34 protein-coding genes and 2 pseudogenes are annotated in these 42264 nt (G+C 72.5%); 12 read left to right on the top strand and 24 right to left on the bottom strand.

Going from position 1 to position 42264, the window contains the following annotated elements; translation table 11 throughout:
• Window positions 1–277 precede the first annotated feature (277 nt).
• From ACFW5B_RS31820 to ACFW5B_RS31780, 9 genes are all read right to left on the bottom strand, one after another.
• Entirely contained in the window at window positions 278–1408 is a 1131-nt protein-coding gene (locus tag ACFW5B_RS31820; protein ID WP_386447314.1) for a pseudouridine synthase, read from the bottom strand.
• The gene (gene scpB, locus ACFW5B_RS31815) at window positions 1408–2094 is read right to left on the bottom strand and encodes an SMC-Scp complex subunit ScpB (protein ID WP_386447311.1); all 687 of its coding nucleotides are present in this window, start codon (window positions 2092–2094) and stop codon (window positions 1408–1410) included. The genes ACFW5B_RS31820 and scpB overlap by 1 nt, the downstream gene beginning before the upstream one ends.
• Window positions 2091–3281 (bottom strand): segregation/condensation protein A, encoded by a 1191-nt coding sequence (locus ACFW5B_RS31810; protein WP_386447309.1) that lies wholly within the window; start codon window positions 3279–3281, stop codon window positions 2091–2093. The genes scpB and ACFW5B_RS31810 overlap by 4 nt, the downstream gene beginning before the upstream one ends.
• A gap of 214 nt (window positions 3282–3495) precedes the next feature.
• A complete protein-coding gene (locus ACFW5B_RS31805; protein ID WP_386447306.1) occupies window positions 3496–4161 on the bottom strand; it encodes a hypothetical protein in 666 nt (221 codons plus the stop codon).
• Window positions 4146–5162 carry a ParA family protein gene (locus tag ACFW5B_RS31800; protein WP_362610672.1) on the bottom strand — a complete coding sequence of 339 codons (1017 nt, stop codon included), beginning with the start codon at window positions 5160–5162 and terminating at the stop codon, window positions 4146–4148. The genes ACFW5B_RS31805 and ACFW5B_RS31800 overlap by 16 nt, the downstream gene beginning before the upstream one ends.
• A gap of 489 nt (window positions 5163–5651) precedes the next feature.
• Window positions 5652–6767: an alanine dehydrogenase gene (ald, locus tag ACFW5B_RS31795; protein ID WP_168483645.1), complete on the bottom strand. Its 1116-nt coding sequence runs from the start codon at window positions 6765–6767 to the stop codon at window positions 5652–5654.
• Between the two features lie 168 nt (window positions 6768–6935).
• On the bottom strand, window positions 6936–9062 hold the full coding sequence (locus ACFW5B_RS31790; RefSeq protein ID WP_386447302.1) for a tetratricopeptide repeat protein: 2127 nt from the start codon (window positions 9060–9062) through the stop codon (window positions 6936–6938).
• A gap of 232 nt (window positions 9063–9294) precedes the next feature.
• Window positions 9295–9921 carry an NUDIX domain-containing protein gene (locus tag ACFW5B_RS31785; RefSeq protein WP_386447299.1) on the bottom strand — a complete coding sequence of 209 codons (627 nt, stop codon included), beginning with the start codon at window positions 9919–9921 and terminating at the stop codon, window positions 9295–9297.
• Window positions 9922–10016: 95 nt separating this feature from the next.
• On the bottom strand, window positions 10017–11672 hold the full coding sequence (locus ACFW5B_RS31780; protein WP_386447296.1) for a CTP synthase: 1656 nt from the start codon (window positions 11670–11672) through the stop codon (window positions 10017–10019).
• Window positions 11673–12111: 439 nt separating this feature from the next.
• On the opposite strand from ACFW5B_RS31780, the gene ACFW5B_RS31775 reads away from it, so the two are divergent.
• Window positions 12112–13923 carry a glycoside hydrolase family 15 protein gene (locus tag ACFW5B_RS31775; RefSeq protein WP_386447322.1) on the top strand — a complete coding sequence of 604 codons (1812 nt, stop codon included), beginning with the start codon at window positions 12112–12114 and terminating at the stop codon, window positions 13921–13923.
• A 72-nt stretch (window positions 13924–13995) separates the two neighbouring features.
• Here ACFW5B_RS31775 and ACFW5B_RS31770 read toward each other — a convergent pair whose 3' ends face one another.
• The gene (locus tag ACFW5B_RS31770; RefSeq protein WP_386447293.1) at window positions 13996–15210 is read right to left on the bottom strand and encodes a beta-1,3-glucanase family protein; all 1215 of its coding nucleotides are present in this window, start codon (window positions 15208–15210) and stop codon (window positions 13996–13998) included.
• Window positions 15207–15329 carry a hypothetical protein gene (locus ACFW5B_RS31765; protein WP_386447291.1) on the bottom strand — a complete coding sequence of 41 codons (123 nt, stop codon included), beginning with the start codon at window positions 15327–15329 and terminating at the stop codon, window positions 15207–15209. The genes ACFW5B_RS31770 and ACFW5B_RS31765 overlap by 4 nt, the downstream gene beginning before the upstream one ends.
• 140 nt (window positions 15330–15469) lie before the next feature.
• Here ACFW5B_RS31765 and ACFW5B_RS31760 point away from each other — a divergent pair, with 140 nt between their 5' ends.
• Together ACFW5B_RS31760 and ACFW5B_RS31755 are read left to right on the top strand one after the other, a co-directional pair.
• Complete coding sequence (locus tag ACFW5B_RS31760) at window positions 15470–16522, top strand: LacI family DNA-binding transcriptional regulator (protein ID WP_386447288.1); 1053 nt, start codon at window positions 15470–15472, stop codon at window positions 16520–16522.
• A gap of 103 nt (window positions 16523–16625) precedes the next feature.
• Window positions 16626–18257: a PucR family transcriptional regulator gene (locus ACFW5B_RS31755; RefSeq protein WP_386447285.1), complete on the top strand. Its 1632-nt coding sequence runs from the start codon at window positions 16626–16628 to the stop codon at window positions 18255–18257.
• 277 nt (window positions 18258–18534) lie between these two features.
• Here ACFW5B_RS31755 and ACFW5B_RS31750 read toward each other — a convergent pair.
• The 7 genes and pseudogenes from ACFW5B_RS31750 to ACFW5B_RS31720 form a co-directional block, all read right to left on the bottom strand.
• A pseudogene (locus tag ACFW5B_RS31750) lies at window positions 18535–18771 on the bottom strand (hypothetical protein); the annotation flags it as partial.
• 589 nt (window positions 18772–19360) lie between these two features.
• On the bottom strand, window positions 19361–20524 hold the full coding sequence (locus tag ACFW5B_RS31745; RefSeq protein WP_386447282.1) for a glycosyltransferase family 4 protein: 1164 nt from the start codon (window positions 20522–20524) through the stop codon (window positions 19361–19363).
• Between the two features lie 526 nt (window positions 20525–21050).
• Window positions 21051–21842 carry a hypothetical protein gene (locus ACFW5B_RS31740; protein ID WP_386447279.1) on the bottom strand — a complete coding sequence of 264 codons (792 nt, stop codon included), beginning with the start codon at window positions 21840–21842 and terminating at the stop codon, window positions 21051–21053.
• Window positions 21843–21981: 139 nt separating this feature from the next.
• Window positions 21982–23709 carry a DNA repair protein RecN gene (gene recN / locus ACFW5B_RS31735; RefSeq protein ID WP_386447319.1) on the bottom strand — a complete coding sequence of 576 codons (1728 nt, stop codon included), beginning with the start codon at window positions 23707–23709 and terminating at the stop codon, window positions 21982–21984.
• 381 nt (window positions 23710–24090) lie between these two features.
• Window positions 24091–25032, bottom strand: coding sequence for an NAD kinase (locus ACFW5B_RS31730; protein ID WP_386447276.1), 942 nt, complete (start codon window positions 25030–25032; stop codon window positions 24091–24093).
• On the bottom strand, window positions 25029–25844 hold the full coding sequence (locus tag ACFW5B_RS31725; RefSeq protein WP_386447273.1) for a TlyA family RNA methyltransferase: 816 nt from the start codon (window positions 25842–25844) through the stop codon (window positions 25029–25031). Before ACFW5B_RS31725 ends, ACFW5B_RS31730 begins: the two co-directional genes overlap by 4 nt.
• A gap of 7 nt (window positions 25845–25851) precedes the next feature.
• Window positions 25852–26289: a hypothetical protein gene (locus ACFW5B_RS31720; protein ID WP_386447270.1), complete on the bottom strand. Its 438-nt coding sequence runs from the start codon at window positions 26287–26289 to the stop codon at window positions 25852–25854.
• A gap of 74 nt (window positions 26290–26363) precedes the next feature.
• Between ACFW5B_RS31720 and ACFW5B_RS31715 the strand changes: the two genes are divergently transcribed.
• On the top strand, window positions 26364–26711 hold the full coding sequence (locus ACFW5B_RS31715) for a sterol-binding protein (RefSeq protein WP_386447267.1): 348 nt from the start codon (window positions 26364–26366) through the stop codon (window positions 26709–26711).
• A gap of 108 nt (window positions 26712–26819) precedes the next feature.
• Here the strand turns inward: ACFW5B_RS31715 and ACFW5B_RS31710 are convergent, their stop codons facing one another.
• The 3 genes from ACFW5B_RS31710 to ACFW5B_RS31700 all read right to left on the bottom strand — a co-directional run bounded on the left by ACFW5B_RS31710 (window position 26820) and on the right by ACFW5B_RS31700 (window position 30023).
• Entirely contained in the window at window positions 26820–27680 is an 861-nt protein-coding gene (locus ACFW5B_RS31710; RefSeq protein WP_386447264.1) for an ABC transporter ATP-binding protein, read from the bottom strand.
• Window positions 27681–27840: 160 nt separating this feature from the next.
• Window positions 27841–28977 (bottom strand): FecCD family ABC transporter permease, encoded by a 1137-nt coding sequence (locus tag ACFW5B_RS31705; RefSeq protein ID WP_386447261.1) that lies wholly within the window; start codon window positions 28975–28977, stop codon window positions 27841–27843.
• Window positions 28974–30023, bottom strand: a complete 1050-nt coding sequence (locus tag ACFW5B_RS31700; protein ID WP_386447259.1) for a FecCD family ABC transporter permease — start codon at window positions 30021–30023, stop codon at window positions 28974–28976. The genes ACFW5B_RS31705 and ACFW5B_RS31700 overlap by 4 nt, the downstream gene beginning before the upstream one ends.
• A 64-nt stretch (window positions 30024–30087) precedes the next feature.
• Between ACFW5B_RS31700 and ACFW5B_RS31695 the strand changes: the two genes are divergently transcribed.
• Both ACFW5B_RS31695 and ACFW5B_RS31690 read left to right on the top strand, forming a co-directional pair.
• Window positions 30088–31116, top strand: coding sequence for an ABC transporter substrate-binding protein (locus ACFW5B_RS31695; protein ID WP_386447256.1), 1029 nt, complete (start codon window positions 30088–30090; stop codon window positions 31114–31116).
• 135 nt (window positions 31117–31251) lie between these two features.
• Complete coding sequence (locus ACFW5B_RS31690; protein WP_386447253.1) at window positions 31252–32142, top strand: siderophore-interacting protein; 891 nt, start codon at window positions 31252–31254, stop codon at window positions 32140–32142.
• A gap of 25 nt (window positions 32143–32167) precedes the next feature.
• Here the strand turns inward: ACFW5B_RS31690 and ACFW5B_RS31685 are convergent, their stop codons facing one another.
• On the bottom strand, window positions 32168–33193 hold the full coding sequence (locus ACFW5B_RS31685; RefSeq protein ID WP_386447250.1) for an HAD-IIA family hydrolase: 1026 nt from the start codon (window positions 33191–33193) through the stop codon (window positions 32168–32170).
• A gap of 170 nt (window positions 33194–33363) precedes the next feature.
• Between ACFW5B_RS31685 and ACFW5B_RS31680 the strand changes: the two genes are divergently transcribed.
• The 5 genes from ACFW5B_RS31680 to ACFW5B_RS31660 all read left to right on the top strand — a co-directional run bounded on the left by ACFW5B_RS31680 (window position 33364) and on the right by ACFW5B_RS31660 (window position 40090).
• On the top strand, window positions 33364–34629 hold the full coding sequence (locus ACFW5B_RS31680) for a DUF1015 family protein (RefSeq protein WP_386447247.1): 1266 nt from the start codon (window positions 33364–33366) through the stop codon (window positions 34627–34629).
• Window positions 34630–34791: 162 nt separating this feature from the next.
• Window positions 34792–36324, top strand: a complete 1533-nt coding sequence (locus ACFW5B_RS31675) for a pyridoxal phosphate-dependent decarboxylase family protein (protein WP_386447244.1) — start codon at window positions 34792–34794, stop codon at window positions 36322–36324.
• Window positions 36325–36357: 33 nt separating this feature from the next.
• Window positions 36358–37677, top strand: a complete 1320-nt coding sequence (locus ACFW5B_RS31670) for a lysine N(6)-hydroxylase/L-ornithine N(5)-oxygenase family protein (RefSeq protein ID WP_386447241.1) — start codon at window positions 36358–36360, stop codon at window positions 37675–37677.
• Entirely contained in the window at window positions 37674–38243 is a 570-nt protein-coding gene (locus ACFW5B_RS31665) for a GNAT family N-acetyltransferase (protein WP_386447238.1), read from the top strand. The genes ACFW5B_RS31670 and ACFW5B_RS31665 overlap by 4 nt, the downstream gene beginning before the upstream one ends.
• Complete coding sequence (locus tag ACFW5B_RS31660) at window positions 38240–40090, top strand: IucA/IucC family protein (protein ID WP_386447235.1); 1851 nt, start codon at window positions 38240–38242, stop codon at window positions 40088–40090. Before ACFW5B_RS31665 ends, ACFW5B_RS31660 begins: the two co-directional genes overlap by 4 nt.
• 84 nt (window positions 40091–40174) lie before the next feature.
• Here the strand turns inward: ACFW5B_RS31660 and ACFW5B_RS31655 are convergent, their stop codons facing one another.
• Together ACFW5B_RS31655 and ACFW5B_RS31650 are read right to left on the bottom strand one after the other, a co-directional pair.
• Entirely contained in the window at window positions 40175–40921 is a 747-nt protein-coding gene (locus ACFW5B_RS31655; protein WP_386447316.1) for a hypothetical protein, read from the bottom strand.
• On the bottom strand, window positions 40858–41607 hold the full coding sequence (locus ACFW5B_RS31650) for a hypothetical protein (RefSeq protein WP_386447326.1): 750 nt from the start codon (window positions 41605–41607) through the stop codon (window positions 40858–40860). The genes ACFW5B_RS31655 and ACFW5B_RS31650 overlap by 64 nt, the downstream gene beginning before the upstream one ends.
• Between ACFW5B_RS31650 and ACFW5B_RS31645 the strand changes: the two are divergent.
• A pseudogene (locus ACFW5B_RS31645) lies at window positions 41606–42264 on the top strand (hypothetical protein); the annotation flags it as partial. The gene ACFW5B_RS31650 and the pseudogene ACFW5B_RS31645 overlap by 2 nt on opposite strands.

Here is a 42264-nt window from a genome sequence, read left to right as displayed (position 1 = left end):
CGGGGAGGGGAGGGGCGGGAGGGGCCTGGTGTGTGGACGTAAAGCGAAGCAGTCCACACACCAGACCCCGGAGGCCCGTCACCGCACCCAACAACCACCCGCCCGCCGCAGGCGCAACGACGAGTCAGCCGAAAACACAGGGAACCACAGCCCCGCGCAGCGGACCCCCGCCCCGCCGCAGGCGCAACGGCGAGGGCGCCGCGAAGCGGGCCACAACCGGCGAGCAACCACCACGGCGGGAAAGCCGAAAACGTGGGAAGAAAGCAGAACGCAGGGCCTAAAGCTCAACCTCTCGCATCAGCATGCCGACCTCCGTGTTCGTCATGCGGCGGAGCCAGCCGGACTTCTGGTCGCCCAGGGCGATCGGGCCGAAGCTCGTGCGGACGAGCTTGTCGACGGGGAAGCCGGCCTCGGAGAGCATGCGGCGCACGATGTGCTTGCGGCCTTCGTGGAGGGTGACCTCGACGAGATAGTTCTTGCCGGTGTTCTCGACGACCCGGAAGTGGTCGGCGCGGGCGTAGCCGTCCTCCAGCGGGATGCCGTCCTTGAGCTGCTTGCCGAGGTCACGCGGGAGCGGACCCTGGATCGCGGCCAGGTAGGTCTTCTGGACGCCGTAGCGCGGGTGCGTCAGGCGGTGGGCCAGCTCACCGTGGTTGGTGAGCAGGATGATGCCCTCGGTCTCGGTGTCCAGCCGGCCGACGTGGAACAGCCGCGTCTCACGGTTGGTGACGTAGTCGCCCAGGCACTGGCGGCCGTCGGGGTCCTCCATCGTGGAGACGACACCGGCGGGCTTGTTCAGCGCGAAGAAGAGGTACGACTGGGTGGCGACCGTCAGGCCGTCGACCTTGACCTCGTCCTTCTCCGGGTCGACCCGGACGCCCTGCTCCATGACGATCCGGCCGTTGACCTCGACCCGTGCCTGGTCGATCAGCTCCTCGCAGGCGCGGCGGGAGCCCATACCGGCCCTGGCCAGCACCTTCTGCAGCCGCTCGCCCTCTTGGTCGCCGAACGTCTTGGGCGTCTTGACCTGCGGCTTGTTGTGGCGGGCGCGGTTGCGCTCCTCGATCTGGGCGTCGTACTCGCGGGGGCGCGCGGGCGCCTGGCCACGGCCGCGCTGCGGGCCGCCCTTGGCACCGGGACCGGACTTGGCGCCCGTACGCGGACCACCCTTGGCACCGCCGCGGGCCGCAGCGCCCCGGCTGCCGCCGCTCTTGCCGCCGCCGCGCTCGTCCTTGCCGCCGGGGCCGCCGGTTCCGCCCACGTCGTAGCGGCGCTCCTCCGGACGGGGACGACCGGCGCGCTGCTGCTTGTCGTCCCGCTTTCCCCCAGCCTTCGGCTGGGATGTGCCCCCACCCGCGCCGCGGTAGTTGCCCCGCCCGCTGTCGTTGTTCCTGCCGCTGCTTCGCATCAATGATCCGTCTGAGAGTCGCCGCTGTCGTCTACGTCGAACGACGGGATACCTTCCGGCGAGTCGCCCTCGACCGCGTCCGCCTCCGGGAGGAAGGGTGCGAGTTCAGGGAGCTCGTCCAGGCCGCGCAGGCCCATCCGCTCCAGAAAGTAATTCGTCGTCCTGTACAGGATCGCACCTGTTTCAGGTTCCGTCCCCGCCTCCTCCACCAGGCCGCGCTGGAGGAGCGTGCGCATCACACCGTCACAGTTCACGCCGCGTACGGCCGAGACGCGGGAACGGCTGACCGGCTGACGGTACGCGACCACGGCCAGAGTCTCCAACGCGGCCTGGGTCAGCCGGGCCTGCTGGCCGTCCAGGACGAAGCCCTCCACGGCGTCCGCGTACGCCGCGCGGGAGTAGAACCGCCAGCCGCCGGCCACCAGCCGCAGGTCGAAACCACGGCCCTGGCGGGTGTAGTCGTCGGACAGCTCGCGCAGCGCCAGAGCGACCGCGCGGCGGGGCCGCTCCAGCACCCTGGCCAGGTGTTCCTCGGTCGCGGGCTCGTCGACGACCATGAGGACGGCCTCCAGCGCGGGCTTCAGCTCCAGCTCGGCGACGAGCGGCGTCCCGGCCGGTGCCCCGGACCGCCCGCCCGGGGTGCCGTCCGCACCGGCCTCCGTGATGTCGTACGCCTCGTCGCTCATGCCCGCTCCTCTCCTGCCGGCGCCGTCCGCTCCGCCTCTGCGGCGCGCTGTCCCGGTTCCCGGTCGAACTCGTCGGTGACCACCGGCTCGGCCCCCTCCGCGCCCGTCCAGCGGACCGTGAGCGCCCCCAGGGCCTCGTCCTGGTCCAGGACGACCACCCGCTCCCGGTAGAGCTCCAGGAGGGCCAGGAAGCGGGCGACGACGGTGAGGGTGTCCGGTGCATCCGCGCACAGCTCCTGGAAGCCGCACTCGCCCGCCTCGCGCAGCCGCGCCATCACCACCTCGGCCTGCTCCCGGACGCTCACCAGCGGGGCGTGGATGTGGTCGACGTAGACCTGCGGCCGCGCCTTGGGCTGCATCGCCTTCACCGCGAGCCGGGCGAAGCCCTCCGCGCCGGTGCTGATGACGACCTCGGGCAGCAGCTCGGCGAGGCGTGGCTCCAGGCCGACCGTACGGGGGTGACACCGGGCCTCGTCCGCCAGCCGGCCGCTGAAGATGTCCGCGATCCGCTTGTAGGCGCGGTACTGGAGCAGCCGGGCGAAGAGCAGGTCGCGGGCCTCCAGGAGCGCGAGGTCCGCCTCGTCCTCCACTTCGGCCACGGGCAGCAGCCGGGCCGCCTTCAGATCCAGCAGCGTCGCCGCGACGACCAGGAACTCCGTGGTCTGGTCCAGATCCCAGTCCGGCCCCATGGCACGGATGTGCGCCATGAACTCGTCGGTCACCTTGGACAGCGCGACCTCGGTGACATCCAGCTTGTGCTTCGAGATCAGCTGGAGGAGGAGGTCGAAGGGGCCCTCGAAGTTGTCGAGCCGGAGCGTGAAACGGCCGTCGCCGTCCTGGCCCTGCCCGTCTTCCTCCCCGTCTTCCTTGCCGGGGTCGTCGCTTTCGCCGTCCTCGCCAGACTTGCCGTGATCGCCGTCCACGGAGGCAGCATCGGCAGGCGTGGCGTCGACGGCGGTCCCGGGCGCCTCCCCGGCAACGGCCGTCGGCGCCGCGGTCTGCGGCTCGGGCTCCGGCCCCGGCCCGTCGGAAACCTCCGGCAGCGCCTCGGCCGCCCCGTCCCCGTCCGGCCCTCCGGGTTCGTCCAGCCCACCGGGCCCGTCCGGTGCCGCCGGACCCGCGCCCGGCCCCCGGCCCAGGGGTCTGCGGGCGCGGGGGGTGGCGGCTTCGTCGTTGGTCGTCGGCATCGTGGTCCATGGTGCTGCGGTCCCGTGCCGGGGGCGACGGGCTGGTCACGGGCGGGACGGCCCGCCGAGGAGGCAGGCTATCCCGGCCCGCCCGGCGTGACGTTTCCGCACCGCGGCGGCCGTCGCAGGAATTCTGGGCCGTGGCCGGCGGGCGGCCACGACGGTGGGCCGGCGGTGCCGGGCCGTCCGCCTGTACAGGGCGCGGGCAGAGGCGTCAGCGGCCCCGCAGCCGCCGCACCAGGATGCTGGCGTCGCCGCGCGACTCCAGGTCGGCGAGGACGACGGCGACCGCCTCGCGGACGATCCGGCCGCGGTCGACGGCGAGGCCGTGTTCGCCGCGCAGCACCAGCCGCGCGTGTTCGAGATCCATGAGCTCCTCGGCGGAGACATAGACGGTGATCTTCTCGTCGTGCCGTTCCCGGCCGCTGGGGCGGCGGTTGGCGCCGCGGGTGCCGCCGCGGCGGCGGCCCTGGCCACCGGCCTGCGCGGCCGCGGCGGCCGGGTCGGAACCGGCCTGGCTGCCCTTGCCCGCCTTGGCCCGGTGGCCCTTGGCGGTGTCGCCGTCCGTCTCGCGGCCGCCGTGCTCGGCCGGGGGGCCGACGGCGGGCACCCGGGGCGGGGTGGCCGGTCCGCCGTCACCGGCGGTCGCCGCCGGGGTGTCCGAGCCGCCGGTGCCGGGCCGGCGCTGCCGTACCGCGGTGGCCGCCTCCTGCCCCTCCGCCGCCGGATCGGGCTCGCCGGCCGGTGCGGGTACCCGGGGCGCCTCACCGTTGGCCGGGGCGCCGTTCGCCGGCCGGCGGGGGCTGGAGGGCTGCAGCCCCACTCCCCCGGTGGTACGGAACAGTTCGTCGGCTCCCGGCAGACTCACTCGGCGTGACACCGGGCGAGCACCTCCCTGGCGAGCTGGCGATAGGCGGCGGCACCAACGGAGTTGGAGGCGTACGTGGTGATCGGCTCGCCCGCGACGGTGGTCTCCGGGAAGCGGACCGTACGGCCGATGACGGTGTGGTAGACGTGGTCGTCGAAGGCCTCGACGACACGCGCCAGGACCTCACGGCTGTGCACGGTGCGGGAGTCGTACATCGTCGCCAGGATGCCGTCGAGTTCCAGCTCGGGGTTGAGCCGCTCCTGGACCTTCTCGATCGTCTCGGTGAGCAGCGCGACACCGCGCAGCGCGAAGAACTCGCACTCCAGCGGCACGATGACCTTGTGAGCCGCCGTCAGGGCGTTGACGGTGAGCAGGCCGAGGGAGGGCTGGCAGTCAATGACGATGAAGTCGTAGTCGGCCAGCAGCGGCTTCAGCGCTCGCTGGAGCGTCGACTCGCGCGCGACCTCACTGACCAGCTGCACCTCTGCCGCGGACAAGTCGATATTGCTGGGCAGCAGGTCCATGTTGGGGACCGCGGTCTTCAGCAGCACCTCGTCGGCCGACATGCCCCGCTCCATGAGCAGGTTGTAGACCGTCAGGTCGAGCTCCATCGGGTTGACGCCGAGTCCGACCGAGAGGGCGCCCTGCGGGTCGAAGTCGACGAGCAGCACCCGTCGTCCGTATTCGGCGAGTGCGGCGCCCAGATTGATGGTCGAGGTGGTCTTGCCGACCCCGCCCTTCTGGTTGCACATCGCGATGATTTTGGCGGGGCCGTGGTCCGACAGCGGTCCCGGGATGGGGAAGTAAGGGAGCGGGCGTCCGGTCGGGCCGACGCGTTCGCGGCGCTGTCGCGCGGCGTCCGGCGCGAGCGTCGCGGCGTATTCGGGGTCCGGCTCGTACTCCGCGTCCGGATCGTAGAAGTGCCCCTCGGGCAGGTCGTCGTAGTCGGCGAGACGGGCGGGTTCTCCACTGCCCCGGTCGCCGGCCATGGCGTTCACGTGATGGCCGTCCATGCTCTGGTGGGCTGTCGTGGAAATACTCTGATGGGCTGCGAAGGTATGGACCGCAACGGAGCCGACAGCCTCGCGCCCCGAGGGACCCTGGTCCCGTGCAACCACTCCTGGTTGACCGCCTCCGGGAGTAAATGTCGACTCATTCACAAGTCGTCTTACCTCCTTGGACGTGACCAGGAAACTTTATCGATAGGTCAGCGTGGCACCATGCCGACGGTTGGCGACTCTATGGCGTGTCGGGCGTCCGCAGCAACACAATCCACCGGACCCGGCACGATGTGTCGGTAACCGGACCCCGTGATGTCAAGGGCGCAAGCGGTATCGGACCGATGTTTCAGGGGTGCGCGAATCGGTTAAAGGGTTACGTTCGCGGCGAGTTGGGTGCCGACGAACCGGAGTACAACGTTCCGGTGGCCGGACACGCAACCGGCCGGGCCTTGTCGACAAGGCCCGGCCGGAGGTGCGGCGTTGACGTCCGTCGTTGACGACTCAGCCGAGGAGGGTGCGCAGTTCGACGTGCTCCAGGCCGTGCGCCTCGGCGACGGGGCCGTAGACGACCTTGCCGTCGTGCGTGTTCAGGCCCTTGGCCAGCGCCGGGTCACGGCGCAGCGCCTCGACCCAGCCGCGGTTCGCCAGCTCCACGATGTAGGGCAGCGTGGCGTTGGTGAGCGCGTGGGTGGAGGTGTTCGGCACGGCGCCGGGCATGTTGGCGACGCAGTAGAAGACCGAGTTGTGGACCGGGAAGGTCGGCTCGGCGTGCGTGGTGGGACGCGAGTCCTCGAAGCAGCCGCCCTGGTCGATCGCGATGTCGACAAGCACACTTCCGGGCTTCATCTTGGCGACGAGCTCGTTGGTGACCAGCTTCGGCGCCTTGGCGCCGGGGATCAGGACGGCACCGACGACGAGGTCGGCGTCGACGACGGCCTTCTCCAGCTCGTAGGCGTTGGAGACGATCGTCTGCACCTTGGTGCCGAAGATCTTGTCGGCCTCGCGGAGCTTGTTGATGTCCTTGTCGAGCAGGGTGACGTGGAAGCCGAGGCCCACGGCGATCTGCAGCGCGTTCCAGCCGGAGACGCCACCGCCGATGATGACGGCCTTGCCCGCGTGGACACCGGGGACGCCACCGGGCAGCACACCGCGGCCGCCGGCCTGGCGCATCAGGTGGTAGGCACCGACCTGCGGGGCGATACGGCCCGCGACCTCGGACATCGGGGCGAGCAGCGGCAGCTGGCGGCCGGCCGTCTCGACGGTCTCGTAGGCGATGGCGGTGGTGCCGGACTCCAGCAGGGCGTCCGTGCACTCCTTGGAAGCGGCCAGGTGCAGGTACGTGAAGAGCGTCTGGTCCTTACGGAGGCGGTGGTACTCCTCCGCGATCGGCTCCTTGACCTTCAGCAGCAGGTCAGCGGTGGTCCAGACCTCGTCGGCGGTGTCCAGGATGGACGCACCGGCGGAGACGTACTCCTCATTCGTGATGGACGAGCCGAGACCGGCGTCCTTCTCGATGAAGACCTGGTGTCCGTGGCGGACGAGCTCGTGGACTCCGGCGGGCGTGATAGCCACGCGGAACTCGTTGTTCTTGACCTCGCGGGGGATGCCGACCTTCACGTCGATCACGGTCCTTGCTAGAGAGGGTGCAGGAGGAATTATCCCCTCATGCCTTGCATGACGGAACTGGCCGCGCCGAACGCGGTCCAGCCAGTCTATTGAAGGAGCTCCTCTTGTCTAGCCTTGCAAAGCATTAATTCTTGCGAGAAGCACCACCGATTTCGTAGGTCACTCCGGATGATCTCCAAGGAGTCGCTCTCCGGCCATGCGATGGAGCCGTGCCGCGGCGGGGTCGCCGAGCCGGTCGAGGGTGTCCGCGATCCGCAGCTGCAGGGCCGCCTCCAGCTTTTCGTCATCCGCGCTCCGGGCGAGGTCCAGGGCTTCGAGACAGGTGCGCAGCGCGTCCTCGGGACGCCCCGCGCACTCCTGCACGCGGGCCAGCTCACCGGCCGCCCGCGCCTGTCCGGCCCGCTCGCCGAGCCGGCGGTAGGTCCCGACGGCCGCCCGCCACGCTTTGAGCGCCTCGGCCCACCGGCCCGCGCAGGCGAGCGCGCCGCCGATGCGGCCGTGCAGCCGCGCCGCGTCACCGGCCTCGCCGCGGGCCAGCCGCAGCTCCAGCGCCCTGCCGTACCAGTCGGCGGCCCGCTGCCAGTCCTCCAGCTCGGCGTAGCCACCGCCCAGCGACTCCAGCGCCCGGCCGGTGGCCACCGGGTCCTTCACCTCGCGGGCCGCCTCCAGTGCGCCCCGGTAGCGGGTGAGCGCCTGCACGGTCCGGCCCGCCTGGCCGTCCAGGTCCCCGAGGTTCAGCAGCGCGGCGGCCCGCTCCCGTGGCATCCCGCGCCGCTCGGCGACCCGGAGGACGAGTTCGTGCAGCGCGTAGAGGTCCGGGGCGGCGGCCTCGGGGCCCTGGTGGACCAGCAGCGTCCGGGTCAGCGCGGCCATCAACCGCCGGTCCAGGGTGTCGAGTTCACCGTCCGCGACGGCGATCCTGGCGGCGTCGAGCAGGGCGCTGCGGCGGCTGCGCAGCCAGTGTGCGGCGGCGGCCCGGGAGCCGAAGCGCAGCGCGCGCGGCAGCCCCGCGGTCTTCTGCCGGGCGGGGGAATCGGCCGGCTCGCCCCTCGCCCGGCAGGACTGCAGCAGCCGTACGGTCCGCTCCAGCATCCGGGCACGGGCCAGCTGGACCTCGGCCGGGCGCTCGTGCTCGGTCAGCAGGTCGCGGGCCAACGGGGCGAGGCATCCGGCCAGGCGGTACGGGGCGTACAGGGCGGCGTCCGGCACACGGGCGCCCGGGACCTCGTCGTCCCCGGCGGCGACCGGGTGCAGCAGCCCGAGCCCGGCGAATTCGCCCAGGGTCGTGGCCGCCGCGGCCACCGAGCAGCCGGCCAGCGCGGAGGCGATGTGCGCGTCCACCAGGCCGCCCGGCGCCAGGGTGAGCAGCCGCAGCATCCGGGCGGCGGGCGCGGGCAGCGTGTCATGGGTGAGGCGGAAGGCGCGGAACAGCGGCCGGGCGCCGGTGGGCAGGTCCGGCGGCAGCGGAACGGCGTGCAGTGCCTGGCGCAGGTCGGCGACCGAGGACATCGGGCGGGCGGCGAGCCAGGTGCCGGCCAGCACCAGCGCGGCCGGCTGGCCGCCGCAGTCCTCCACCACGCTGTCGGCGGTCCGCGGGTCGACGGTGATCCGGGTCGGTCCGGCGTACCGGCTGAGGAGGGCGACCCCGGCCACGCCGTCCAGACCGCCCAGCGCGCACGGCCGGACGTCCCGAATGCCGGTCAGCGGCCCCTGCGAGACCACCACGACCAGGCAGTCCGGGGCGTCCGGCAGCAGCGGTTCGACCTGGTCGGCGCCCGGTGCGTCGTCGAGGAAGAGCAGCGCCCGGCGGCCGGCGAGCGCCGCGCGCAGCCGCTCGGTCAGCTCGTCCTCGGCGGCGCCCGGCGGGGCGCCGTCGCCGAGCGCGGCCAGCAGTTCACGCGCGGTGCGCCCGGTGTCGGCCGGTGCGCCGTCCGGCCCGGTCAGGGTGGCCCGCAGCACGCCGTCGGGATGGTCGCCGGCCAGTTCCCGCAGCAGCTCCTCGGCCAGGGCCGTACGGCCGGAACCGGGGCGGCCGGCGATCAGCAGCACCCGGCTGCGGGCGCCCTTGCGGCCGGAGAGGGTGTCCAGGCCGGCGCGGGCGATGTCGGCGTGCAGCGCCTTGAGCTCACGGCGGCGCCCGACGAATCCGGCGGTGGCGGCGGGAACGGCGGGGCGGGCGGCACCGTCCCGGCGGGGCGCCGCGGCCCGCGGTCCGGGCGCTGTCGTGACCGGTACTTCGGCCGCCTCCGGGGGAAGCTGCCCCCCGCCCACCGCCTGGTCCGTCACCGGCTCACGCTCCCGTCCACCTGCGCGTACGAATCCGCCGCCGGGGCGGACGCTGGGCGTGCCGGACGCCGCGAGCCCCGCCCTCCGGGCGAACGACGGGACTTTGGGGGCACGCCCCAGCGAGCGTAGTTCACGCCCCGTCACGTCCCGTGCAGTGAGGGGCGGTTACCTCACCCGATCGGATCGGTGGATCATCCGACCGGCTCGTGATACGGCGCCGGCGGCCCGGTGATCAGGCCTCGAAGGGGCGGGCCGGCCACGGTGCGTCGGCCGGGCGCAGCGCCTCCAGGCCCGCGCCGCCCTGCGCCGCGGTGAGGGCCAGCACGCCCACGACGAGGCAGTTGTTGTGCAGCTCACCGGCGAGAGCGCCACGGACCAGCTCGTCCTGCGGCACCCGCGCCAGCTCCATGTCGGCCTCCTCCTCGGAGACCTCGAAGCGCTCCCCCTCGGCCTCGGACAGATCGCGGGCGAGGAAGATCCGTACGGCCTCGTCGCAGCCGCCGGGCGTGGTGTAGACGTCGGTCAGCACCCGCCAGTCCCCGGCCTTGACGTGCGCCTCCTCGTACAGCTCGCGCTGCGCGGCGTGCAGCGGGTTCTCACCGGGGATGTCGAGCAGCCCGGCGGGGATCTCCCACAGCTTCTGGCGCACGGGGTGGCGGTACTGGCGCAGCACCAGCACCCGGCCCTCGTCGTCGAGGGCGAGGACGGCGACGGAACCGGGGTGGACCTGGTAGTCGCGGGTGACGGTGGAGCCGTCCGGCATGACGACCTCGTCGGTGCGGACGCTGGTCTTGTTCCCGGTGAACGGCGTCGTGGTCGCGGTGACCGTCCACTCCTCGGGGGTGTCCTTGATCGCCATGGCGCGTCCTCCTGTGTGTGCCTGTACCAACGCAGAAACCGGGGCACGACCTGCGGGAGGCCGTACCCCGGCAACCGTATCCGCCGTGGTGTCCGCTACTTCGCGGCGCCCGTCTTGCGCGCGACCGCGGCCTTCACCAGTCCGGCGAAGAGGGGGTGCGGGCGGGTCGGGCGGGAGCGCAGCTCCGGGTGCGCCTGGGTGGCGACGAGGTAGGGGTGGACCTCGCGCGGGTACTCGACGTACTCGACGAGCTTGTTGTCCGGGGAGGTGCCGGAGAACTGCAGGCCGGCCTTCTTCTCCAGCTCGCCGCGGTAGGCGTTGTTGACCTCGTAGCGGTGGCGGTGGCGCTCCTCGACGTAGGGCTGGTCGTCGTAGACCTCACGGACGATGGAGCCCTCGGCGAGCTTGGCGGGGTACATGCCCAGCCGCATCGTGCCGCCCATATCGCCCTCACCTGCGACGATGTCCATCTGCTCGGCCATCGTGGAGATGACCGGGTCGGCGGCCGCCGGGTCGAACTCGGTGGAGTTCGCGCCCTCGATGCCGGCGAGGTTGCGGGCCGCCTCGATGACCACGCACTGCAGGCCCAGGCACAGGCCGAGCAGCGGGAGCTTGTTCTCCCGGGCGTAGGTGATCGCGCCGACCTTGCCGTCCACGCCCCGGTCGCCGAAGCCGCCGGGGATGCAGACCGCGTCACAGTCCGCGAGCTGCTCGGCGGCCCCGGCCGGGGTCTTGCAGTCGTCGGAGGTGACCCACTTCACCTTCACCCGGGCCTTGTTGGCGAAGCCGCCGGCCCGCAGCGCCTCGGTGACCGAGAGGTAGGCGTCGGGGAGGTCGATGTACTTGCCGACCAGAGCGACCCTGACCTCGTGGTCGGGGTTGTGGACGCGGTCGAGCAGGTCCTCCCACTGGGTCCAGTTCACGTCCCGGAAGGGCAGGTCCAGCTTGCGCACGACATAGGCGTCCAGGCCCTCGGTGTGCAGGACCTTGGGGATGTCGTAGATCGACGGGGCATCGATCGCGGCGACCACCGCGGCCTCGTCGACATCGCACATCAGCGAGATCTTGCGCTTGATCGCGGTCGGCACCTCACGGTCGGCGCGCAGCACGATCGCGTCGGGCTGGATACCGATGTTGCGCAGCGCGGCGACGGAGTGCTGGGTCGGCTTGGTCTTCAGCTCACCGGACGGGCCGATGTAGGGCAGCAGCGAGATGTGCACGACGAAGACGTTGTCCCGGCCGACCTCGTGGCGGACCTGGCGGACGGTCTCCAGGAACGGCAGCGACTCGATGTCGCCGACGGTGCCGCCGACCTCGGTGATGACGACGTCGACGTCCTCGGTCGCCATCCGCCGGATGCGGTGCTTGATCTCGTTGGTGATGTGCGGGATGACCTGCACGGTGTCGCCGAGGTACTCACCGCGGCGCTCCTTGGCGATCACGGTGTTGTAGACCTGGCCGGTGGTCACGTTCGCCGAACCGTCGAGGTCGACGTCGAGGAACCGCTCGTAGTGGCCGATGTCCAGGTCGGTCTCGGCGCCGTCGTTGGTGACGAAGACCTCGCCGTGCTGGAACGGGTTCATCGTTCCGGGGTCGACATTGAGGTACGGGTCGAGCTTCTGCATCGTGACCCGCAGGCCCCGCGCCTTGAGGAGAGCACCCAGGCTGGAGGCGGTGAGCCCCTTGCCGAGCGAGGAGGCGACGCCCCCGGTGACGAAGAGGTGCTTGGTCGTCGTGGATTTGGGCGGCATGGCCAAGAGGGGGCTCCCGTGGTCGCGAGGTGGAGAGGTGCGAGGCGGCGCCGTCCGGAGATTTCAGGGGTGCCGTCGCTGCGGTTCGGGGGTTCTCGTGCCCACCGGTCCACGGGGTACCAGGCTATCAGCGACCGGGCATGGTCGCGCCCGGCCACACAGGGTGACCGTGCGGTGCCGGTCGGGTGCCGGTGTCACGTGACGGAGGCCACCCGTTCGGAGCACTTCAGTCCGTGCGAGCATCACGCGGATCACCCACCTGCGTCGTATCCTGCTCGGACACTCGCGACGAGCCGTCCGGGAAGGCAGCACCCTCCCCCAGCTACCGCTGGACGGTGCCCCCAGCCCGATTTCCGGTCCCGCTGCTCGGCGACGTTTCATGGGCAGGACGGACCAATACATACGTCCCATGGGGGGCGTGACTCCAGTTCGACGGGAGATGCACGTGGCCGGGCGCATCGAGGACTACGCACTTATCGGCGATATGCAGACCGCCGCTCTAGTGTGCCGGGACGGCACGGTGGACTGGCTGTGCCTGCCCCGCTTCGACTCCCCGGCGGTCTTTGCGGGGCTGCTGGGCACGGAGGAGCACGGATTCTGGCGGATGGGGCCGGTCAACGGTCCCGGGGGGCGGCCCGCACCGGCCGACCGCAGGCGTTACCGGGGCGATTCGCTCGTCCTGGAATCGGAGTGGGACACCCCGCGCGGCACCGTCCGCGTGATCGACTTCATGCCGCCCCGTGACGGGGCGCCGCAGCTGATCCGCATCGTGGAGGGCGTCAGCGGACGGGTCCCGATGCGCTCGCAGCTGCGGATGCGTTTCTCGTACGGCTGGGTCGTGCCCTGGGTGCACAAGATCGACGACCGTACGGTGGCGGTGGCCGGGCCCGATTCGGTGTGGCTGGACACCGAGGCGGAGACCTACGGCAAGGACCTGACGACCTTCTCCGACTTCACCGTTTCCCCGGGTGAGCGGATCGCGTTCACGATCAGCTGGGAGCCCTCGCACAAGCAGCCGCCGGCCGTCGCCGACCCGGAGGGGTCGCTGGAGGCCACCGAGGAGTTCTGGCGCGAGTGGGTCGAGCACTGCACGTACCACGGCCCCTACCGGGACGCGGTGGTGCGCTCACTGATCACGCTGAAGGCGCTGACGTACGCGCCGACCGGCGGGATCGTGGCGGCGCCGACGACCTCACTGCCGGAGTGCATCGGCGGGGTGCGCAACTGGGACTACCGCTTCACCTGGCTGCGGGACGCGGCGATCACCCTGTCCTCGCTGCTGCGCACCGGCTACCGCGAAGAGGCGCGGGCCTGGCGGGAGTGGCTGCTGCGGGCGGTGGCCGGCGACCCGGACAACCTGCAGATCATGTACGGCATCGCCGGTGAGCGGGAGTTGGGTGAGAACGAGCTCAACTGGCTTCCCGGGTACGAGAATTCCCGTCCGGTGCGGGTCGGCAACGGCGCCGCGGGACAGCTGCAGCTCGATGTCTACGGCGAGGTCACCGAGGCGCTGCACCTGGCGCACATGACGGGGCTGGCCCGCAACGACTACGCCTCGCTGCTCCAGATCAAGCTGATCCAGTGGGTGGAGAAGCACTGGGACGAGCCGGACGAGGGCATCTGGGAGGTCCGCGGTCCGCGCCGGCACTTCGTCCACTCCAAGGTGATGACCTGGGTCGCGGTCGACCGTACGGTCAAGCTGATCGAGTCCGGCGATGTCGACGGACCGCTGGAGCGCTGGAAGGACCTGCGCGAGACGATCCACCGGGACGTCTGCGAGAAGGGTTACGACAAGGAGCGCAACACCTTCACCCAGTCCTACGGCTCGCAGGAGCTGGACGCCTCGCTGCTGCTGATCCCGCAGATGGGGTTCCTGCCGCCGGACGACAAGCGCGTCATCGGCACCATCGAGGCGATTCAGCGGGAACTGTCCACCGAGGACGGCTTCGTACTGCGCTACCCGACGTCCGGTGCGGACGATCTCGGCGTGGACGGGCTGGAGGGCGAGGAGGGTGCGTTCCTGGCGTGCTCGTTCTGGCTCGCCGACGACCTCGCGATGATCGGCCGGGTCGACGAGGCCCGCAAGCTCTTCGAGAAGCTGCTCTCGCTCCGCAACGACCTGGGCCTGCTGGCCGAGGAGTGGGACCCCAAGGGCCGGCGGCAGGTGGGCAACTTCCCGCAGGCGTTCAGCCATGTCCCGCTGATCGACACGGCGCTGCGGCTGACGGCCAGCGGGGCCTACGGGGGTTAGCGGCCCCCTTGGGCCGCTCACCGCCCGGGGTTCTGTGGTGCCGTCCGGATTCCGGGCGGCACCTTTTCCGTGTCAGAACGGCGTCAGGGTGAGGGTGATCTCCTTCGGCGCGGTGTCCTCGATGTACGAGGCGAAGCCGGCGACGTCGTCGAAGGCGAAGCCGTACGCCTTGCCGTCCCGGGTCGCGGCGTGCATGGCCTTGGCGTAGTGGTTGGCCAGTTTCTGCTGGTAGAAGGCGGCCGGGTCGGTGGTGGGCTGGTGTGCCTGGGAGGCGAGAGTGGCGCGGTTGAGGGCGGCGCCCAGGACGGCGGCCACCGGACCGAGGGTGCCGTCGTTGGGAGCGGCGAGGGTGCCGTCGCAGAAAAGGACGTCGCGGGTGGAGGGCTTGTCGAAGGTGATCGTGCGCGTGGGGGCACCGCCCTGGCCCTTGAGGCCTCGGGGGACCGTGAAGACGAGTTTGCCGTCGCGGACCCGGCCGGTGAAGGTGCCCGCGTTCGTGGTGACGGACAGGTCTTTGGCCGCGTAGGCGGACCAGGCCTCGTCGATGGCGGGGGCGAGGTGGTCGCCGGCGAACAGTCCGCTGTCCAGGCCGTGGCCGGGGGCGATCACCCGCTTGTCGTCGATGACCAGGCGGTCGAAGCCCTCGGCGGCCTTGATGTCGGCGAAGATCCTGGCGCGGGCACCGTCCTTGAGCGTGCCGGTGGTCTGCTGCTCGGCCCCGGTGAGCTGGAGCGCGAGCGGCACGCTGAACATATCAACCATGGTGGTGTTGCAGTACATCCCACCGGCGTTGTACGTGAACTCGGCGCAGTCGTGCAGCACGTCGTAGTTGGGGTCGCCGGCGACCCAGCCCGCCGGGTAGGCCAGCGCGGCCTTGCCGTTGCCGTCCTCGACCGCCTTGAACTTCAGCTTGCCGCCCAGCGCGGTGTAGATCCGGCCGGACATCTGCGGCAGCTGGAGGGTCGTGGTGCCGCTCGCGGCGAGGGGGACGGCGTAGTCGGTGAAGCCGTCGGAGCCGTTGTCGGCCACTGCGACCGGCTTGAGTTCACCCTCGGGCGTGACGTGCACCTGCTGGGTGCCGTCATTGCCGACGATATAGACCCAGACCGAGGAGTTGGCGTACGCGCCGGAGTTGTTGACCAGGTGGAGGGGCATCGAGGCGGCGGACCGGACGGGACCGCGGGAGGCCGCGGCCGGGGCGGGCGCGCCGTTCGCGCGGCCGGTCAGGGCGATTCCGGAGGCTGAAGCGGCGGCGAGACCGCCGAGCAGGCTGCGACGAGTGATCACGAGGCGGCTCCTTGCCGGGCGGTGTGCCGGTCGGTGGGGGTGGCGGTCCGGCCCGTACGGGTTCCGGCGGACCGTCGGCCGGAGATCGCCCGGCACCCGGACCTGATGCTCATGCTCATGACATTCTCTCCTCGGGGCACGGTGGGGGTCGTGAGGAGTTCCTGGGGCATGCGGACTGAGAGCGCTCCCATGGTGTGCGCTGTGCACCCTGCCGACTCGATGGCAGACCGTCAAGTGACAGTGCAGGAAAAGGAGTTGCATGGTGTCCGAGCCGAACGGCCCACGGCCGACGCTGGAGGCGGTCGCGGCCCGCGCCGGGGTTTCCCGGGCCACGGTCTCCCGGGTGGTCAACGGTGGTGCGGGCGTACGGGACGCGGTCCGGGAGCGGGTGCGCCAGGCGGTCGCCGAGCTGGGCTACGTACCGAACAGCGCGGCCCGCTCGCTGGTCACCCGCCGCACCGGCGCGGTCGCCGTGGTCATCGCGGAGCCGGAGACCCGGGTCTTCAGCGATCCGTTCTTCGGACGCCAACTGCGCGGTATCGGCCGCGAGCTGGCCGCCGCCGACACCCAGCTGCTGTTGATGCTCGTCGAGCACCGCGCCGACTACGAACGCATCGGCCGCTATCTGTCGGGCGGGCACGTCGACGGCGCGCTGATGTTCTCGCTGCACCGCGGCGACCCACTGCCCGCCATGGCCGAACGCGCCGGGCTGCCCACTGTCTACGGCGGCCGGCCCGGCTGGGCGGGCGCCGGCGGGGCGCCGCGGCCGCTGTATGTCGACACCGACAACCGCGATGGCGCCCGGCAGGCCGTACGCCATCTGCTCGGCCGCGGCCACCGCCGGATCGCCGTGATCACCGGACCGCTCGACCAGACCTCCGCGGCGGACCGCCTCGACGGCTACCGCGAGGCGCTGGGCGCGGCGGAGCCGGATCCGCGGCTGATCGCGGACGGCGGGTTCACGGCACACGGCGGTGAGCGGGCGATGGCCGAACTCCTGGACGCCGCACCGGATCTGGACGCCGTCTTCGTCTGCTCCGACCTGATGGCGAACGGTGCGCTGCGGACCCTGCGGGCGCGCGGGCGGCGGGTGCCGGAGGACGTGGCGGTGGTCGGCTATGACGATCTGGAACCGGCGGCCTGGGCGGATCCGCCGCTGACCACGGTGCGGCAGGACGTGGAGGAGATGGGACGGCTGATGGCCCGGCTGCTGCTGCGGCTGCTCGATCCGCGGCGGGCGGAGGACGCGGACGCGGTGCAGCTCGCGCCGGTGATCACGGAGGCTCGGCTGGTGGTGCGGGAGTCGGGGTGACGGTGCCGGGCACCGGGAGGCGGCCGGGTCGGGCCCGTGCCACACGGCAGCGCGAACCGGACCGTGGAGCTCCGGATAGCGGACAGCGGGTACCGTCCTCGCCATGGGGCAGGAAGCGAAGATGGAAGCCGAGATCACGGTGCGCAGGGCGCTGGAGCTGCCGGCGCTGCGCCGCGGTCTGCCGGAGGTGCTGGCCGGCGGCGACCGGCTGGACCACGCGGTCCGCTGGGTGCACGCCGGCGAGGTCCCGCACATCGCCTCCCTGCTCAAGGGCGGCGAACTGCTGCTGACCACCGGGCTCGGGCTCGGCGCCCGGCCGGCCGAACAGCGCGCCTTCATCCGCAAGCTCGCGGACCGCGAGATCGCCGCGCTCGTCGTGGAGCTGGGCTCCCGTTTCTCCTCCCTGCCCGCCGCGCTGGTCGACGCAGCGCGGGACTGCGGGCTGCCGCTGATCCAGCTGCACCGCGAGGTCCCGTACGTCACGGTGACCGAGGCGATCCACACCGAGATCATCAACAGCCACTACGCCCTGCTGCGGCGCGCCGACGAGATCCTGCGGCGCTGCACGGACGTGCTGCTGCGCGGCGGTGGCGTCCCCGAGGTGCTCCAGCTGCTGGCCGTCTTCACCGGCAACCCGCTCTGTCTGGAGGCGCCCGACGGCAGCCCGCTCTACGCGGCGGGCCCGGACGGCGACGACGACGGGCCCGCGGCCGCCGACCCGCTGCTGGCCTGGGAGGGCCTGCGGGACACCGGCCTCCGGGTCGATGTGCCCGGCGGCGGCCACGGCCCCGACGCGGTCCGCGCCCGGCTCGTGCTGCTGCCGGTCAACGCCCCCTTGGCACCGGTGCACCGGATCGCCGCCGAACGGGCCGCCGATCTGCTCGCGGTCGTCATGCTCCAGTCCCGCCAGGAGGAGGTGCTCGCCGCCCGTGGGCGCGGCGATTTCCTCGCCGACCTGGCGGAGGGCCGGATCTCCGCTGCCGAGGCGCCCGCGCAGGCCCGCCTGCTGGGCTTCCGCCCCGGCAGTGAGCCCGTGCTCCCGGTGGTGATGCGGCTGCCCGCGGGGCTTCCCTCCCCCGGCAGCTGGGCCCTGCTCGCCCAGGCCCTGCGCGAGGAACTCGCCGCGCCCGGAGTGCCCGTGCTGCTCGGTGTCCGCCCCGTGGAAGGCCGGGTTCCGGTGCTGGTGGCGCTGCGGGAGGGCCAGGACCGCGACGCGCTCGCCGACCGGATCGCCGAGGCCCTGCGCGCCGGGGTGGTCCGCGCCGGCCTGGACCGGCCGGCCGCGCACCGCCCCGTGGTTGTGGTCGGTACGCCGGGCGACTGGGCAGCGGCGGGCCCCGGTCTCCAGCACGCGGCGGAGGCGGCGGCCGCGGCCCAGGGTCTGCCGGAACAGCCCTGGTACGACGCCCGCCGACTGGATATCGAGCTGCTGTTGTGGCGGATGCGCGAACACGGCGAGCAGGGTGTGCTCACCGACTTCGTGGAGCGCGCCATCGGGCCGCTGCTGGCCCATGACCGGGCCGCCCGTCAGCCGCTGCTGCCGACGCTGGAGGCCTATCTGGCCAGCGCGGGCCGCAAGGCCGAGACCGCCCGCGACCTGAACGTCAACCGGCAGACCCTGTACGACCGGCTGGCCCGCATCGCCCAGCTGCTGGGCACGGATCTGGACGACCCACAGACGGTGCTGGGCCTGCGACTGGCGCTGCGCGCGCGGCGCCATACGGACAGGCCGTAACGGGCGGCTGCCAACGGGGCGGGCAGACGTACGGGCTGCCGGTGCGCCGGCAGACGTACGGGCTGCCGGTGCGCCGGCGTCGCCCCGCGGCGGTCTCCGCCGCCGTCGCCGTACCGAGCGCGATCAGCACCCCGCACGTGGTGCGCTCCGGATTGCGGTGCACCCGGGGGTACTGCAGCCGGCGCAGCACCCGGCCCGCACAGACCACGACCAGCAGCAGCCGGCCCGCGGCGATCACCGCGTCGACCGCGCCGAGCACCGAGTGCCCCTCGGGGAGGAACTGCGGCACCACGGCCACGAAGAAGATCCCGGCCTCGGGGTTGAGCAGGCAGCTCAACAGCCCCTGCCGGAAGGCACGCGGGGGCGCGAGGGGCCCGGCGGCGCGGCCATCCGCTTCCTGGACGCCGAAGATGCCCGGGGCGTCGGAGGGGTCCGGGCCGGGAGCGGCCGCGGGCGTCGTCGCCGTGGCGGCGCGCCGGTGCGCCCAGAGCGCCTGGCCGCCGAGCAGCACCAAGTAGGCGGCGCCCGCCAGCCGTACGACCGTGAACGCGGCGTCCCGGCGCTGCAGCGCCGCGGCACGGCCCGACCGCGGCGGCCACCGCCCAGGCGAGCGAGCCGACGGCGGCGCCGACGGGCCGTCGCGGCTCCCTTACGCCGTCCGCCGCGCACACAGTTGCGCAGCACCAGCAGGGTGTCCGGGCCCGGCGCCATCGTCACCAGCAGGGCGAACAACACAAATCCCGCAACCGCGGCTGTCACGGCGGTCTCCTCTCGTACTGCGACCGGGCGGCGACGGAGGAACACCCTTGGGCCGTACATGAATCCGGCTCCGGGGAGCCTATCGGCCGGGTCCGCGGGGCCGGACGGGGTGACCGGAGTGGCCGGGTGACCGAAGGGGCCGGGTGACCGAAGCGGCCGGGTGACCGAAGCGGCCGGGTGACCGAAGCGGCCGGGTGACCGAAGCGGCCGGGTGACCGAAGCGGCCGGGTGACCGAAGTGGCCGGGTGGCCGAAGTGGCCGGACCTGTTGGCCCGTTGGCTCGTCGGCTGGTTCGACCGTTTGGCCGGTTGGCGGGACGGGACCGGCCGTCGTGGCCGTAGTGGTCAGACCGGCTGGATCGGCTGGGTCAACTCGTCGTAGACGCTGAGGACCTGGGTGACGGTGTCGTTCTCGCTGGGCCAGCCGGCCGCCTGGGCCCGGCCCGCCTCGGCGAGCGCGTCCCGCCGGGTGGGGTCGGCGAGGAGCGCGAGCACCGTACGGGCCAGCGCGGCGGCGTCACCGTAGCGGACCAGTTCCGCGGCCCCGCCGACGAGTTCGCGGGTGCCTCCGGTGTCGGTGGCGACCAGCGGCACCCCGGCGCGCAGCGCCTCCTGGGCGATCAGCGAGCGCGCCTCCCACCGGCTGGGCAGCACCACCAGGTCGGCGGCGGCGAGGAGTTCGGGCACGTCGTCACGGCGCCCGAGCAACTGGACGGGCAGCTGCTCGCTGTCGATCCGCCGCTGCAGCGCGGCCCGCTGCTCGCCCTCCCCCGCGATGGCGACCAGCGGCTGCGGATCGAGCGCGCACCACGCGTGCGCCGCGTCCAGCAGCAGGTCATGCCCCTGGTTCGGATCGAGACGGCCCACCGCGAGCAGCAACGGGCGGTCCACCGCGCCCAGTTCGGCCCGCTCCTTGTGGCACATCCGGTCATGGTCCTCGAGGTCGTCCGGTGCGCTGCCGTACCGGGGGCTCGGAATCGCGACCGGCGCGAGCCGTGCGTCCCGGGCGCCCCGCTCACGCGCCCTGTCCACGAGATCGGAACAGGCGCCGAGGACCACGGCGGCGGCCCGTGCCACCCGCCGCTCCATCAGGTGCACCACCCCGGCTCGCGCACCCTCGGTGTGCGCCTTGGTGTGCCAGGTGATGACCAGGGGAACCCGCCGCCCACCCCGGGGACCGCGCAGTCCGCGCAGCGCCATCGAGGCCCGCAGCCCGGCCCGCAGCCCGTGCGCATGCACGAGGTCGGCGTCCCAGCAGGCGCTGCGCAGCACGGCCACGCTCGCCGGATCCATCCGCGGCGGGACGTGCACGAACCGCGCGCCGGACCCGGTGAAGTCGTAGGCCTCCTCGGTCTCCGGAGTGGTGCAGACGGTCACCCGCACCCCGCGCGCGACCAGTCCTTCGGCCAGCGAGCGGACATGCGCCGCGCTGCCGGCACTGCCGTGCCCGAGCACCTGGACCGTGCGCAGCGGCGACAGACCGTGCGCCGAGGTCGGGGTACTGGTCACGTGGTCGGGCTCCTGGGTAGGGGGCGGGCGGTCCGTACCGGCGGCGCGGTCCGCTGTGCTGCGGTGCGCGGCCGGCGGCCGCCTGCCTGCCCGGCGGACGGGCGGGCCGCGGCGAGCGGGCCCGGGACTGCGCACCGCGCCCAGGATGCCAGCCCGGCAAGGTCACTTCGGCACCGTCCGGCCGACGTTCCGGTGGGAAGTCTCACGCCAACGCCCACCAGATCACCCACATGGGCGACAAACCGCCCGCGCGGGTCGATGGCTCCTACGGGTGACCCCACTCCCCGGAGTGCGCTGTGCGCCCCAGTGCGGGGCGCGTGCGCCGCCGTCCGGCGCGCGCTCCGAGTTTGGCCGAATCAGGAGTTGATGCGGCGAGGAGCACCCATCGGGAATGGTCGCTCTGCCCGCATTTGACTGGTGTTTGGCGCCCTGACTGGGGCGTTGAGGCGGCAGAGTGCCCATGGAGAGCCGAACCGACGGTGGCGTACCCCGGACGGGCGGCCTTGGGCGGCCGCATCAGCCGGCCTCAGAGCGCGGCGGCCGCCCGGCTGACGCGGTCGCCCGCGGCCGCGGCGGCGACGAGTGCTGCGGCGTGTGCGGCCAGACCCCGGCGGCCGGTGCCCGTGACGACGGCGAGACCGAGCGCGGCGCCGAGGGCGTGCGCACCGGCGTCCCCGATCATCGTGCGCTCCCCGAGGTCGTCGCCGAAGACGGCGGCCACCGCTCCCATGGGCGCGGCGGACAGCGCGCCCGCCGGACCGCGGCGCAGCAGCCCGGGTGCGCCGAGGGCCAGCACGGCGCCGCCCGCCCGGCCGGGCCGGACGTCCAGCAGGTTCACCAGATGGGCCGAGCCCGCGATCACCACGCCTGCCAGCAGCTTGTCGGCCGGGCGCTCCTTGAGGAGGGCGCCGGCCGTGAGCCCGGCGGCGCCGATGCCGAACAGCTTCACCGCCCCGGTGGTGACCTCTTTCTGCCGGAGGGCAGAGAGGTGCGCCCGGAATCCGCGGCGTGGGTCACCGGCGCCGAAGACATCGTCGTACGCACCGCAGCCCCCGGCGGCCAGCACCGCCAGAGCCGCGGCGGCCCGGGTCCGGGCGGGCAGGCCCGGCGCGGTGGCGGCGGCGAGGGCGGTGCCGGTGGCGGCGGCGAGACCCGCGTGCAGGTCCACGCTCCGGCCGGCATAGTTCTTCCGCTCCCAGAGGACGGCACCGCCCGGCGGCCGCTTCCTGAGCGCCGTGTAGACGGCCCGGGTCACCCCTGCCGCCCCCAGGAGCGCCGAGATCCGCCCCGGCACCCTGCCGCCCGCCACCGTCACCATGTCTCTCCCCTCGCCCGGCGCCACGCCGTGATCGACTCCCGTCACCCTAGGAGCGGGCGCCGCCCGGTCACGCGGGAACGACGCCCCCGGCTCCGGCGGCGGGCAGAAAGACCGGTGCGCCCCGGGTGCGCACCGCTTCCTAGCTGCCCGTACGCGCAGTCTCCAGCAGTTCCTCGGCGTGCGCGCGGGCCGTTTCGGAGTCCTCCTGACCGGCCAGCATCCGGGAGAGTTCCCGGACCCGCTCCTCGCCTTCCAGGACCGTGACGCCGCTCCTGGTGACCGAGCCGTCGTTCGTCTTCGCCACCAGCAACTGGCGGTCCGCGAACGCCGCAACCTGCGGGAGGTGGGTGACGACCACGACCTGCGCCGACTTGGCGAGCCTGGCCAGCCGTCGGCCGACCTCGACGGCCGCCTTGCCGCCGACCCCCGCGTCGACCTCGTCGAAGAGGTAGGTCGGTACGGGGTCGGAGCCGGCGAACACCACCTCCACGGCGAGCATCACCCGGGAGAGTTCACCGCCGGACGCGCCCTTGGCGATCGGCCGGGGCGGTGCGCCCGGGTGCGGGGCCAGGAGAAGTTCGACTTCATCGGCGCCGGCCGGGCCGTAGGCCACCGTACGGCCGCCGACCTCGATGCCGTCGGCGTCCTCGGCAACCTCGGTCTGGCGGATCTCGACGGTCACCCGGGCATGCGGCATGGCGAGTTCGGCGAGTTCGGCGGTGACCGCGTCGGCGAAACGCTTCGCCGAGGCCGTCCGGGCATCGGTCAGCGTTTGTGCCAGTTCGCCCAGTTCGGCCCGGAGTGCGTCGCGCTCAGCGGTCAGCTCACCGATCCGGTCGTCGTCGCCGTCCAGTTCGGCGAGCCGGGCGGCGCTCTCCTCCGCCCAGGCCAGCACCGCTGCGATGTCCTCGCCGTACTTGCGGGTCAGGTGGTTCAGCGCGGCGCGGCGCTCCTCGACCGCGGCGAGCCGCAGCGGGTCGGCGTCCAGGCCGTCCGCGTAGCCGGCCAGCTCACCCGCCACATCCGCCACCAGGATGCCGATCTCACCGATCCGCTCGGCGAGCCCGGCGAGCTCCCGGTCGTGGCTGCGGACGGCCTCCAGCGCGCGATGGGCGCCGGCGACCAGGGTGGTGGCGTCGACGCCCTCGGGGTCCTCGGGGTTGCCGGCCAGCGCGGCGTGCGCGACGGTCGCGGCGGAGGCCAGCGCCTCGGCGTGGCCGAGCCGCTCCGCCTCGGCGGCGAGTTCGGTGTCCTCGCCGGGGAGGGGCTCGGCCGTCGCGATCTCGTCGAGGCCATAGCGCAGCAGGTCGGCTTCCTGGGAGCGCTCGCGGGCCCGTGTCGTCAGCTCGTCCAGCTCGGTGGCAACGGCGCGCAGCCGGCGGTGGGCGGCGGTGTATTTGGCCAGCGGGACCGCGACGGTGTCCCCGGCGTAGCGGTCCAGGGCCTGGCGCTGGCGGGCCGGGCGCAGCAGGCCCTGCTGGTCGGTCTGGCCGTGTACGGCGACCAGGTCGTCGGCCAGCTCCGCCAGGAGGCCGACCGGTACCGAGCGGCCTCCCACGTGAGCGCGCGAACGGCCCTCCGCGGAGAGCGTGCGGCTGATCAGCAGCGCGCCGTCGTCCAGCTCCGCGCCGGCCTCCTCGGCGCGTACCGCGGCGGCGGCGCCGGGGGCGATGCCGACCCTGCCCTCCACCACCGCCGATTTGGCGCCGATCCGCACCAGGGCGGGGTCGGCGCGCCCGCCGAGCAGCAGGCCGAGGCTGGTGACGACCATGGTCTTGCCCGCGCCCGTCTCGCCGGTCACCGCCGTGAAGCCCGGGGACAGCTCGACAACGGCGTCGTCAATGACACCCAAGGACCGGATCCGCATCTCCTCCAACACGGATACGACCTTACGAGGTCCCGGGGCCGCCCCGCGACGGCCTCCCCTTACCTCCACCGCCGACCCGGGAGAAAACCCCACCGGAAAATGGGAGATATCTGCATGGTGCGTGATCACGCTCAGCCGTCACGCTGATCACAGTCCGGAACGAAAGGTGTGCTCATGTCCAGCAGATCGACGTATGCGGGGCGGCCCGGCCGCCGTCCCGAAACCCTCACGGAACGGGTGACGGGCCACTCCTCCTCCCGCGTGACTCCGCCGCCGCGCCCCACCCGCGTCGCGGGCCTCCTCGCACACCTGCGCAGGGGGAAGGGCCACGGCCACCGCGCGCTCCTTCGTCGATGGCGACGGCCCCGGGCACGAAGCGCCTCAGTGCGGCGCCCCCCGCCACCCCGCCACGGGGAGGGCGAACTTGGCGACCAGACGGTCCGTGAAGGAGGCGTGGTGCAGCCGGGCCAGGCGTACGGGCACGGCACCGCGGCGGACCTCGACGCGGGCGCCGGCGGGGAGTTCGACACTACGGCGCCCGTCGCACCACAGAATGCCGTGCGGGGTCTTGGGCTGGACCTCGACCGCCAGTACGGAACGCGGCGAGGTGACCAGCGGCTTGGCGAAGAGGGCGTGGGCGCTGATCGGGACCATCAGCAGGGCCTCGACCTCGGGCCAGACCACGGGCCCGCCGGCCGAGAAGGCGTACGCGGTCGAACCGGTCGGGGTCGCGCAGACCACCCCGTCGCCGCCGAAGCGCGAGACGGGCCGGCCGTCGACCTCGGTCACCACCTCCAGCATCCGCTCCCGGGCGGCCTTCTCCACCGACGCCTCGTTCAGGGCCCAATCGGTGTGCACGACATTGCCGTTGTTGCGGACGAGGACATCGAGCGTCATCCGCTCCTCGACCTCGTACGCACGGGTGACGACCCGGTCGACGACCTTGTCGAGGTCGTCGCGCTCAGCCTCCGCGAGGAAGCCGACCCGGCCGAGGTTGACGCCGAGCATCGGAACCCCGGACGTCCGGGCGAAGTCCGCGCCGCGCAGCAGCGTGCCATCCCCGCCCAGGACCACCAGGAGTTCACAGCCCTCGGCGGCGCACTGCTCGGACTCGACGCGCTGCACCGACGACGGCAGCGGCAGGTCCGCCGCCTCCTCCGCCAGCACCCGTACGCCGATGCCGCTGCGCAGCAGGCCCTGGACGACGAGTTCGGCGCTGCGGATGGCCGCGGGACGGCCCGTGTGGGCGAGCAGGAAAACGGTGCGCCCGGCTCCGGTGTTCTCGTGTGCTGCGCTGCCTTCAACTGCCTGGGTAGTGGTCAACGAGGCCCCTCCGCCACTGCACGGTCGACATCCGCCGGGTCGAGTGCAGGCGCCCCGGCGCGCAGCCACAGAAAGTACTCGACATTCCCGGAAGGTCCAGGCAGCGGGCTCGCAGTTACGCCAAGTACGCCAAATTCCAGTTCGGCGGCCCGGTTCGCGACCGCGCGTACGGCCTCGGCCCGCAGCTCCGCGCTGCGCACCACCCCGCCGCTTCCCAGCCGCTCCTTGCCGACCTCGAACTGCGGCTTGACCATCAGCACCAGATCCGCGCCGGGCGCCGCACAACCGGCCAGCGCGGGCAGTACGAGCCCCAGCGGGATGAACGAGAGATCGCCGACGATGAGATCGACGGGCTCCGAGTCGATCTGCTCCAGCGTCAATTCCCGGACGTTCGTCCGGTCCTTCACGGTGACCCGCTCATCGCTCTGGAGCGACCAGGCGAGCTGTCCGTATCCGACGTCCACGGCGACGACATGACGGGCGCCGGCCCGCAGCAGGACATCGGTGAAGCCACCGGTCGAGGCACCCGCGTCCAGCGCCCGGCGGCCCTCGATCTTCAGGCCGAGCGGGACGAAGGCGGCGAACGCCCCGGCGAGCTTGTGCCCGCCGCGCGAGACGTAGTCGGGGTCGCTCTCGTCCTCGCGGACGACCACGGCCGCGCTGGTCTCCACCTGGGTGGCCGGTTTGGTCGCGGTCGCCCCGCCGACGGTCACCCGGCCCGCGGCGATCAGCTGGCTCGCGTGCTCGCGCGACCGGGCCAGCTTGCGGCGCACCAGCTCCGCGTCGAGTCGGCGTCGTGCCACTCCTGCCACCTGTGGTTCAGCTCCTGTGGTCGTGTGTCTTCGAGGAAGGGGCGGGCGGCCCGGGTTGCTGGTCGAGACCGGCCAGCACATCGCGCAGCCCACGGTGCACATCCTCGTACACCTGGAGGTGTCCGCTCGCGGGGAGGTGGTCGGCGTCGGCGAGGCGCCGCAGCCCGGCATCGACCGCGGCCTCACCGGTGGGGGTCACTCCCACCCCGATCGGCTGCGGCCCGGCGGGCGCCTCCGGCTCGGCGGCGGTGTCCGCCCGGCCCCGGTCGTCCGGCTCGCTGGCAGGGACCGGCACGACCGGACCCGACGGCAGGCCGCCCGCGGTGCTCATGGCTCCACCGCCGTCGCGCTGGCCGGGCGCCCTTGGCTCCGCGGGCTCGGTGGGCTCCCCTGGCGCGGCTTCCGCGGGCGCCTCCGGCTCCGGGCCGGACGTCGGCTCTTCCATGCCCCCGACGCTACCCCGGCGAAGCCGGTCGAGGACGAACGAGCCGTCCCCGACCTGGCGTATCGTCGCTCACGATGGCAACCCTCGACCAGTGCCGCGCCGCTCTCGACCGGCTGGCCCAGAACCTGTCCTCGGCAGACGGCAGCGTCCGCCACGCCGCCTCGTTCGACCGCTCGCTCAGCTGCCGCATCACCGATCTCGATGTGACCTTCCTCGGGCGGCTGACCGACGGCTCCATCCAGGAGGTGACCAGCGTCCCCGGTCCGCCCCCGCACAAGGCCGAGATCCGGCTGAGCATGGCCGGCGACGACCTGGTCGCCCTGGTGGACGGAGAGCTGAACTTCGCCAAGGCCTGGGGCAGCGGCCGCGTCAAGCTGGAGGCCGGCCTGCGCGACCTCCTGCGCCTCAGGACTCTGCTCTAGCGGCGGCCCCGCCCCCGCCTGAGCGCCCTGACCCGGCGCGCCCGGCAGTCCGCAGCCCACCCGGCGCGCCCAGCGGCCGCGCCGACCCCGACCGCCCCCGGCCTTCCCCTACCGTCCGCCCCCGCGCCCCGCCCCCGCCGGGGCCTTCGTCTCCGCGCCGTGATCGGCTCGGGAGCCACCGTGGCGGGGCTTGCGGGCGGCGGGGATGACCAGGGGGGTGCCGGTCTCCGGGTCGTCGATGATCTGGCAGCCGAGCCCGAAGACCTGCTCCACCAGGTCCGCCGTGACGATGTCGGCCGGTGCGCCCTCGGCGATGACCGCCCCGTCCTTCATGGCGATCAGGTGCGTCGCGTAGCGGGCCGCGTGATTGAGGTCGTGCAGCACCGCGACGAGCGTGCGCCCCTGCTCCTCGTGGAGTTCCGCGCACAGGTCGAGCACCTCGATCTGGTGCTGGATGTCCAGATACGTCGTCGGCTCGTCGAGCAGGAACAGCGGGGTCTGCTGGGCGAGCGCCATCGCGATCCACACCCGCTGCCGCTGCCCGCCGGACAGTTCGTCGACATAGCGCTCGGCCAGCCCGCCGACGCCGGTGGCGGCCATGGACTCCTCGACGATCCGCTCGTCCTCGGGCGACCACTGCCGCAGCAGCCCCTGGTGCGGATAGCGGCCGCGGGCCACCAGGTCCGCGACGGTGATCCCGTCCGGGGCGACCGAGGACTGCGGCAGCAGCCCGAGCGTCCTGGCGACCTTCTTGGCCGGCAGCGAGGAGATCGCCGCGCCGTCCAGCAGGACCGATCCGCTCGACGGCTTGAGCATCCGCGAGAGCGCGCGCAGCAGTGTGGACTTACCGCAGGCGTTCGGGCCGACGATGACCGTGAAGGAGTGGTCGGGGATGGCGACCGAGAGGTTCTCGGCGATCACCCGCTGGTCGTAGGCGAGGGTGACGTTCTCGGCCGTGAGACGGCTCACTTCGGAACTCCTGGGGTTGTCGTGTCACTGCTGTTGCCGGGCTCGGCACCGGGCACACCGTCACCGGCCGTGGGCGGCACCGTCGGCCGCCGCGCACAAGCCCGCCCCGCACAAGCCCGCCCGGCACCGGCCCGTCCGCCGGCCCCCGCCCCCAGGCCCCTCACACCCGCCCCGCCCGGCGCTCCGTGGCCAGCAGCCACAGCAGATAGCCGCCGCCGAGGACGCCGGTGAGGACGCCCACCGGCAGTTGGTCGGCGCCGAAGAGGCGTTGGGAGGCCCAGTCGGCGGCGACCAGGAGCACGGCGCCCATGAGGGCGGCCAGCACCAGGTTGGGGCCGGGCATGGGAGCGCCGCCCCCGCCCTTGCGCCATCGCGGGAGGTTCAGCCGACGAGCCAGCTGGGGTGCGGTGAGCGCGACGAAGGAGATCGGCCCGGCGGCCGCGGTGCCGGCGGCGACGAGCACAACGGCCGCCGGCAGCACGACGATACGGACCCGGTCGACCCGTACGCCGAGGGCATACGCGGCGTCGTCGCCCATCTCCAGCATGCGCAGCGACCGCCCGTGGAACAGCAGCAGCGGCACGAGGACGGCGCAGACGGCGGCCAGTGGCAGGACCTGGTCCCAGTCACGGCCGTTGAGGGAACCGGTCATCCAGGTGGTGGCCCGGGTCGCCTCGACGATGTTCGCCTTGGTCATGAGGAAGAGCACCACCGCGTAGAGCATGGCGCTCGCTCCGATGCCGACGAGTACGAAGCGGTAGCCGTGGATGCCGCGCTTCCAGGCGAGCAGGAAGATGGCGATGCCGGTTCCCACTCCACCGGCCACCGCTCCGGCGGCGACCCCGAAGGCATCGGCCTGGAAGTAGACGATGGCGACCAGGGCGCCGACGGACGAGCCCTGGGCGAAGCCGAGGACGTCCGGGCTGCCGAGCGGATTGCGGGAGACGGTCTGGAAGACCGCCCCGGAGATCCCGAACGCGGCGCCGACCAGCAGCCCCACCACCACCCGTGGCAGCCGCAGTTCCTGGACGATGTACTGCTGTCCGGGGTCCCCGCCGCCGGTCAGCGCGGCGAGCACCTCGGCCGGGGTCATCGGGTAGTCGCCGGAGCCGATCAGGGCGACGGCCGCGGCCAGCGCGACGGCCAGCAGCAGCAGTCCGGCCACCGTGGCGCGCAGGTCCAGGCGCAGCGAGAGGCCCCCCTTGGTGCGCAGCGCCCGCACCCGCCGGACCGCCGTCGCCGGGGCCTTCCCGGCCTGAGGCCCCGCGCTCTCCCCGGACTTCACTGTCACGCTCACAGCTGGGCCATCCTCCGACGTCGTACGAGATAGATGAAGACCGGGCCGCCGAGGACGGCCGTGACGATGCCGACCTGGAGTTCGCCGGGCCGGGCCACGACCCGGCCGAGGACATCGGCGCCGAGCAGCAGGACCGGTGAGAGCACCGCGGAGTACGGCAGGATCCAGCGCATATCGGGCCCGGTGACAGCCCGTACGGCATGCGGAACCATCAGGCCCACATAGACGATCGGGCCGCAGGCGGCGGTCGCCCCGCCGCACAGCAGGGTGACGGCGAGCATCGCCAGCACCCGGGTGCGGGTCAGCCGGGTGCCCAGCGCCCGCGCCTGGTCGTCACCGAGCGCGATGGCGTTCAGCGGCCGGGCCATCAGCAGCGCGAGGACGCCGCCCACCGCCAGGAACGGCGCGATCCCGGTGACCGTCGGCAGGGTGGCCGAGGCCAGCGAACCCACCGTCCAGAAGCGCATCTTGTCCAGCGCCGCGGTGTCCATCAGGTTGACGGCGTTGATGTAGCCGACGAGGACGGCGGTCAGCGCGGTACCGGCCAGCGCGAGCCGTACGGGCGTGCCGCCGCGGGTGCCGCCGAGGACGTACACCGCGACATTGACCACCGCGGCGCCGGCGAACGCGAACCACACATAGCCGGTCAGTGAGGTGATGCCGAAGAAGCTGATGGCGGAGACGACCGCCGCCGAGGCCCCGGCGTTGATGCCCAGAACTCCCGGGTCCGCCAGGGGATTGCGGGTCAGCGCCTGCATGACCGTGCCGGCCAGGCCGAGCGCGGCGCCGACGATCAGGCCGAGCAGGGTGCGCGGCAGCCGGACATCGCGGATGACCACGTCGGTGTCGGTGCCGGAGTAGTGGAACACCCCGTGCCACACCTGGCCGAGGGGGATCTGTTTGGCGCCGACGGCGATACCGAGGACGACGAGGACGGCGAGGACGGCCACGGAGACCAGAAGTCCCGTGGGGCGCAGGAGAGGGCGCCGCCGGGGCGTCACGGGGTCCGGAGCCGTTGCCGCTTCGGGGGGACTGTCAACCAACACGTAGTTAGGTTAGCCTACCCTCACATTCGACTTGCAGTCCCTCCCAGAGAGAAGTGCACCCACCATGAGCACCTCCCGGAACGTCCCGCTGTCCCGTCGCGGCATCCTGGCCGCGGGGGGCTCCGTCGGTATCGGCGCTCTGCTGACCGCGTGCGGCGGAGACAAAGGCCCGGCAGGCGCCAACGAGGGCGGCAAGTCCGGCCCTTGGTCCTTCACCGACGACCGTAAGCAGAAGGTCTCCCTGAAGAACACCCCGCAGCGTATCGTCGCGTTCACCGGCACCGCGGCCGCGCTGCACGACTTCGGGATCGACGACCGGATCGTCGGCGTCTTCGGCCCCACCAAGCTCAAGAACGGCAAGCCCGACCCGCAGGCCGGCGACCTGGACATCGACAAGGTCACCATCATCGGCAACGCCTACAACCAGTTCAATGTCGAGAAGTACGCGTCGCTTCGCCCCGATCTGCTGGTCACGAACATGTATGAGCCGGGCGCGCTGTGGTTCGTGCCGGACGACAGCAAGGACAAGATCACCCCGCTGGCGAAGACCCTCGCCATCACTTCGGCGCGGGTCCCGCTCGTGAAGATCATCGAGCGCTACGCCGAACTGGCGAAGTCGCTCGGCGCCGACCTCCGGGCACAGCAGGTCACCGACGCCAAGGCCCGCTTCGAGCAGGCCTCCGAGCGGCTGCGCAAGGCCGCCAAGGCCCACCCGGTCAAGGTGCTCGCCTGCTCCGGCAGCCCGGACCTCTTCTACGCCTCCAACCCCGGCATCAACGCCGACCTCATGTACTACAAGTCCCTCGGCGTCGATCTGATCGTCCCCGACCACCTGGACAAGAGCGGCTACTTCGAGAGCCTGAGCTGGGAAAACGCCGACAAGTACCAGGCGGATCTGCTCCTGCTGGACAACCGGACCGCCACCCTCCAGCCCAAGGACCTGAACTCCAAGCCCTCCTGGGCCAAGCTGCCCGCCGTCAAGGCCGGCCAGATCACCCCGTGGTCGAGCGAACCGCGCTTCTCCTACGCGGGCGCCGCCCCGCTCATCGAGTCGATCGCCAAGGCCATCGAGGTCGCCAAGAAGGTCAACTGACGTACGGCCGCGGTGGATCGCGGACACCGGCCGGGGCCGCACCCGGCCGCCACGGTCCACCGCGGCACCCGCACACCCGGAAGCCACCGCACCACCAGACCGGAAGTCCCCGCCCCGTCCCGGGAGGTCCCCCACATGACCACGACCGCCGCCCCCGCCACCGCACCGTTCCGCTTCTTCGATGTGCACGTCGTACGGACCCGACGGGTGAGCCCCTCCGTCGTGCGGGTCACCTTCGGCGGCGAACGGCTGGCCGAGCTGGCCTCCGGCGGTCGTGACCAGCGCTTCAAGCTCTTCCTCCCGCAGCCCCACCAGGACCGTCCGGTCTTCGACGACACCGGCGACGGCTGGTACACCGCCTGGCGGGCCCAGGACCCGGCCGAGCGGGCGGTGATGCGCTCGTACACCATCCGCGAACAGCGCCATGAGCCACGGGAGTTCGATGTCGACTTCGCGCTGCACGGTGCCGGGCCGGAGGCGTCTCCCCTGGCCGGCGGGCCCGCCTCCCGCTGGGCCGCCCGCGCCCGGCCCGGCGACCGGCTGACCGTCCTCGCCCCGGCCGTCGAGGACAACGGCGGTGTGGACTTCCGGCCGCCGGCCGGCACCGACTGGATTCTGCTCACCGGCGACGAGACGGCGCTGCCCGCGATCGCCGGCATCCTGTCCTGGCTCTCCCCCGGCACCCACGCCAAGGCCTGGATCGAGATCGCGCACGAGGACGACCGGCAGCCGCTGCCGTCCTTCGCCGACACCGACATCACCTGGCTCGTCCGGGACGGGGCGGCCGCCGCGCGGCGCGAGCCGGTGCTCGACGCCCTGCGCGCCGCCGAGCTGCCCGAGGGCACGCCGTACGCCTGGATCGCCGGTGAGGCCGGCACCGTCAAGGCGGTGCGCCGGCACCTCGTCCGCGAGCGCGGTATCGACCGCAGGGCCGTCAAGTTCACCGGCTACTGGCGCCGTGGCGCTTCCGAGGAGGAGCTGCTCGCGGAGCTGACGGCCGGCGCCCCGGCGGACAGGGAGGACTGACCCCGGCGGACCGGGGCGCCGGGCCTCAGCTGCCGATCCGCGCCAGCGCCGGCCCCGTGTCCGCCCCATAACTGCCGTCCCCCGCAGCCGTCCAGGCCGCCGCGCACAGCGCCCGCAGCCCGTCGACCGGGGTGCCTTCGCCCTCCACCAGGAGCGCGTCCCCGTCCGCCACGGCCCGCCAGCCGCCGCACCGGAAGCCGTCGCCGTCCGCGGTCACCTCCGGCTGCGGGGCCAGCAGCCCGCGCAGATCCTCGTCCACGTAGGCGGGGCGGTGCTGCGGCGGGGCGGCCAGCAGCTCGGCGGGGGTGGTGACGCCGGTGAGCACCAGCAGCGAGTCGACCTCGCCGTTGCAGGCCCCCTCGATGTCGGTGTCGAGCCGGTCGCCGATCACCAGCGGCCGGCGCGCACCGGTCCGCAGCACCGTCTCCCGGTGCATCGGCGGCTGCGGCTTGCCCGCCACCTGCGGGGTCCCGCCCGCGGCGATCCGGACCACCTCCACCAACGCGCCGTTGCCGGGGGCGATCCCGCGCTCCTTGGGGATGGTCAGATCCGTGTTGGACGCGAACCACGGCACCCCGCGCTGCACCGCGTACGCGGCCTCCGCCAGCCGCTCCCAGCCCAGCGTGGGGTCGTAGCCCTGCACCACGGCCGCCGGGTCGTCGTCCGCCGAGCGCACCGGGACGAGCCCCCGCTCGCGCAGCGCCACCCACAGCCCCTCGCCGCCCACGGCCAGTACCCGCGCGCCCGCCGGCACCTGCTCGGAGATCAGCCGCGCCACCGCCTGCGCCGAGGTGATCACGTCGTCGGCACCGGTCGGCAGACCAAAACCGGACAGCTGGTCGGCGACGGCCTGCGGGGTCCGGGCGGCGTTGTTGGTCACATAGGCGAGGTGCATACCGCCCTTCCGTGCGCGCGTCAGCGACTCCACGGCGTGCTCGATGGCCTGTCCGCCGGCGTAGACCACCCCGTCCAGATCCAGCAGCGCGGTGTCATATGCCTCGCTCAGCGCGTGCCGGGACCCCTCGGGCCGCCTGCGAACCTGCTCGTCCATGCCGTCTCGCTCCTCGCTCCACGCATCGCACCAAGGGGCCGGCGGCCCGCCGGGCGTGCTCACCGCGCCGCCGGCCCGCCGTGCCCAGCGGCGCGCACACCGATATTTCCAGCCACGCACGGGCTGTCCCCCGATCTTCCCTCATCCCTCCGGCGGCATAGCATTCTTCAATGACCCGTACCGACGGCCTCCGCCTCCTCCCGTTCCGTGGACTGCGCTATGCCCCGGAGCGGGTCAGCAGCCTGACCGCTGTGATGTCGCCGCCCTACGACGTGGTGGTCCGGCCGGACGGCGTGCGCCACCTGGAGACCGCCGACCCGTACAACATCGTCCGGCTGATCCTCCCCCACGCCGCCGACCCCACCACCCGCCACCGCCAGGCGGCCGACACCCTGCACCGCTGGCGCAGCGAGGGCGTGCTGACGCAGGACGCCCAGCCCGCGCTGTACGTCTACGAGCAGCGCGCCGGTGCGATGCTCCAGCGCGGGCTGATCGGGGCGCTGCGCCTGGACGGTCCGGTGCTGCCGCACGAGGGCGTCATCCCCGAGGTGGTTGAGGACCGGGCCGCCCTGATGCGCGCGGCGGCGGCGAACTTCGAACCGCTGCTGCTCTCCTACCGCGGCGAGGGCACCGCGACCGGCGCCGCCGCGGTCATCGAGCGCGTGGTGGAGGGCGAACCGCTGCTCGCCACCACCACGGAGGACGGTTTCGCGCACCGCCTCTGGGCGGTCACCGAACCCGCCGACCTCTCCGCCGTCGACGAGGACCTCAGCCACCGGCGGGCCCTGATCGCCGACGGCCACCACCGCTGGGCGACCTACCAGCGGCTGTACGAGCAGCAGCCCGGCGCGGACGCCGGTTCGCCCTGGGCCTCCGGTCTGGTGCTGCTGGTGGACACCGCCCGCTATCCGCTCCAGGTCCGCGCGATCCACCGGGTACTGCCGCATCTGCCGCCCGCCAAGGCGCTGGCGGACCTGGCCGGCGCCTTCCGGGCCCGCGCCCTCCCCGGCGACCTGTCCGCCGCACTGGAGGCCCTGGAGGAGACCCCCGGCACCGCCTTCGTCCTGGCCGGCGGCCCGGACTCGTTCCACCTCCTGGACCGCCCCGATCCCGTCCTGCTGGAGCGGACGATCCGCCGGGACCGGCCCGAGGCCTGGCGTCGGCTGGACGCCACCGTGCTGCACTCCGTCCTGCTGGACGAGGTCTGGCACATCCCTGACCACCCGTCGGACATCGGCTATCTGCACCACACCGGTGCCGCCGTCGAGCAGGCCGCCCGGCACGGCGGTACGGCGGTGCTGATGCGCGCCACCTCCGAGGAGACGGTCCGTCAACTCGCCGAGTGCGGTGTGACGATGCCGCGGAAGTCCACCTCCTTCGGCCCCAAGCCCGCCACCGGCCTGGTCCTGCGCACCCTGGACGACCACGAGAACTGATCCTCCCCGGCGCCGGACGCCGCCACGGCACCCTCAACCCCGCCCACGACCTAGTTAGGTTAGGCTTACCTCACTACGTCGCCGGGCGGGGTTCTCCCTGCCCCTGCGCACACCTCACCCTGCGCAGGACGTGGTCAACTCCGCACCAGGGAGGACATCTTCATGAGTCTCCTCGCGCACTCCGCCGAGGACCCGGCCGGCCACCGGGCACATCTGCTCACCCACGGCACCGCCCGGCACTACCGGAGCGCGGTCACCGAGAGCGTCACCCGGATCAGCGCCAAAATAGCCGGTACCACCCGCCCGTTCACCGGCATCACCGTCGACGGCCTCACCCCGGCCGTCGCCGCGGTCGACCTCGACACCCCGCTGCACGACGCGGCCGCCGCGCTCGACGAACTCGAAGAGGTCTACCTCCGCGACGCCGTCTACTTCCACCACCCGCGCTACCTCGCGCACCTCAACTGCCCCGTGGTGATCCCCGCCCTCGTCGGCGAGGCCGTGCTCTCCGCCGTCAACTCCTCCCTGGACACCTGGGACCAGAGCGCGGGCGGCACGCTCATCGAGCGCCGGCTGATCGACTGGACGGCCGAGCGGATCGGCCTGGGCGAAGCGGCCGACGGCATCTTCACCAGCGGCGGCAGCCAGTCCAACCTCCAGGCCATGCTGCTCGCCCGCGACGAGGCCTGCCGCCGGGAGCTGAGCCGCGACGACTTGCCCGCTGGCGCCCGGCTCACCGACGTACTGCCCCGGCTGCGCATCCTCACCTCCGAGTGCAGCCACTTCAGCATCCGCAAGTCGGCCACCCTGCTCGGCATCGGCGCGGAGGCCGTCATCACCGTCCCCACCGACGGCGACAAGCGGATGCGCCCCGACGCACTGGCCGCCGAACTGGCCCGCTGCCGCCGCGACCGCCTGATCCCGATGGCCGTCGTCGCCACCGCCGGCACCACCGACTTCGGCTCCATCGACCCGCTCCCCGAGATCGCCGGGCTGTGCGCCGGATACGGCGCCTGGATGCACGTCGACGCCGCCTACGGCTGCGGACTGCTGGTCTCCCGCCGCCGCGCCCTGCTGTCCGGTATCGAACGCGCCGACTCGGTGACCGTCGACTACCACAAGTCCTTCTTCCAGCCGGTGAGTTCGAGCGCCGTCCTGGTCCGCGACCGGGCCACGCTGCGGCACGTCACCTACCACGCGGACTACCTCAACCCCCGCCGCATGGTGGAGCAGCGCATCCCCAACCAGGTCGACAAGTCGATCCAGACCACCCGCCGCTTCGACGCCCTCAAGCTCTGGCTCACCCTGCGCATCATGGGCGCCCAGGCCGTCGGGGACCTCTTCGACGAGGTCGTCGACCGGGCCGCGGAGGCCTGGAAGCTGCTGGACGACGACCCCCGCTTCGATGTCGTCGTCGAGCCCCGGCTGAGCACCCTGGTCTTCCGCTACGTCCCCACCACCGACCAGGACCCCGAACTCAGCGACCGGGTCAATCTGCACGCCCGGGAAGCCCTGTTCGCCTCCGGTGAGGCGATCGTCGCGAGCACCGTCGTCGACGGCCGGCACCACCTCAAGTTCACCCTGCTCAACCCGGAGACCACGCTCGAGGACATCGCCACCGTCCTCGATCTGATCGCCGAGCACGCCGGCAGCTTCCTCGCCGAGCAGCCCCGGCCGGCGCTCAGCGCGCGCTGACCTCCCCCACCGACCGTCCCCACCGGAGACCCCGTGCCCGCCCCTTACGACTTCCTGGCCATCGGCCTCGGCCCGTTCAACCTGGGCCTGGCCTGTCTGACCGAACCCATCGACGGACTCGACGGCCTGTTCCTGGACGACAAGGCCGCCTTCGACTGGCACCCCGGCATGATGCTGGACAGCAGCCACCTCCAGGTGCCGTTCCTGGCCGACCTGGTCACCCTCGCCGACCCCAGCTCCCCCTTCTCGTTCCTCAACTACCTCAAGGAATCGGGGCGGCTGTACTCGTTCTACATCCGCGAGAACTTCTATCCGCTGCGCGCCGAGTTCAACGACTACTGCCGCTGGGCGGCCGGCAAACTCGACTCCGTACGCTTCGGCCACCAGGTCACCACCGTCGAGTACGACGCACGGGACGAGCTCTATGCCGTCCACGCCGAGCAGCGGTCCACCGGTGAACGCCACACCTTCCGCGCCCGCCGGCTCGTCCTGGGCACCGGCACCCCGCCGTACGTCCCGGAGGCCTGCCGTGACCTGGGCGGCGACCTACTGCACAACGCCGACTACCTCGACGCCAAGGCGGCCCTCCAGGCCAAGGACAGCATCACCCTCATAGGCAGCGGCCAGAGCGCGGCCGAGATCTACTTCGACCTCCTCCAGGACATCGACAGCCACGGCTACCACCTGACCTGGGCCACCCGCTCCCCCCGCTTCTTCCCCCTCGAATACACCAAGCTCACGCTGGAGATGACCTCCCCGGAGTACGTGGACTACTTCCACGCCCTCCCGCCGGCCACCCGCGACCACCTCAACGCCACCCAGAAGCACCTGTACAAGGGCATCGACTCGGCGCTGATCAACGACATCTTCGACCTGCTCTACCAGAAGAACCTGGCCGGCCCGGTCCCCACCCGGCTCCTCACCAACACCGTCCTGCACGGCGCGAGTTACGACGGGACCTCCGGCACCTACACCCTCGGCCTGCGCCAGGAGGAACAGGGCAGCGACTTCACCCTCGACACCCAGGGCCTGGTCCTCGCCACCGGCTACCGCTACCGCGTACCGGACTTCCTCTCCCCCGTCCGCGACCGCATCGTCTGGGACGACTCCGGCCGCTACGACGTCGCCCGCAACTACAGCATCGACACCACCGGCCACGGCATCTTCGTGCAGAACGCCGAGCTGCACACCCACGGCTTCGTCACCCCCGACCTCGGCATGGCCGCCTACCGCAACGCATGCATCATCCGCGAGCTGCTCGGCCGCGAGTACTACCCGGTCGAAAAGGCCATCGCCTTCCAGGAGTTCGCCGCCCCGGCCGGTCCGCACCGCCCCATGGAGCTGCCGGCATGAGCGCCCCCGTCTTCACCCGCACCGACGCCGCACTCGGGGAGTTCTCACTCCGGCCGGTCGACCCGTCCGGCGACGCCGCACTGCTGCACCGCTGGGTCACCCACCCCAAGGCCGCCTTCTGGCTGATGCAGGACTGCGACGTCGCCGCCGTCGAGAAGGAGTTCGCGCGCATAGCCGCCGACCCCTTCCACGACGCCTTCCTCGGCCTGCACAACGGCACCCCGGCCTTCCTCATGGAGCGCTACGACCCCGCCCACCGCGAACTCGTCGGCGTCCACGCCGCCGCACCCGGCGATGTCGGGATGCACTTCCTGTCGGCGCCCACCGACACCCCCGTACACGGCTTCACCCTCGCCGTGATCACCACCGTCATGGAGATGCTCTTCGCCGACCCGGCCCACCACCGCGTCGTCGTCGAGCCCGACGCGCGCAACACCGCCGTGCACGCCCTCAACAAGGCCGTCGGCTTCGAGATCCTGCGCACCGTCTCGCTGCCCTCCAAAGACGCCTGCCTCAGCATCTGCACCCGCGACCAGTTCCTGGCCACCCGAGGAGACCACCGATGACCGCCCCCTCCGACGGCACCCCGCCCCTCTCCGCCCGGGACGCCGTCGCCCACCTCACCCCCGACCTGTGGGCCCGCGCCAACCGGCTGCTGATCCGCAAGGGCCTCGCCGAGTTCGCCCACGAACGGCTGCTCGCGCCCCAGCGCCTCCCCCAGGACGGCCACTACGCCGTACGCAGCGACGACGGCGCCACCGAGTACCGTTTCGCCGCCCGCAGACGCGCCCTGGACCACTGGCAGATCGACGCCGACAGCATCACCCGGCACCGCGACGGCGACGAACTCCCCCTGGACGCCCTGGCGTTCTTCATCGAACTCCAGGAGTCCCTGGGCCTCGGCGAGGCGATCCTCCCGGTCTACCTGGAGGAGATCAGCTCCACCCTCTCCGGCACCGCCTACAAACTCGCCGCCGGCCGGCCCGCCGCCGCCGAGCTCGCGAAGGCCGGCTTCCAGGCCATCGAGACCGGCATGACCGAGGGCCACCCCTGCTTCGTCGCCAACAACGGCCGGCTGGGCTTCGGCATCCACGAGTACCACGCCTACGCCCCGGAGACCGCGGCCCCGCTCCGGCTGATCTGGCTCGCCGCCCACCGCGACCACGCCACCTTCACCGCCGGCCGCGACCTCGACTACGACACCCTCATCCGCGACGAACTCCCCGACGGGACCCGCGCCCGCTTCGACGCCACCCTCACCACCCTCGGCCTCGACCCCGCCGACTACTACTTCTTCCCCACCCACCCCTGGCAGTGGTGGAACAAGCTCTCCGTCACCTTCGCCGCCGAGATCGCCCAGCAGCGCCTGGTGTGCCTGGGCCCCGGCGACGACGCCTACCTGGCCCAGCAGTCCATCCGCACCTTCTTCAACACCACCAGCCCCGCCAAGCACTACGTCAAAACGGCGCTCTCCGTCCTCAACATGGGCTTCATGCGCGGCCTGTCCGCGGCCTACATGGAGGCCACCCCGGCCATCAACGACTGGCTGGTCCGCCTCATCGCCGCCGATGACACCTTCCGGGCCGCCCGCTTCTCGATCATCCGTGAGCGCGCCGCCATCGGCTACCACCACCGCCAGTACGAGGCCGCCACCACCAAGGGCTCCCCGTACCGGAAGATGCTCGCCGCCCTGTGGCGCGAAAGCCCCGTCCCCACCCTGGAACCGGGCCAGCGCCTGGCCACCATGGCCGCTCTCCTGCACGTCGACCACGACGGCGGCTCTCTCGCCGCCGCCCTCATCGAGGAATCCGGCCTGGAGCCCGCCGTCTGGCTCCGCCGCTACCTGGACGCCTACCTCACGCCCGTGCTCCACGCCTTCTACGCCTACGACCTGGTCTTCATGCCGCACGGCGAGAACGCCATCCTGGTCATCGAGGACGGCGCCGTGGCCCGCGTGATCTTCAAGGACATCGCCGAGGAGATCGCCGTCATGGTCCCCCAAGGCCTTAAGGGCCAGGGAGGTGCCCCCATCGACGCGATCCTGCCGCCCGCCGTCGAACGCATCCGCGCCGACGTCCCCGAGGACAAGAAACTCCTGTCCGTCTTCACCGACGTCTTCGACTGCTTCTTCCGCTTCCTCAGCAGCACCCTCGACGACCACGGCATCCTCGACGAGGACACCTTCTGGCGCACGGTCGCCGCCTGCGTCACCGACTACCAGGCGACCGCCCCCCACCTCGCCGACAAGTTCGCACGCTACGACCTGTTCACCGAGGAGTTCGCGCTCTCCTGCCTGAACCGCCTCCAGCTGCGCAACAACCAGGAGATGGTCGACCTCCAGGACCCCGCGGGCGCCCTCCAGCTCATCGGCACCCTCCGCAACCCCATCGCCCCCTACGCACCGGCCTCCTGACCCTCCCCGACGCCGAAGGGCGGGACCCCACCACGGGGTCCCGCCCTTCGTCACTCCGCACGCCGGCGCACACCGACGGCCGGCTCAGTCCTCCGCGGAACCGGCCTCGTCCTGCGCCCCGCCGTCCTCGGACCCCTCCGGCTCGTCGTCCTCTTCCAGGGCGTCGGTGAACTCCACCCCGTCCAGCTCCGCGAGCCGGTCCGAGGCGTTCGTCGTGCCGCCCTGGTCGGCCTCCAGTGCCCTGGCGAACCAGTCACGCGCCTCGTCCTCGCGCCCGACCTCCAGCAGCGCGTCCGCGTACGCGTACCGCAGCCGAGCCGTCCACGGGTGCACCGCGCTCGACGCGAGCTCCGGGCTCTGCAGCGTCACCACCGCCGCGTCCGCCTGGCCCATGTCCCGCCGGGCACCCGCCGCGACCAGCCGCATCTCGACCTGGCCGGCCTTGTCGAGCTTCTGCACCTCGGGCTCACCGGCCATGGCCATCGCCTTCTCCGGACGCCCGAGACCACGCTCGCAGTCCGCCATGACGGGCCACAGCTCCACGCTGCCGGTCATCCGCCGCGCCGCCCGGAACTCCGCCAGCGCCTCGCTGTACTTGCCGACCGCGTACGCCGCGAAGCCCGCGGCCTCCCGCACCGCCGCGACCCGGGACGCCAGCCGCAGCGCCACCCGCGAGTAGCCGTACGCCTTCTCCGGCTCCTCGTCCAGCAGCTTCGCCACCATCACCAGGTTCTTGGCGACATCGTCGGCCAGCGTCTTCGGCAGGCTCAGCAGCTCCTGACGCACATCCTTGTCGATCTCGTCACCGGTGACGTCCTCCGGAATCGGCAGCCGCTTGATCGGCTCCCGGTCCCGGTCCCGCCGCTCGTCCCGACGGTCATCCCGCCCGCGACCACTTCCGTACGGCCGACGCCCCCCACGCTCGTCATCCCGCCGGAACCCGCCACGGTCATCCCGCCGCGGCCCACGGTCGTCCCGCCGGAACCCACCGCGCTCGCCACCGCGGTCATCGCGGCGGAACCCGCCACGGTCGTCCCGCCGGTCATCCCTACGGTCGCCGCCGCGGTATCCACCACGGTCGCCGCCGCGGTCATCGCGCCGGTCACCGCCACGGAACCCACCGCGGTCACCACCGGACGGCCGGTCATCACGCCGGAAACCACCACGCCGATCGTCATCCCGACGCGGCCCACGGTCATCCCGCCGGAACCCACCGCGGTCATCCCTGCGGTCCTCCCGCCGGTCATCGCGCCGGTCGCCACCGCGGAACCCGCCACGGTCGCCACCGCGGTCATCGCGCCGGTCATCGCGCCGGAAGCCGCCACGGTCGTCCCGCCGCTCGTCCCGCCGGTCGTCCCTGCGATCGCCGCCGCGGAACCCACCGCGGTCGCCACCCGAGGGCCGGTCATCACGCCGGAAACCACCACGGTCATCGCGCCGGTCACCGCCACGGAACCCACCGCGGTCACCACCGGACGGCCGGTCATCACGCCGGAAACCACCACGGTCCCCGCCATGGGAACGATCGTCCCGACGGAAGCCACCGCGCTCGCCGCCCCGGTCATCCCGCCGGTCATCGCGACGGTCGTCGCGACGGTCGCCACCGCGGTAACCGCCGGACGGCCGGTCATCACGCCGGAAACCACCACGCCGATCGTCATCCCGACGCGGCCCACGGTCATCCCGCCGGAACCCACCGCGGTCATCCCGCCGGTCGTCCCTACGGTCGCCGCCGCGGAACCCACCGCGGTCACCACCGGACGGCCTGTCATCACGCCGGAAACCACCACGGTCATCACGGTCCTCGCGCCGGAAACCGCCACGGTCGCCACCGCGGTAGCCACCGGACGGACGGTCGTCACGTCGGTAGCCTCCGCGGTCGCCGCCGCGCTGGTCACCGCGCGGGCCACGGTCATCACGCCGGAAACCACCGCGGTCACCGTCATCGCGCCGCTGCGGCCGGCGCTCCGAACGATCGTCGGAAGAGTTGGTGGACATCGACGTGACTCCTGTCTTCGGTACTGCATTCATTCTCACGCACCGACCAGTTCGGCGCGCTTCGGAAAAACAAAAAGGACCCTTGGTCCCAGCATGAACGCTGGGACCAAGGGTCCTGAAAGATTGTTCGGCGGCGTCCTACTCTCCCACAGGGTCCCCCCTGCAGTACCACCGGC

Source organism: Streptomyces sp. NPDC058773, assembly GCF_042746015.1.
In the GTDB taxonomy this organism is placed as follows: domain Bacteria; phylum Actinomycetota; class Actinomycetes; order Streptomycetales; family Streptomycetaceae; genus Streptomyces.
The sequence above is the reverse complement of the archived record's forward strand: the minus strand, read 5'-3'. Positions and strand labels throughout refer to the sequence as shown.

Excerpts from the sequence above, each read along its gene's own strand:
- ACFW5B_RS31820 (WP_386447314.1), bottom strand. The coding sequence starts at position 1,408 with ATGCGAAGCAGCGGCAGGAACAACGACAGCGGGCGGGGCAACTACCGC.
- scpB (WP_386447311.1), bottom strand. The coding sequence starts at position 2,094 with ATGAGCGACGAGGCGTACGACATCACGGAGGCCGGTGCGGACGGCACC.
- ACFW5B_RS31810 (WP_386447309.1), bottom strand. The coding sequence starts at position 3,281 with ATGCCGACGACCAACGACGAAGCCGCCACCCCCCGCGCCCGCAGACCC.
- ACFW5B_RS31800 (WP_362610672.1), bottom strand. The coding sequence starts at position 5,162 with ATGGACGGCCATCACGTGAACGCCATGGCCGGCGACCGGGGCAGTGGA.
- ACFW5B_RS31785 (WP_386447299.1), bottom strand. The coding sequence starts at position 9,921 with ATGGCGATCAAGGACACCCCCGAGGAGTGGACGGTCACCGCGACCACG.
- ACFW5B_RS31780 (WP_386447296.1), bottom strand. The coding sequence starts at position 11,672 with ATGCCGCCCAAATCCACGACGACCAAGCACCTCTTCGTCACCGGGGGC.
- ACFW5B_RS31775 (WP_386447322.1), top strand. The coding sequence starts at position 12,112 with ATGCACGTGGCCGGGCGCATCGAGGACTACGCACTTATCGGCGATATG.
- ACFW5B_RS31765 (WP_386447291.1), bottom strand. The coding sequence starts at position 15,329 with ATGAGCATGAGCATCAGGTCCGGGTGCCGGGCGATCTCCGGCCGACGG.
- ACFW5B_RS31760 (WP_386447288.1), top strand. The coding sequence starts at position 15,470 with ATGGTGTCCGAGCCGAACGGCCCACGGCCGACGCTGGAGGCGGTCGCG.
- ACFW5B_RS31755 (WP_386447285.1), top strand. The coding sequence starts at position 16,626 with ATGGGGCAGGAAGCGAAGATGGAAGCCGAGATCACGGTGCGCAGGGCG.
- ACFW5B_RS31740 (WP_386447279.1), bottom strand. The coding sequence starts at position 21,842 with ATGGTGACGGTGGCGGGCGGCAGGGTGCCGGGGCGGATCTCGGCGCTC.
- recN (WP_386447319.1), bottom strand. The coding sequence starts at position 23,709 with ATGCGGATCCGGTCCTTGGGTGTCATTGACGACGCCGTTGTCGAGCTG.
- ACFW5B_RS31720 (WP_386447270.1), bottom strand. The coding sequence starts at position 26,289 with ATGGAAGAGCCGACGTCCGGCCCGGAGCCGGAGGCGCCCGCGGAAGCC.
- ACFW5B_RS31715 (WP_386447267.1), top strand. The coding sequence starts at position 26,364 with ATGGCAACCCTCGACCAGTGCCGCGCCGCTCTCGACCGGCTGGCCCAG.
- ACFW5B_RS31695 (WP_386447256.1), top strand. The coding sequence starts at position 30,088 with ATGAGCACCTCCCGGAACGTCCCGCTGTCCCGTCGCGGCATCCTGGCC.
- ACFW5B_RS31690 (WP_386447253.1), top strand. The coding sequence starts at position 31,252 with ATGACCACGACCGCCGCCCCCGCCACCGCACCGTTCCGCTTCTTCGAT.
- ACFW5B_RS31685 (WP_386447250.1), bottom strand. The coding sequence starts at position 33,193 with ATGGACGAGCAGGTTCGCAGGCGGCCCGAGGGGTCCCGGCACGCGCTG.
- ACFW5B_RS31680 (WP_386447247.1), top strand. The coding sequence starts at position 33,364 with ATGACCCGTACCGACGGCCTCCGCCTCCTCCCGTTCCGTGGACTGCGC.
- ACFW5B_RS31675 (WP_386447244.1), top strand. The coding sequence starts at position 34,792 with ATGAGTCTCCTCGCGCACTCCGCCGAGGACCCGGCCGGCCACCGGGCA.
- ACFW5B_RS31665 (WP_386447238.1), top strand. The coding sequence starts at position 37,674 with ATGAGCGCCCCCGTCTTCACCCGCACCGACGCCGCACTCGGGGAGTTC.
- ACFW5B_RS31660 (WP_386447235.1), top strand. The coding sequence starts at position 38,240 with ATGACCGCCCCCTCCGACGGCACCCCGCCCCTCTCCGCCCGGGACGCC.
- ACFW5B_RS31650 (WP_386447326.1), bottom strand. The coding sequence starts at position 41,607 with ATGGCGGGGACCGTGGTGGTTTCCGGCGTGATGACCGGCCGTCCGGTG.